Here is a 56950-nt window from a genome sequence, read left to right as displayed (position 1 = left end):
GCGCACGAGCATCTCTCTCCGCAGGCCCCGGAAACGCCCCCCCAAAATTTGGGGGCCGAGCCGGTGGACCTTGCCGAAACGGTGCATTCCGAGGTTCCATTGCCTCCGAAACGGTCCGAAGCCGAACCGCGTTTTCGGGTTCCGTTTCTGAGGCAGGGGAAGCAAACAAATGATCTCGACCCGTTCAACCGGCTGATGTGGATCTTCGGTCTCGCGCTGCTGATGCTGATCGCGGTGGCCAATTTCCTCAATGGCTTGGGGGCGCTCTGGCGCATTACCGGCTAGCTCCGGCCTCTTTTTGAACCACTCAATCCAGATCCGTCGCAGCCCTTCCGCTGCGCGAAGGAGGACTCATGACGTCTCCGAAGAAGATTGCTGCCGTGCGCATCGCCCGCTCGCTGCGGCCTGCGGAAGTCGCGGTAAACGAAGCTGCGCTCAAGGTGCTTGCGATGGGCACCGCGGTTCTCACCGCGCGGGCCGACGGCACTTTCCATCCGCTCGAGGCGCAGGACGCGGTCGACTATGTCGGCGCGGCCACGGCCAAGGTGTTCGGCGCGATGTCGGACATCAAGAAGGCGCATGGCGAGCTGCGCGGCGTCGGCATGCGGCACCAGGTGCTCGGGGCAGGCGACATCTTCGAGACTCCGGGTCATGACGACCCCCGTGGCGAGGCGGAAATTCTTCCGCTCACCGTCGCAGCATGAGGGGGGCCTTGACTTGGCTGGGGTTCGTTGGTGCGGTCGCGCCATATGAACGTGCTCGTCTATCTGGTCGTGCTGCTCCTTTGCTGTCTCTACGCGGTAACGCGTGGCGGCTTGCCGGAGCGCCTCGCAGTGCTCATCCTGGTGGTGGCGATCATCGCCTCGCACTTCGCGCCGGTAGCCGGCCAATATCGCTTCCAGAAGATGGAGGTGGGGCTGCTCGCGGTCGATTCGGGCATGTTCCTCAGCACCATGCTGCTGTCGCTGCGGGCGCAGCGCTATTGGCCGATGTGGCTGTCCGCGGTGTATCTCAACATCGTGGTGACGCATCTGCTGATGCTCACGCCTTCGCTGATGCCATGGTCCTATGCGGTGGCGAACGCCGCGTGGAACTATCCCGGTCCGCTGCTGATCGCCATCGGCGCCGCGCGGCATCGGCAGCGGCTCAAACGCTACGGGGCGGATCCCGCCTGGTCCTGACGAAGGAGGCTCATCATGGCTGAGGCGGACGACTCCGTATATCGTCTGCGAGACCGGCCGATGATCCCGCCCAAGCCGGCTGGCGGGGGCGTGGCGTTCACCGGAACCGCAGCGGATCTGGTGGAAGGCGTCTACCGCGCCCGCCGGCTGCGCGACGATGCGTTCGGACCGATCGCGGGGCAGTTCCGCGAGCCGACCTGGGACATATTGCTCGACCTGTACCTCGCCGCCGCCAAGGGGCGCCCGGTATCGGTGAGCAGTGCCTGTATCGGCAGCGGCGCGCCGCAGAACACCGCGATCCGCCACCTTGCCCTGCTGGAGAGTGCCGGGCTGGTGGTGCGCTCGCCCAACCCGATGGACAATCGGGCGGGCATCGTCACGCTGACCGAAGAGGCGATCCGCCGGGTCGACGACTGGGCCCGCCGTGTGCGGAGCGTGTGGAAGGCGGAAACACCCTTGCCGGGCGATCCCGTAGTCTGAGCCGCCCCTTTCGTCGGGGAGGCAGAAAAGGGCCGGAGGCTGTGCCTTCGGCCCTTTTTCGTTGCCTGCGGACGCACGCAAGGAAAAGGGCCGGAGGATCGCTCCCCCGGCCCGTTCCTTGTTCGGCGGTGCCGCTCGATCAGGCGGTCGCGACTTCCGCGACGTCGACCTTCACGCCCTGGCCCATGGTCGAGCTGAGCGCGACCTTCTTCAGATACTTGCCCTTGGCGCCCGACGGCTTGGCCTTGACCACCGCGTCGACCAGCGCGTCGAAGTTCGCGCGCAGGTCTTCCGCCGGGAACGACGCCTTGCCGATGCCCGAGTGGATGATGCCGGCCTTCTCGACCCGGTACTCGACCTGACCGCCCTTGGCGGCCTTGACGGCCTCGGCGACGTTCATGGTCACGGTGCCGAGCTTCGGGTTCGGCATCAGGCCCTTGGGGCCCAGTACCTTGCCGAGGCGGCCGACCAGGCCCATCATGTCCGGGGTCGCGATGCAGCGGTCGAACTCGATCTTGCCGCCCTGGACGATCTCGAGCAGGTCCTCGGCGCCGACGACGTCCGCACCGGCCTCGCGGGCCTCATCGGCCTTGGCGCCCTTGGCGAACACGCCGACGCGCACGGTCTTGCCGGTGCCCTTGGGCAGCGTGACGACGCCGCGGACCATCTGGTCGGCGTGACGCGGGTCGACGCCCAGGTTGAGCGCGACTTCGATGGTCTCGTCGAACTTCGAGGTGGCGCCCGACTTCACCAGCGCGATCGCTTCGTCGATGCCGTGCAGCTTCTCGCTGTCGACGGTCCAGGTCTTCTGCTTCTTGGTCAGCTTCGCCATGTCCTTAGCCCTCCACAACCTGGAGGCCCATCGCGCGGGCCGAGCCCTCGATGATGCGGGTGGCCGCCTCGATATCGTTAGCGTTCAGGTCCTTCATCTTGACCTGGGCGATCTCGCTCAGCTTCGAGCGCGCGATCTTTCCGGCCGAAACCTTGCCCGGCTCCTTCGAGCCCGACTTCAGGTTCGCGGCCTTCTTGATCAGATAGGTCGCCGGCGGGGTCTTGGTCTCGAACGAGAACGAACGGTCCGCATAGACGGTGATGACGGTGGGGAGCGGGGTGCCCTTTTCCACGTCGCCGGTCTGGGCGTTGAACGCCTTGCAGAATTCCATGATGTTCACGCCGCGCTGACCCAGGGCAGGGCCGATCGGCGGCGAGGGGTTGGCAGAGCCCGCAGGCACCTGCAGCTTGATATAGCCGGTAATCTTCTTTGCCATGTCACTCTCTTTCGCGGGGCCGTCGCGAAGCTCGGGCCCCTGATCAAGTCGAGCGGTAAAGCGGCCGTGCGGACACGGCCTCCCGCGGATTTCCATTGCTGTCGCTTTGGAAGGGCGCGTGCCTAGCCTATTCCGATGCGAAAGGCAATGCCGGTGCGGGACGGCAGGTCATCCCTTGCCCGGCAAACCGCGCCATGTTCAAACCGGCTGGGGTTAACAAGGGGGAATGCATGAATACCAAGCTGCTTTCGGCGGCCGCCTGCGCGGCTGCCCTGTTCGCCGTGCCGGCCATGGCGCAGGAGGGCGTCGCGCCTGCGCCCGTCGCCGCGGAAACGGCCGCATCCGACGCGGCGATGCCGTGCGAGCTGCACGTTTGGCCGACGCACAATTATCTGGGCTTCAACTCGGGCCTGCTTTCGGGCTTCGGCCTTGTCGGTGCGCTGGCCGATGATGCCGCGCACAAGGGGCGGGTACAGACGGTCAAGGATCTGATGCGTGAATATCTGGGACCGGACGTCCAGATGGCGGAGCTCAACAAGCTCGGCATCGCGCAAACGCTGAAGCTCAAGGGCTATCGGATCGTCGTCGAGGAGCCGACGCCGTTCAACGAGGATCTGAAGAAGGATCCCGCGCTCAAGGCCCAGGTCAAGGCGCTGAATGCCCGGATCAAGGCCGGCAAGCGGATCACCGATTCGACGCATGGCTGCTATGCCGAGCTGATCACCACGCACATCTTCTACCACAAGGCGATGATGTACGGCTCCAATCTGTTCACCGGCTGGATCTATCGGGAGTTCGGGGACAAGCAGATCGCCACCAGGACGGCGACCGGCCAGGTGAAGAACCCCCTGGAGGACTTTCCGCCCAAGACGCCGGAGAAGCTGGAGGCCGCCAAGGCCGAGCTGCGCGACGCCTATGCCAAGGACTTTGTCGAATATGTCCAGAAGAAGGTGATGGGCGGGACGAAGTAATCGCCCGGGCGATGGGGAGGGGCTGGTGCCATGGGTGCCGGCCCCTTCATTTTGGCGCATATCGGCCTTGCCAATTGGCCTGACACGCGACACGCTGCTCCGATCGGCGGCACGGGCTTCGGCTCCCACGAGACCTGCCGAGCAACCAAGGAGGCGATGGAGAAAGATGCCATGTTCATGCGCAATCGCGCCGCCGCGCTCGCGGCGGCCGGCCTGATCCTCGCCACCACCGGCGTTGCCTGGGCCTATACGACCGACACCGATTCCGGCGGGAGCATCACCAACATCAGCGGCGGCAAGCGTTTCGTCATCCAGCAGCGCACCGACAGCACGCCTGGCCGCGCCGAGCTGCGCGGCACCTCCAGCACCACCGGCGCTTCGGCGAGCGGCCGGTTCAAGCTGGTGAGCGGCGGAAAATATGTGAGCGTGATGCAGGTGCTCAACGTCGTCGCCGCGGGCGCGACCTCGGGGCCTTCCGAGCCGATCACCCAGCTTGCCGTGCGGCCCAAATCGGGGGGCAATTACGAATTCTACGTCGTGCAGGGCAGCCAGGTGTGCAGCGGCGCGCCGACCGTGGTGGTGGGCAGCACCTATGATGTGAGCGTCTCGGTCAGCACCGGCCAGAGCCCGCAATATCGGATCAACGGCGTCGTCTGCCAGAAATCGAACCCGGACGGAGACAAGGCCGGCACCGTCTATGACGGCAGCCTCAAGAGCGGCCGCTATTTCTATCCGAAGATGGGTGCCTACAACACGAGCAGCAACCAGTCCCAGAGCGGCGGCGGCTCGACGATCGAGTGGACCGAGATCGCGATCTGAAGGTCCGGGGCCGGTCGCGCCCGTGCGGCCGGCCCCTAGCCTTGATCCGCAGGGCACCAGCGCGCGGTGATCTCGTTCAGGATCGCGTAGGCGCGATCAGTGGCCTTGCTGCCGAACTGCAAGTCGTGATCGAGATCCTCGATCGGAAAGACATGGATGCCGCGCGCGCGGAAATCGGCGACATAGTCTCCGCCCAGGACCCGGTCGGTCGAACTGTAGACCACATGGATATTCGGATAGTCGCCATCGAGGTGGTCAAGAGCGGATTTGCGCGAGATCGGCAGGGAAAGATCGAAATAGGATGCCCTTAGGTCATCGCTTCTGACCGTCTTCCATTCATACCGGCCCGTCCGATCGTCCAACAGCAGCAGGCGCTCGCCCAGAACAATGCGCGCATTATGTTTCGTTTGCGACCATGCGAGCCTCCTGTCCCATCCAAGGGGGCTCATCAGGAGCGGATTGATCAGGATGGCCTTCGCCTTGGGGTCGGGCCGGGACGCCGAATACATAAGCCCTCCGAGACTTTCCGCCACGACGATGACGTTTTCCGCGCCATAGGCACGCTCGATCTCGGCGCGCTGGGCGGCCACATCCACGACACCGGCCGAGAAGCCTTCTTTCGGATGATTTTGTCGCGGCGCGGTTCCGGTATAGGCAAGGTTGACGATCGGCGCGCGGCAGCGGCTAGCGAGAGAGGCCAGCCAGCGAGGATATGGGGCCTTCATATTGTTCCAAGGTGTCTGGACGGGATCGCCCGGGCCGCCCGGGATGCGCACGATCACCTTGCCGCTCAAGGTGGACATGGCGGGGCGAAAGACGAAGAATTTCGGGCGACCGTCGGTGCCGGCATATTGCAACCACAGGCCCTCGGAGCCGGCATAGCGGAGCCACCAGCCGCTGGAGACGGTTTCGCAGCTTGCAGCGCCTGAGAGGCGCATGCTGGCGATCCCGGATGCGCAGGAGATACGCGGGCGCCCGAAGAAATAGAATGCGATGGCGGCAACCGCGAGGGTCGCCGCCATTGTTACTAGGATCGGGCGTATCCGCCGTTTCTTAGTCAAAGGGCTTCCAAATGTTTTGGGCCAGTGGGTTCCCGCAGAGATGCCGATCGCTCGAAAAGGCTATGGCGACGAATCGGCAGGACACCAGCGCTCAATGATCTCGTCCAAGATCGCAAAGGCGCGATTGGTGGCTTTGCCGTCGAAGAGCAGGCCATGATCGAGATCTTCAATCGGGAAGACATGGATGCCGCGCGCGCGGAAATCCGCGACATAGTCTCCTCCCAGAACCCTATCGGTCGAACTGTACACCACATAGGTATTCGGATGGTCGCCAGCGAGGTAATCGAAGGGGGATTTGCGCGATACCGGTAGGGAAAGATCGAAATACGAATCCCACAGATCGTCGCTCATTACCTTCTTCCATTCATATCGGCGGGTTCGCGTATCCAACAACAACAAGCGCCTACCGAGTGTAACGCGGGCGTTATGCTCCGCTAGGTCCAATGCCAGTGCCTTGTCCCATGCAAGGGGGCTCATCAGGAGCGGGTTGATTAGGATGGCCTTTGCTCTGGGATCGGGCCGGGACGCCGCATACAACAGTCCTCCCATGCTTTCCGCCACGACGATGACGTTCTCCACGCCATAGGCGCGCTCGATCTCGGCGCGTTGGACAGCCACGTCCGCGATACCGGCCGAGAAGCCTTCTTCTGGATAATTCTGCCGCGGCGCGGTTCCGGTATACGCAAGGTTGACGATCGGTGCTTGGCATCGACTCGCGAGCGAGACCAGCCAGCGTGAATAGCGCGTCTCCAGCTTGTCCCATGGCACCTGGACTGGATTGCCAGGGCCGCCCGGGATGCGCACGATCACCTTGCCGCTCAGGGTAGGCACGGCGGGGCGGAAGCCGAAGAATTTTGGGCGACCGTCAGTCCCGGCATATTGGAGCCACAGGCCTTCGGAGCCGGTATAGCTTAGCCACCAGCCGCTGGAGACGGTTTCGCAGCTTGCGGCGCCCGAGAGGCGCAGGCCGGCGATCCCGGATGCGCAGGAGATGCGCGGGCGCCCGAAGAAATAGAATGCGGTGGCGGCAACCGCGAGGGTTGCCGCCACCGTTGCCAAGGCGAGGCAGAAGCGAACTGAACGATTGTTAGTCAATGCGCTTCCAATAGCTAGTGATGCCGCCCTTGTTGGTCACCTGAATTTCCCCGCTACCCGAGGCGGGACCCCGGCTTCCTTCGACTTTCCCGCCTATCTCGACAGCGCTTTCACTATTGAGAACCCACTCGGCTTCCACTGCATTGCTAGGCTTGAAGGTTCCCACATAACCGTCATCGCCCTTGTTCCAGGGCCAGTCGGATTCCTTGAACATCACGTAGAGGCCTTTTGCCTCATAGGCATAGTGATCGTCGCCGACCTTGATCTTGTTGGCGGTCACGACGATCGGTTCGTACTGGTTCGGGACGCCATTGCCATTGTCGTCGCCATCGGGGTCCCAGCCGGTATCGGGATCGACGGCGCCGCCGTTCTGGCCGCCGCCACCGCTGCCAAAGGAGTCGAGGTCGCCAACGACGACGGTGCCGTCGGGAAGCCATACATGGCCTTTACCATCGGCGATGCGTCCGCCGGCCACCAGGTCGAGTTCATTTACGGTCAGTTCACGCCACATGCGCAGTCTCCTTCGAGATTGACGGATGATTCAAGTCCCTGCGCGACCTCGTTCCTTGTCGATGCGAGCCAGTCCAAGTCACGGCGCGTATGGATGATTCTCCGTGCCGATCGGCGTGGTTGCGTCTCGCGAAATACCGTTGGGCACCCGAAAGGGGGATTGCCCTTCGGATGCAATATATTTCATCTACGAAAACTATTTCAATAATATGATGGGTGCATGAGTTCGAGCAGGGTAGCGCCCATTGCCCGTCTTCTTCGGTCCCCGGTCGAGGCCGGCCAGGCAACGAAAAAGGCCGGAGCTTTCGCCCCGGCCTTCTTGAAATCGCGATAGTCGAAGCGTGCGCTTACTTCACTCGCTCGACATCCTCGAAGCCCAGTTCCAGCGGCGTCGCGCGGCCGAAGATCGAGATCGAGACCTTCACGCGGCTCTTGTCGTAGTCGAGTTCCTCGACCACGCCCGAGAAGGTCGCGAAGTTGCCGCTGGTCACCTTCACCGTATCGCCGATGTCATAGTCCACCTTGACCTTCGACTTGGGCGCGGCGGTGGCGGCTTCGTCCTTGGTGTTCAGGATGCGCGCGGCCTCTGCCTCGCTGATCGGCTGCGGCTTGCCCGACGAACCCAGGAAGCCCGTCACCTTCGGCGTGTTCTTCACCAGGTGATAGACATCGTCGTTCATCTCGAGCTTGGCGAGGACATAGCCCGGGAAGAACTTCCGCTCGGACTGGACCTTCTTGCCGCGGCGAACCTCGGTCACCGTCTCGGTCGGAACCTCTACCGCCTCGACCAGGCGATCGAGGCCCATGCGGGTGGCGTCGGCCAGGATCTGGTCGCGAACCTTGCCCTCGAAGCCCGAATAGGCGTGGATGATGTACCAGCGCGCCATGCGTTCGTTCTTTCTCTCGTTATCTGCGGTGCGGCTTACTGCGCGAGGCGCAGCAGCGAATTGACGATGAAATCGAAGATCGAGTCGATGCCGAGGAAGAACACGCCGAGCAGCGTCGTCATGATCATCACCATGATGCCGGTCATGACGGTCTCGCGGCGCGTCGGCCACACGATCTTGCGGGCTTCGGTCTGCACCTGCTTCACGAATTCGATCGGACTGGTCTTCGCCACTTGGGCACCCTCGCTTCAAAGTTCGCCGGCTGCGGGGCACGGGTCCGCTGCCCGGTCCTTCTCGAAGGAACCGGCGCTACCCACCCACGCTGTCGGATTGGGGGCTGTATCTAGCGAGTTGCGAGCGGGCGTGCAAGCTGGCGCGCTCAGGAAAAGAAACCGTCCCGTTCAGAGCAGCGCGATGGCGGCGAAACCCAGCACGACGAGGGCGAGGAAACCCCAGGCGAACAGGTCGAGGCGCTTCTCGATGAATTCCTGCACCGGGGCGCCGAACCGCCTGAGCAGCGCGGCGACGAGAAAGAAGCGCGCGCCGCGCGTGATCGTGCAGAGGATCACGAAGAGCGGGAAGTTGAAGCTGGCCGCGCCGCTGGCGATGGTCACCAGCTTGAAGGGGATCGGGGTCAGGCCCTTCAGCAGGATGATCCAGGTGCCATATTCGCTCTGATAGGCGTGGATCGCCTCCTGGAGCTTGGCTTCCAGATGATAGGTGTGGACGATCCACTGGCCCACCGTCTGCATCAGCCCATAGCCGATATAATAGCCGAGCATGCCGCCCAGCACCGAAGCGATGGTGCAGACCAGCGCGATGCGGAACGCCTGCTCGCGGCGGGCGAGCACCATCGGGATCAGCATCGCATCGGGCGGAATCGGGAAGAAGCTGCTCTCCGCGAAGGAGACCGCGCCCAGAAGCCAGATCGCGTGCCGGTGATGCGCCATGCGCAACACCCAGTCGTACAAGGGGCGGAACATCGGGGCCGGGCAACTTTCGATGCGGGAAATGCCAGTCCTTTATGGGGCAAGCCTGGGCTTGTCCATGGCGGCGGGGGCGGAGAAAGGGCCGCCGATCGATCCACGGCGCGCCGCATCGGGCCTTTTCGGACGCAATTCGCCTTGCCGCCGCGCGGTGCGCTCCATAGCCTCCGGGCCATGGCGACACCCGCCCCCACGCCGACCCCGTCGCAGCCGCCGGTGGAGATCCTCTACGCGGTGCCCGTCGGCACGGTGATCTCCTGGTATCCGTCGCCGACCGCCTTCCAGACCAATCCGAACGATCCGACCGGGCCCAAGACGCTGGTCTATCCGCCCGGCTTCCGGATGTGCGACGGGAGCACCGTCAGCGATCCGGAGAGTCCGTTCAACGGCGCCGCGCTGCCGAACCTCGTCAACCGCTTCATCCTCGGCTCGGGTGCCAATATCGCCGTTGGCGACAGCGGGGGATATGGCATCGGCGGCTGGCAGAATGGCAGCTTCGCCACTTCGTCCACCGCGGCGTCATCGTCCGACGATGTGCTGAACAACATCATCCAGGCGCAGAATCCGACCACGTCCTGGCGCTATGAGCTGGCCAAGAATGACGGGCTGAACGACGGCAACCATCATCACACCGTTGCCGCCGGCGCGTTCACGGTGCCCCCGCCGGGCTATGTCGCGCTCATCCCGATCATCCGGATCAAATAGCGTTCAGCTCTCGTAGCGCAGGTCGAGCGTGACGCCTTCGAGCAGCGCGTCCTCCAGCGCGACCTTCAGCTCGGTGCTCCGGGCGGTCGGCACGGCCAGATTATAGGCTCCCAGCTCGTCGCGGTTGGTCGCGCCTTCGGTGATGATGCGCGGATTTCGCGGAAAGGGCTCGAGGCGCGCGAAGCCGGGCAACGGATAGGCGTTTTCCGGGGCGAAGACCGGTGGCGCGGTGCCGAACTGGAAGCTGGCGCCGGTCGAGCGCACCGGGCAGGTCAGGGCGCAGGCGGGGTCGGTGCAGGTGGTGCATGCGGTGACGGCGATGTCGGCGGCGTCGGTGCAGGCGCAGTAATTGTCGGCCGGCGTGCCGAGCACGAGGTGGCGCAGCATCACGTTGCGGCCGCCGACGCCGCCGATCTTCCCGCAGCTCTTGCAGCGCGCCACCAAGAGGCTGGGCGGATCGGTCGCCGGGGCAGCGGCCAGCGCGGCCAGGGTCGCGGCGGCGCCGGCGCTTGCCCCTCCCCCAGAGAGGTAGCCCAGGTCGGCCGCATAGCAATTGGAGAAGGTAATCGCCCCCGAGCAGGTGAGCGTGCCGGCGAACAGCGAATCGAGCGCGTCTCCCCCCGCGTCGAGCTGTGCCGTGCCCATCACCGTCGTGCGGGCGATGTGCACGGTGGCGAGCGGCGCGATGAGTACCGGGGCCGCCATATCGGCCGGAGGCGTGAGGAGCGGGCTCAGCACGCAGCTGTCGAAGCGGACATCGCCCTGCACCCGGCTGAAATCGAGCGGTGCGGCGATCGTCCGCTCGAGCGCGATGCGCGCGCTGCCGTTGAACGGCGGCGGGGGCGGTGTCGGCGTGGGCGCCGGTGTCGGCGTTGGCGCCGGCGTGGGGGTTGGCGCCGGGGTAGGCGTGGGCGGCGGCGGCGGCGGCGGCGGCGGTGGTGGTGGCGGTGGCGCCGGCATGATCGCGCTGCCGCTCGTCGGGATCAGCGTCATGTCGAGCAGCTGGAGGTCGAGATTGCCGCCGTTGAGCCAGATCGCGCCCTGAAACAGGATGGCCGACATGCCGAAGGTGCCGGGCGTGCCGGAACTGGGCCCGGTCAGCGAGAAGGAACCGGGATAGGAGACCGAGAGCAGCGCCTGGCTGCCGGCCGCCGAGGCGATCCATAATTTGTCGCCCGGCGGCGGGACGATGGTCTGCGCATTGAGATAGCGGGTCGCGCTCGATTGCAGCACCAGCACGGTGCAGGGCTTGGGCGCCATTTCCCACAGGCTCAGCTGGGTGACGATCCAGCCGATATTCCCCGCATCGTACAGAGTCACCGCATTCGCCGGCGCGGGCAACGACGCGCGCAGGCCGATCCCGCCGATCGCGCCGGGCATGGCGATCCCATAGTCGACGCTCAGCGCGGCCGGGGCCGCCCATGCCGCGGGCCAGTTGAACAGCCCGAGATCGGGGTCGATCGTGGCGGCGGGCACCAGCCCCAGCTCCCAGGCCGGCGCGGTCGGCGACATCGGCGCCTGCGACGAAGCCGGCGCCACGATCACCACGCGATCGCTGGCCAGGCAGACGAAGCAGCTGGTGAGCTTCGCCGCGAAGGCCGTTTCGGCCTGGGCAGGGGTAGTGACCGCCGGCGAGAAGGGCAGGCTGACGTTCAGCACCTTTCCGGTCGGCGCGGTGAAGGTCATCACCGTGCCGGGCGCCGCGTCATTGAGCAGGTCGAGCCGCTTCTGGTCGAGCGGCAGCGTGGCCGCGGCGATGCCCGTGCGCGCGCTGACGCTCAGCAGCAGGGGATCCGTACTCGATGGTGCGGTCAGCAGCGAGAGCGATGCGGTCGACACCGTCGGCACGATCAGCAGCGCATTGCCCAGCGATCCGCAGATCAGCGCGCGCACGTCCGCCTCGGTCACCTGGGTGCCGGCCTTCACCGGGCAGGTGGCGATGGTGTTCTGGAGCAGCTCGAGCAGCTGGCTCATCGCCGGGTTGGCGGGCACGTCCATCACGAGCACCGCGGATGCGTCGCCATAATTCAGGTTGAGCGTGCTGGTCTGCGCGGTGATCGACTGCAGGTTGATCGAGCCGCCTTCGAGCACCGGATAGTCCGGCGCCGGCGGCTGGATCGCGCCGATGTCGAGCGGCATCGCCCGCACGCCATCCGCCCCCAGCGCAACCCAGTCCGAGGTGCTCTTCGGCTTGTAGCGGATCACGAAGCCGCGTGCCGAGCCATAGAGCATCGAGCTGGCCGGGCCGGTGCCCGGCGTCGTCCAGATCCGGTTATACTGCTCCAGGTCGGCCGCCAGCATCTGCGTGGTGAGGCGGACCGGCAGCGCGGTCACCGGTGGCGCGGCGACCCAATCGAGCGGCGTATTGGCGAGATTGTAGAGCGGTTGCGTGCGTGCGAGCGGGTTGAAGTGATACAAGCGGGGCGTCGACGTGCCCATGGGGGTGATGCCGGCCATCGCGAAGCTGGGCAGCCGCCAGACCCGGAGCAGGCCCACCGAGGTGCGCGACGGATCCTCCGGTTCGCCTTCCGGCTCGGGCGAGGCCGCGGCATCGGGAAGTGGCCAGCTTCCGGACGGTGTCGTCTCGTTCGGGGCGTAGATCGAATACCAGCCGCTGCCGTCGCGCACCCGGCGCGGGATCGCGCTCGCGATGCCCTTGCGCCGCCGGAAGCCGAGCGCGTCGGCGACCAGCGCGCGATGCTCGGGGCGCACCGGCTGCGCCACCTCGAGGCCGAGCTGGGCAGCGACATACGGCACGAGATGGAGCGGGCAGGTCTGGATGAACCAATCGTCCTCGAGCTCGCGGACCGAATCGCCGATCTGCTCGCGGACATGGTCGAAGACCTTGCACAGCGCGAGCAGCGGATAGCCCTGCGTGATATCCGCCATGCGGAAGATCGGCGGCAGCAGATCATAGAGCGCATCGGGGATCGGCGCGCCTTCGGTATCGTCGCTCATTGCTTATCCCCCGTCCGCTCGGTGAAGGTCACCGCGTCGGCATCGGCGCTGATGTACAGGATCTGCGCGCCCGTCACCGGATCGAGCTGGGCGGGCTTGGGCGCCAGCACCTGCTGGTCCGGCGCGCCGGAGGAGCCGCCCGATTCGGTGGGGGCCCAGAGCTTGTCGACACCGGCCTTCGTCACGCTGTCGACGCCTTCGACGATGCGGATGATTTCGCTGGCCCGGACCAGCTCGTCGAACGCCATCGCCGGCAGCGCATAGGCCGCCCGAAGCGCGTCGCTAATCGATTGCTGGATCGCGTGGATGTCCGCTCCCGTAGCGGCGGTGAACCAGCCCTGCACCTTGAACGGCAGCGGCTCGAAGGGAAGCAGACGAATGTCGAGCTTGGTCGCCTGCGCCGCGTCGACGGCGGCGGAGAGCGACTTGAATGCCGGCGACGCCATGTCCGGCACCGCGTTGTCGGGCGCGGCGAGCGTGAGCAGGAAGACCGAGTGGCGGCCCCGCGCGATGGTGTCGTCGCCCTGGGCGACGGTGAGCACCGCCGCGCTCACTTCGGGACGATTGAGGACAAAGGTGACCATGTCCTGGCGCGTGACGATCCGCCCCAGATCCTGGGCGCCCGTCGGAATCAGGTCGCGTAGCGCGCTGCGCGGCGGCGCGCCGATCCCGCCGCTCGCGGCGACCGGATTGAGCACGCTCTTGATCCCGCCCACGCCCATCGGCGCGCGCGTGATGCTCCCGGCGGCGACATTGCCGTTGACTCCCGCGCCGACGCGATAGGTGGCGACGATGTTGTCCGTGCCGGTGGGCGGCCGCAACCCATGGACGCTGTCGCCGAAGGTGATCTGCGCGCGGCCCTGGGCATCCTGGGTGAGCTGATAGGCGCGCGCATCGGGGCCGGTGCTGCCCAGCGCCTCGACGCATTGCCATACCGCGCCGTTCACGGTCACGCTCAGCTGCGGCGCGATGGTCCCGTCGGCCTCCTCCAGCCAGGTCAGCGGGGCCTGTTTGAGCAGGAACTGCTGGAACGGTTTCTGCCCGTCGCCGCTTCCGAGCACCTCGCCCGCGACGGTGCTCCCCTGGGTCACTTCAACCACATTGCCGTACACGGTGGTGGTCGTGCGATCATAGAGATAGCGCAGCGGCTCCTGCAGCGTCAGCGTGGTGGTGTTGTCGCCGGACGATTTCGCGATCGCCTTCACGGTCACCGCCTCGCTCTGGACCGGGCGGGTGAACAGCGCGAGCTGCTCCGAAGTGACGTTGCCGATCGTGGTGCCGTTACCGGAAAGATAGGCGAAGTCCGAGGGCGGCTCGCCCGCCGGATCGGTCTGGAGCGAGAGGTTGCCGATGTCGGGGATGTTGGCCCACCACCATTTGCCGTCCTGGTTCGCGCTGCCCTGCGGGATGGGCCCGTAGACCATGACGAGCGTGCCCTCCGCCAGCGCGGCCGGCGCGCCGATCGGCCATACCTTGCCCACCGTCGTCGCGAGCGGCGGGTTGCCGGCGAGCAGGAGTGCCTGGCCGACCACGATCTGATCGATCAGGCCGGTGAGCACCAGCGTGTCGTCCGGCACGGTCGGATTGCCCGGCGTCGGCGTGTTGCCGGGCAGCGGGGCATCGTCGATCGGCGGCGCGAGGCTCAGCTGCTGGCTCTGGGTATAGACCAGCGCCTGGCGCCGCGCGTCCGAATCCGCGGGCGGCGGCGCTTCGACATAGAGCACGGCGGTACAGGTGGAATTGCCGTTGCCGTCGACCTGGCCGCCAAAGGCATAGACGCCGTGATTGGCGAGCGGGATCGGGTTCACCCCCTCGGTGAGCGACACGAGATTGGGATAGTCCGGGGACGGCAGCACGATCGGCAGCGGATAGACCGGCGCGCCGCCGCCGCCGTTCGGGGGCACGATCTCATAGGTCGAATTGGTGTCGCCGCCCAGCATCAGCACGCCCTGTTCGACGAGCACCGCTCCCTGCGAGCAGCGTGCCGCACTGAGCGTGGGACCGGCGGAGAAGGCGAAGCTGGTGGGATCGAACAGGACGCTGCTGGCGCTGGGCTCCATGGTCCAGTTGATCGCGCCCCCGGCGATCAGCACCCGGGCATCGGGCAGCAGCGTGGCCGAATGCATCGCGCGCGGCACCGGCATGTCCGCGATGGTCGCGAAGGCCTGGGCGGCGATGTTGAACACCGCGGCCTGGGTGATCGGCCAGATCTGGATCTCGTCGAACGGTGCCTCGGACTGGAATGCGCTGAAACCGCCGGCGATCAGCACGTCGCCATTGGCGAGCAGCGTCGCCGAATGCAGGGCGAAGCCCTTGTCGAGCACGGTGGTGATCGCAGTGAAGGTCTGGGTGGCGGTGGCGAAGGTCTCGGCCGTATGGAGCGAGGGCACGTAGATCGCCTCGAGGCCCGGCACATCATAGGTGATCGGCGGAACGGCGAAGCCGCCCGCGAGCAGCACCGAGCCGTCGGTAAGCACGGTCGCGCTGTGGCCGCAGCGTGGCGTCGTCATCTTGTTGCCCACCTTGCGGAAGGTGCGGCTCTTGGGATCATAGACCTCGGCGGTATCGAGCACGGCATAGCCGTCATCGCCCAGGCCGTAGCCACCGGCATAGAGGACGGTGCCGTTGGCGAGGAGCGACAGCGTCGCGCCGATGCGGGGCGCGATGGGCGCGCCGGCCGCGGTCGACAGGCCGGTGGTCGGGTCGAAGGTCCAGGCGAAGCCGGTCATGCTCGTCGTGGGCTGAGGAAAGGGCTCCGGCTGGGTCGCGCCGACGATCAGGATCGTGCCGTCGGCGAGCAGGATCGTGCCGGTCGGCGCGAGCGTGAACGGCGTGGTCAGCACCGGTCCGGGCAGCGTCTGGAACGTGCCGACATCGGCATCGAGCGCGACCACGGCGCCGGTATAGGTGGGCGGAGTGTCGGGCTCGGCGGGCAGCGCGGAGATGCCGCCGGTGAGCAGCAGGAAGTCCTGGGCGAGCGCCGCGAAGGCGGGATAGCCCTGCGGATTGGGCAGCGGCGCGCCGACGATGCTGGGTGCCAGCACTTTCTCTCCGTTGAAGGGAATGCTGACGCCGGGGCTCACCGCGAAGGTCTCGACCGTGGGGAGCACCCTGGTGTCCGCGATGCCGCCCGCGACCGCGACCTTGTTGCCGGGCAGCAGCGCGGCGGCATGGTTGGAGCGGGCTTCGCTCAGCGGCGGGGCGGCGACGAAGGTCGGCACCGCGTCGATGCTGCCGTCGGTCTGGTAGGCGGCAAAGGCGCCGATCAGCCAGTCGTCGCCCACTGGCCCGGTGGCGGACTGGCCGCCCGTGACGAGGAAGCCGATATTGTTGGGCAGCGCCACCGCGACCTGGTCGTAGCGGTCCTGCGTGCCTCCCTGGCCCGGCGGGATCGGATAGAGCATGCCGGTCGGCTGCCAGTCGGTCGTATTGGTGACCTCGGCATCGTCCCACACCGTGCCGATGGCCGCGCCCGCGCCCGAAAAGCCCGGCGGCGCGGCGCCGCCGTCATGCCCGCCGACGAAGATCACGGTGTTGGCGACCGGCGGCACCGCCGGCTCGCCGCCATCGGCCGAGCTCTTCACCACCGGGCAGACGGTCGCGCTGTGCCCGGCCCGCGCCCGGGCAAGGTCCGCGCAGGCCTGCCAGTCGGCGGCAACGGGGTCGTAGACGGCGACCGACTTCGTCGCTTCCAGCGCGGCGAACAGGTCCTGGATCTTGTCGTGTGCGTCATTCGACGCCTGGGTCAGGCCGCCGCTCAGCATGATGCGGTTGTTGGGGAGCAGGGTGGCCGCATGCCCCACGCGCGGGATCGCGAGCGCGACGTTCGGGATCGCGCTGAAGCGCATGGAGGTGGGATCGAGCACGAGCAGGTCGGTCGCCAGCGACCAGTCCTTCATCACGCCACCGGCGAGATAGACCTTTCCGTCGATCAGCGTGGCGGTGTGGAGGGCGCGCGGTTCCGGAAGCGGGTCGATCTGGCTGACGAGCTGGGTCGCGGGATCGTAGACCTCGACGCTGTCGAGCACGCCCTGCACGCCGATGCCGCCGACGAGCAGCACCCGGCCGTCGCTGAGCGTGGTGGCGCTGTGCCCCATGCGCGAGGGGATCAGCGCGGAGCCGGTGGGCAGGGTGGCGGGATCGGGCGCCAGCTCGACCTGGGTGACCTGGCCCGACATGTTGAATTCGGAGATGTTCTGCCGCGAGACCGCGTCGATGATGCCGAGCGTCTTGTCCTCCGGCGTCTCGAGCAGGAACTGGCTGCCGGGCAGCACCTTCGGATAGACCGCCTGAAGGTCGAGCTGGTTCAGGTCGATGGCATAGCCCGGCCATTCGGAGAATTCGGAAGGGACCATGCCGGTCGGCGTGTTGGCGCGCTGCACCGCCGCCGATTGGGACGACCAGGGCGCCGCGTTGTAGCCGAACAGCCGGCAGGTGAGATCGAAGGCGTAGAGCTCGAGCCCGTTCGCCTCGTTCGGCGGCAGCGGGTCGGTCGCGCCGCTCGCCGCCCATTGCTCGCCGATCGGCGCGCCGATGCCGATCGTGGTGGTCGAGAGGACATGGTTCTCGCTGACCGAGAAGACGGTGAGCCGCACCCATTGGATCGGTGCCGGGTCGACGCGCTTGTAGAGCAGGAAGTCGCCGACCTGCAGGCCGAGCCCGGTGCCGGCGAGCAGCAATTCGGTCGCGTCCGCGGTGACCCAGGCCGGGCGCGTCTGCAGAGGCGTGAGCTGGTTGAGCGACGAGACCGCGGTAAGCTGCGACGCGGTCTCGAATACCGGTGCCGCCGCGACGGCGGCCGCGCTCCCGGAGCTGGCGGCGGTGGTCGGTGTGGTTGCCGTGGTCTGGTTGGTCGTGGCCGTCGATGTGGTGCCGCTGCTTCCGGTCGGGCCGCTTGTCGCCGCGCTGTTCGATCCGCGCGAGGCGGGCGGCGTGGCCTGGATCGCGGAGCCCTTGGGCACGATCACCGGATCGCCCGGCTGCGCGAACACCGCGATCTCCGCCGTCGCGCCGATGTGCATGCCGGTGGTCTCGCCGAGCCCGCGGCCGATCAGCGCGAGGCTGCGATATTCGATCGCGGTGGAGAGATAGCCCTCGTTGAGCACGCGATCCTGGTAGAAGGACAGCACGTCCGCCACTTCGGCAAAGGCATCGACCAGCGCCAGCGTGGGATCGGTGGGAACGTTGCGATCGAGCCGGGCCAGCGGCTGCGAGACCGATTCCCCGCCGCTGTTGACCACCACGCGCGGGATCAGGTCGAGCATCTCCTGCTTGAAGCTGGCATAGTCGCCCAGCCCGGCCGAGATCTCGTCGTCGGGGCCGCTCCCGCTCCCGTTCATTTCGCCGCCGCCACGAAGAGCCGGACGATGCCGAGCTCGGGATGGAAGCTGTCATTGCCGGCGCGGGCGCGCTGGTTCGAGCCGATCTCGATCCGGCCGGCCTTGATGTTGTCCACGGTGCTGTCGGGGCCGTTGACCGTCTTGAATACCACGCGCGGATCCATCGCCGGATCGCTGACGACCAGCGATACCGTGGGGTCCGCGCCCAGCAGTGCGATCAGGTCGGCGAGCACCACCGGCCGGCCGAGCGGCCAGGCGGTCGGGTGAAAATGGGCCGGGCCGCCATCGGTCTTCGCGCCGGCGCCGATCCGCCGCAGCAGCCGCTCGCGCGCGGCGCCGATATTGGTGTTCCTGGAGCAATAGACGACCAGCGAGACGTTGATCGGCACGTCGGCTTCCTGCTCGATCGTCGGCGGCGCGCCGAGCACGGCATATTCCATCAGCCGGGCCTTCGCGATCGGATAGGTATAGCCGTCGGGCGTGGTGGTGGTGGTGGCGATGCCCACGATGCAGGGCGCATAGCCGTCGACCAGCCGCGCATCGGCCTCGGTCACCAGCGGATCGCTCTGGGCCAGCCGTTCCCAATCGTCCGGATCGATGCCGCGCAGGTTGGTGCGGAAGCTGGTCGTCGCGAACAGGCGGACGCTTTCGTTCGGCTCCGGCTGGCCGGGCGTCGCGGGCAGGGGGTTGGAGACCCAGCTGATCATCGGGGTGGAACCCACGATCTGGACCAGCGCATTGGCGCGCACCCGGCCGCTCTGTCCGTCGCCGACGCGCACCGTGGCGGTGAACGTCGTGCCCGGTGCCGGCGCCTCGCCCTGGGCGCCGTCGCCGAAGCGCAGGAACAGGTGACGCCGGTTGCCGCCATAGCCGTCCTCGGGCGCGGCAGCGAAGGCGCGCCCCGCCGGCGGCGTGCTCATCAGGTCCTGCCGGGCGGTCCACAGGTCGACGACCTTGGCCATGCCCGGGCGTTCGCCCAGCATCCTGACGCAGAGATTCGCCTCGCCCGGATCGGGAGTGAGGCTCGCCCTGGCCGAGGGCACCAGCAGCGCGGCCTCGGCGATGTCCTGCGATCCGTCGAACGCCGCCACCGATGCGGGCATCGGCGCCGCCGACACCGGATCCTCCACTTCGATGATCGGGCGATAGACGCGGCCGGCAGGCACCGTATCGGGCATCGGCGTCACCGCGATCGTCCTGCCATGATCGGCCAGCCCGACATTGCCGTAGAGCTGCACCATGCCCGTCTGGTTCTGCACGGCCATGGTCAGCGGCTTGGTGAGCGCGTCCTCGGGGTGCCAGGTGATCATGGTGGCATAGGGTGGGTTGTTGCCGTTTGGCAGCAGCTCGACTTTGATCAGCCGCACGACCTGGGCGCCGAAGGGCTGGGCGACGCCGGCGGGTGCGGCGGTCTGGACGAAGGCAACCAGCTGGCCCGGCACCAGATCGGTCTGGGCGGTGTTGAGCTGCGCCTGGATCGCCCCCTGGGGGAGGGTGTAGGCGACCGAGCGCGACAGCGGATAGGCGAGGTTGTTGCGCAGCAGCGACACGGGGAGATCGGCCATGGTCTCGAACACGGTGGTGCTCGCCGCCAGATCCTGCGTGGCCGCCAGGTTCATGGTCATGATGCCCGGCTGCTGGGTCACCACCTGCAGCCCGGCGGGGATCACGCCGTTGCTCTTCACCGTGAAGACGAGGGCGGTGCGCGCATTGCACCCGTCATTGACGCCATAATCCCGCAGCCGGGCATGCCGGCGCAGCGAGAGGCGGTGGCGGGCGGTGGGCAGGTAGGATTCGGTGCCGGCCGCATCCTGCCGGAAGGAGATATGGTCCCCGGCATAGGCGAGCGCCTCGATCAGCGTCGTCATCGGATCGGCGGGATGATCGAGCGCCCAGGCGGAATCGTCGCGCACGATCTGCGACACGCGCGAGCGCATCAGCGAAGTGAAGGCGGCATAGTCGCGGCCGAGATAGTTGATCGCGGCCTGCCCGGGGGGCGCCTGCACCGGCCGGCTCGGCGTGGCGACATTGGCCTTGGATTCGGGCGCGAACCAGGTCGAGACCTCGCCGATGGTGAGCCGATAGGCGGGCGCATCCGCCGCGGGATCGGCGGGGGGCGGGATCGCCTGGATGTGGAGAAGCCCGGTATCCGCGTCGAGCGCATGGACCCGCACCACTTCGGCCGGCGTGCCGAACAAGTCGGCGATCGTGACCGGCGGCGTGTCGAGCGCGGGGGCGGGCGGAGGCAGCGTGGCCGGCGCGGGGTCGCCGGTGACCGCGTCCATCGCGATAGCGGCGGCCCGCACCTGCGCGGCCGGAATCGTCGATGCCGGGGCAACCTGCACCACCAGCTGCAGCGAGCCCGCGCTCTGCACCGAATGCACGACGGTGGGCTGGGTGTCGTCCGCCATCGCTCAATAATCCGGAATCGAAGCGGTGGCGGTGGCGCTGCCGCCTTGCGGCGTCGCGCTATAGCCGGGCAGCGGCACGGTGATCGAGGTGCCCGCCGTGGTCTGGGTATGGGTGACGAAATAGGTCAGGTCGACGGTCACCGTCTCGTTGCCCATCGTCACGGTCAGCGTGTTGATCGAGATGGCGTCGCCCAGGAACTGGATCAGCTTGCTGCGCACCAGCGTCTCGGCCGCGCTGGCCAGCGCGGCGTCCATGCCGCCGAAGACCAGCTGGCGCATGCCGGCGCCGAAATCCGGGCGATTGACGCGTTCGCCCGGATTGGTCTCGAAGACGAGCAGGATCAGGTTCTGCACATAGGTCGGGAGATCGGTGGTCGCGGTCTGCCCCGATCCGTCGATCTGATAGGGAAAGCCCAGATAGCCCGTCATCCGCGCGCCCTCCGCCCGCTGCCCGCCATCGATGCGGCTACAGCACCGTGAGCCCGCCCTCGTTGATCGAGACCTCGGGCTCGACGCCGCCCACCATCGCCGAGCCGTGGGCGATCGTGAAGCCTTCCATGGTCACGGCCAGCGTGCCCGGCTCGGCAAGGATGTTGACGCCGGATTCGTTCATGGTGATGCGGATTTCCGCCAGGCTGATCACCACGCCGGTGCTCGATCCGCTCACCACCACCGGCACCGCCACCGCGGGATCGGTCACCGTCAGCGTGAAGCCGCCCTCGCCGGGCAGGTCGTTGAACAGCAGCTTGCCCGAGCTGGTCTGGATCATGCGCATCGTCGGCAGTTCCGCCTCGATCGGGCGCTCGCCCTCGCGCCAGAAACAGCCCGCCCAGATCGGATAGTCGAGGTCGCCGCCCTCGAACTCCACCCAGATCGCCGCGCCCACCGGCGGCATCATGTAGAAGCCTACCTGCAGCCCGGCATAGGGGACGCAGGGCATGGCCCATGCCGTCGCCACTTCGCCGAGCACCATCGGCACCAGCACCTGGAGCCGGCCGAGCATCAGCGGGTCCTCGTTGTCGACGACGACGCCGCGATACTTGCCCCAGAACTGCTTCATCCCTGCCTCCCTGGCCGTGCCGCGCGCTCATGGCACCACCACCGGCAACAGGGGATCGGTGCCGTCGCGCTCCAGCTTGAATGCCTGCTTATATTCGTTCCGCTTGAGCTTGTGATGCACCTCGGCGACGCTCCAATTGCCGTCGAAGGTGGTGCCCGCGCCGCGCACGCCGACAAGGCCGCCGGCGCGCAGGATCGAGCCATATTTCTCGACGTTGAGCTCCCCCTCGGCCTTGGCCACGGTGGTGGACGACCGGTTGACGCGCCCCTGCGCGAAGCCCATCGCCCGGATCTCGTCGAACCCGTCCGATCCGGTCGGCAGCTTCATGCCGAGCAGCGAGGAGATCGGGAACGGGCTCTTGAGCGCGAGCGGTGGCAGGAGCGTCGGCTCGAGCGCCATCACCGGCAATGCCGGCGTGGCCTCGAGCGGCCCCGGGATCAGGCCCGAGACCTGGAAGGCGGAGCGGCCGTCCTGCGTGAAGGTCAGCTGGTCGACATTGGCGAAAGTGCTGTTGCCGACGGTGAGCGCGGGCGCGGGAATGCCGACACGCTTGGGCGGCCCCCAATAGGCGGTGTTGGTGAGCGGCACCGGGCCGGGGCGCAGCGTGAACACATAGCCGTAGCGGTTCGCTAGCGTGTAGAGATATTCCAGGTCGGTGCCGTACTGGATCGGCGTGCGCTGGACGATCGTCGGGAAATCGGCCTCGACCGGCGGAATCGTTTCCGGGACGATCGCGAACCGCTCATATTCGGCCAGGATCTCAAGCACGATCAGCTCGTCGTCCATGTCGGGATAGCCGCGGATCTTCTCGGTCAGGTCCATGGCGACGCTCAGGTCCGCGCCGCTGATCACGACGCGGCTCTGGTTCGGATTCCGCGCGGGATCGAGCCAGATATCGGTGATCAGCCCGTCGATCAGCACCGTCGGCAGCGCGGCCTGCATCGCCATGATCAGCACGCGGTTGCCCGTCGAGAGGCGGCCGTCGGCCAGCACCTGGACCTGCATGCCCTTGCCATTGTCGGTCCGCTGCGCGCCGAAGGTGAGGCGGAATGCCGCCTGGCCGTCGGCGACTTCGGTAACCTCGGCCTCGATCAGCAGATCGGCCAGCCCGGGCCCGATCGGAGTGGGGACTTCCTGGGTGCCCGCCAGCACGGCGAGCTGGATGCCGACGGGAAAGCTCATGGGCTTTCCTCGCGGTCGTCGGTCTGGTCGGTGGGCGCGGCGGCGGTTCCCCGGCGTGAGGCCTTGGGCTGGTCGAACGGGTCATTGGCCTGGCCCACCACGGCGGGAACGATGATCTTGCGCCCCGGCACCGCGCATAGCGTCGCGGGGTCGCTGACATTGTTCGCCTCGAGCAGCATCCAGTAGAGCAGGGGATCGCCGAGCAGCCTGGCCGAGATATTGTCGAGCCGGTCGCCGGCCTGGATCGTGTAGCTGGTCTGGGGCTGGAACGTGGTCGCAAGCGGCAGGATGGAACGCGCGAGATAGGGAACGGCATCCTCGGCGTCCGTCGCGGCATCGGCGCCGGACGTGGCAGGCGAAGCCGCGGGCACATGGCGCGTGCGGACGCGAACCAGCTTGCCGGGGGCGGCATGCTCGATCTGCGTCGGATAGCGGCTGAGCCGGCGGCCGTTCATAGCGAGAGCGCCCCCGAAATGATGCTGGCGCCGCTCTGCACCGTGCCCACCGCCGACATCAGCTCGCGCTCGGCCAGATTGGCGAGATAGAGGTAGAAGCCGGTCTGGCTCGGCGAAAAGTCCTGATAGGTCAGCACCTTCATATCCATCGTCACATTCGCGTCGATGGGGTTCAGGCGCGTGTCGTGCATCGTCTCGGTGACGCTATAGCTGGTGATCTGAACGGGCATCACGCGCTGCGGACCCCAGACGAACACGGTGAGCGGGGATTCCGGCGGCACGATCTCGAGCACGCCGAGCGCCATCTGGGCGAGGCTCTGCACGATCGAGCTGGTCGTCGGGAACAGCATCATCTCCAGCGTGGCGAGCTGGGGGTGGATGCCGAACGCCATCGCCGTCGCGTCGTTGCTCTCGAGCTGGTCGACCGCGCTGATCCGCGCGGTCATCTGGATCGTCTCGACCGCGGGGCCGGCGAGCAGGTTGGTCCCGGTGGGCGTGTCTCCCGTCTTCTCGAAATCGGGATGGAGCTGCCGGGTGAGCTCGGCGGGATTATATTGCAGCAGGATCAGCCGGGGAACGGGGATGGTGCCGCCCATGCTGATCAGGGCGGCCTTCAGGATGTGCGGGCTGTTGGGATAGGGCGTCATTGCGGGCCTCCGCGTTCGCGCAGCTTTGCCCGGATCGCCTGGGCGATCGCGCGGCGGACATGATCGCGCTGCCCGGCATCGAGCCGGGCCAGCGCGGCGCGCACCCGCGGGTCGCGGGAGATCGCCGCGTCGATCGGCGCGGAGAGATTTGCGGGCGGGCGCGGCGGGCGGCTCATGCCGGCCAGTCCGCGAGCTCGGCCGGTGGCACGCGCCGGCGCTGCTTGGCATATTCGCTTTCCAGCGCGCGGGCGATATGGCCCATCGAGATCGCGGCCTCCTCCTCCGAGGCGAGCATCGCCGCATTGATCGAGACGACCCGGATCTGGCCGCCGGTGAGCGTCAGCCGGGCGAGCCGGTCCCAATCGAGCCCGCCCGCCGGTGCGGCCGCCGGGAAAGCGCCCCGCCAGATACGCTGGCGCTCGTCGAGCGAGGGGAATTCGAAATGCAGGCTGAAGGCGAAGCGGCGCGCGAACGCGTCGTCGATCGCGTTCGCCAGGTTGGTGGTAAGCACCGCGATCCCGCGAAACGCCTCGATCCGCTGCAGCAGATAGCCGACTTCGAGATTGGCGTAGTGATCGTGCGAGTCCTTCACTTCGGTCCGCCGGCCGAACAGCACATCGGCTTCGTCGAACAGCAGGATCGCGTCGGTCATGTCGGCGGCATCGAACAGCGCGGCGAGCCGTTTCTCGGTCTCGCCGATATATTTGTCGACGATCCGCGACAGGTCGACCCGGAACAGGTCGAGCGACAACGCATGCGCAAGCGCCTCCGCCGCCATCGTCTTGCCGGTGCCGCTGGGGCCGGCGAACAGCACGCTCATGCCCTGCGCGCCGCCGCCCGCGGCGGCAAATCCCCATTCCTCCATCACGCGCGCCCGGTTGCGCTGGCGGGCGATGATCTGCCCCAATACCGCCCGCGCCGCCTCGGGCAGGACGAGGTTGTCCAGCGTCATCCGCACCGGCACCGGATCGGCGAGGCCGCTCATGGCTTCGCGCACCTGATCGCGGAGCAGCGGCAGCATCTCGTCCAGGATCGCCGCCTGCGATGCCGGCGCCTCGGTCTCCTCCGCCTTGGCGCGCGCCACCGTGGCGCAGCTCTCCAGCGTCGGCAGGGGCAGGCGGAAGCGGGCGGCGATATCGCGCAGCGCCGGCGTGGCGTCCTGGTCCAGACTGGCGGCAAGATGGTCGGCGACCTCATGCGGGTCGGTCTTGGGCAGGGACATGCGGATCACCGCGCCGGGCGCCCGCTCGGCGATCGACTGGCCCGCCGCACCGATCAGGAACAGCGGCCCGGTGCCTTCGCCGATCAGCCGGCAGATCGCGCTCAGCTGGAACTCGCCCGGCGGCTCCTCGAAGGACAGGAGCAGCGCGGCGCGCAGCGCGAGCCGATCGCGCTGCCACAGCCGGAAGAAGCCGTCGCGTTCCGCCTCGGGCGTCAGGCGGGCGAGCGGCAGATGGAAGGGCAGGAGGCCGAGGGCCGCCGCGGCGCCTGCCGCCACGCCGAGCGCGCGGCGGCTCGGCTCGGCAGCGAGGTGGAGGGTGGCATCCATGCCCGATGCATGGACGGTCCGCGCGAGCCGGTGCGCGAGGACGCCGTCCGCGGGCAGCTGCGGCGCGAGGTCGAGCGGGCGGACGGTGTCGGCAAGGGCGTCGTCGAGCACGGGCTGGCCGACGAGGAACGAGAGCACCGCGTCCGGCATGACGAAGCGTTGCTGAAGCCGGCTTCCCGGCTGCGTGCCTTCCGCCTTGATCAGCTGCCAGTATCGAAGCGGCGCCGACGGCGCGAACGCGGCCTGGGAGGCGCCCTCGAGATGGGCGAATATGGCGAGCGCCAGGAGCGTCGTCGGATAGGGGGTGGCGGGATCGCCCTGGGCGAGCGCGCAAAGATTGGCGATGTCGGGCGAGATCTCGAAGCCGGCGGCCAGCGCGATCACGCCCTGCTCGAAGGCGGTGAGCGAGAACCAGCTCGCCAGCGCGTCGAACGCCGAGCCCGGGACCGGTTCGCCGAGCCCGGCCTCCTGCGGTTGCGACAGCTCGTGGCGCAGGCCGGGGCGCGAGCGGGTGCGGGCATAGTCCTCGAGCATGCGCTCGACGGCGGTGACCGCGTCCTGCAGGCGGGCGACATGGGGGATCTCCGCCATCATCAGCTCCCCGGCACCGTGACGCGCGGGCCCGTATAGGCGCCGCCCTCCCAGTCGAGCAGGCTGGCGACGCCATCGATCTCGATGCTGGCCAGATAGTCTCCGGGGGCAACTCCCATGAGCGGCGCGGCCAGCGCGGTTGCCGCATCGGCGCGGGGAAGGCAGGGGATCTTGTACGAGGTCGATTTCGCGCCGCGCGCGAAAAGGAGCGCGGTCGCGCTCGCCTGGGCGGGCACGGCCAGCGCCATCGCGAAGTCCAGTTGCTTGCCGTCCGCGCCGATGGAGGGCGCGCCGGCGAAGCCCGGCACGATGCTCGCCGCGAAAGCGGGGGATTCGGCTTCTATGTCCTTGCCGTCCGGGCCGTGCTTCACCAGTTTGACGGTGAGGTTCCCAAAGGCGAGCGGCGCGGGCTGCGCGCCGGTCAGCGGAACGAGCAGCGCGGCATGGCCCTGCGCGTCGAAGCCGCTGGTCACATCCTTTGCCGCGATGCCGTTCAGCAGCACCGAAAGACCGGGTTGGGCGGGATTGGGCGTGCGGATCGCGAGCGTGCAGCCGCCGGAGATCGGCAGGTCCGGATTGGCGGCGTCGACAAGGTCGATGATCACGATCGAGCGCGACGGCAGCGCGCGCAGGCCGATGCGGCGCACGGGCAGCACGGGCTGGACCGGCAGCCGGTATTCGATCGCGATCGGCATCGCCGTGTAGAGCTGCGTGAGCTGATAGGGGACGTTGACGAACTCGGACCACAGCCGTGCCATCGCGTCCGGCGCCATGTTGAGCGGCGTGACCACGATCTCGTCGCGTGGCAATTCCTGGCTGCCGGCTCCGCCGCCGAGCCAGGGCGTGCTCGCCACCGCCGCGCGCAGCATGTCGCTAGGGATATAGGGTTCGGCATTGAGTCCACCCGCGACCAGCCCGAGCAGCCGCTGCGGATCGAGCCGCGCATCGTCGCCGAAAAAGGTGATCATATAGTCGAGGTCGAGCTTGAGCACCGGCGAGTTCTTCGCCCCGCCGAGCGGCCCGCGCGTCGGCAGGTCGTTGTTCGAGACGAACCCGTTGCGGGTGGTGCGGAACAGATAGAGGTTCACGAACGGATCGCCGGTGCGCAGCGCTTCGGAGCCCGGATTGAGCGTGGTCACGCGCGCGCCCGGCACCGCGTCGCCGATGAACATGTGCAGCCGGTCGGCGATCGCCACGGTGCAGGCGGCGATCGAGAAGCTGGAATTCATGCGTCCGGCCCTCCGCGCGGCTTGGCCTTGAGCGGCGGCGGCTGTGGGCGCGCCGGGGGCGTGCGTGGGCGCGGCAGGTCGATCGCGATGCGGCCGATGTCGATGCGGATGTCGCCCGATGCTTGCGCGGCAGGCGGGGGCCGGCGTTCGGGCCGGGGCAACGGCACGACTTCCGCGGCCACCGATCGCGTCGCCGCCGGCGTATCGTGCATGCGCGCGGGCACGCGGCGCGTTTCGGTGGCGGGACGCGCCGCCTCCGCCTCACGTCGTTCGGGCGCGGCGGGCCGCTCCCCGGGCGCGGACCGCGCCTCGCGCCGGGGACCGCGATCCCGCGCCTGCGCGTCCCGGGCCGGGCCCGCCGAGGCCGATGGCGGTAGCGCGGCGGGCTCCGCCATTGCGGCGGTCGCCGTTGCCGGGAGCGTGGCGGGAAGCGCGCGCGGTTCGCCGGACGGTCCGGGGCGCGCCGGCCGCCCCGCGATCGCAGGCGGAGCAGCGGCCGGCACGCCGGGGGCAGGCTTTGCGGAGCCGTGCGGCGCGGGCGGCTCCTCGGTTTCGAGGGAGCGCGTCGGAGGCCGCGACGCAGCATCCGAGGCCGGGCGCTGCGACAGAGCAGCGCGTAGCTCCTTGGCCGGAGCGGAAGGCGAGGCCGGAGACGCTGCGGGCATCGACGGGGGCGCTGCTTCGGGCCGCGACGCGGCTTCGGCGGGAGGGCTGGCGATCGCGACGCGTGCATCGCGCGGCGGCACCATCGGATCGCTCGCGGCGGCCGGTGCCATGGGGGCGGGCACCGTTCGCGCCATGGCTTCGAACGGAGCGGAAGTGGTGGCCGCCAGCCGGCCGGCCGAAGCGATCGGCGCTCCCCCCTCTGCCCCGGGCCCGAGGATCGAGGATTTACCCGGCGGAACCGCCGCGGCGCGACGCGCGCCGGAGGGCGCTGGCGAGACCGGCGCTTTGGCCGGAGCCAGGGGAGTGCGGGCCTCTCCCGCCGGCGAGGGGGAGACTTCGGCCGCGCCAAGCGCCTCGGGCACATCGCCGCGCGCGCTCGCGGGGGTGGGGAGGCTGGTCCCGGCCGCGCTGTCCATGGGCAGGCTGCCTTCCCGCGCGATCATAGCCCTTTGCATGGGCGATGCCGGCTGTGCCTTCTCCGCTATGGGCCGCGCGGAAGCGGCGACCTTGCGCTGCGCGACCGGCCCCGGCGCGGGCACGGAGGAGGAAGCGGCCACCGGCGCAGGGGTGGGCAGGCCGGGCGCATCGGCGCGAACGCTCGCCGTCGGTGCGGGAGTCGCCGCCGTGGCGCGCGCGATGGCATTGGTGGCGGGGACATTCGCGGATGGCTCGGTAGCCGGGGCCGTTTGCGGGGGAGCAACCGGCGGCACCGCATCCGCCGGGGTGGTCGACGCCGGCCCCCGTGTCAGAGGCCCGGGCGCGCGGGCGGAAGGCTCGCCATGCGGGGTCGTGCGCGCTGGCAGGATGGGCGCCACCGTCATCGCCGGAGCCTCCGGCGCCATCGCCTGCGTGATCGGCGCGCCTTCGCCTGATGCGGCGTCGAGCCCGGTGGTGCTCGTGCGGAAGCGCCGGCCCGATGCCTGGGGCTCGACCGGAAGGGGCGCGTCGGCGGTATCGCTCGCGTCCGTCCGTGGAGCCCGCGCCGAGCGGCCGGCGGGCCATTCCGCGGGCATGCCGCCAGCCTCGGCAAGGCCAGTCTCGGTACGGGGCCTCGCCGGCCCCGGGTGCGGCTCATCCGGCACGTCGCCGGCCTGCGGCAGCGATACCGACGCGTTCGGCCGGGTGATCCGCTGCTCGCCCAGCCAGGCCTCTTCCCCCGGCCAGGCTTCCTGATGGTCCGCCGTGGGGGCGAAGCGATAGCCGATGCGGCGGCCGAGCACGACCGGGCTTTCCTGGGCGCGTGCCGCCAGCCGGGCGAGCATGTCGCTCATTGCTGCAACCGCGCAAGATAGGCGCGCCGCCGCTCCGGGCCGAGCGCAAGGATTGCCGCCTCGCTCCAATGATAGGCCTGGGCAAGCAGGTGGATCTCGTCGAGCAGGGCATCGGCCGCGCCCTCGATCTCGCCCGCCAGCACTCCGGCGATATCGACGGGCGCATCCCATTCGCGATCGCATTCGGGGCAATGGAGCGCGACGAACGGGTCGCCGGCCGGATCGATCTCGGCCATCGCCGCGCCGATCGCGTCGACTTCGGTCTCCTCGAGCCAGGGCGGCACCTCGGCCCCCTCCGCCGGCACCAGGCATCGCCGGGCGAGTTCGGCGCGTGCTTCGTCGATGTCCGGGATCCAGCCGATGGCGGCAAGGTCGGCGCTGTCGGCCGGGCGCACCGCGAAGCGATCGCCGTCGATCACGACCTCGGCCATTGCCTCCGCTGCCGGCCCCGCGATCGCGAGCAGCGCCGCCGACGCCATCGCCACGTCGAGCCGCGCCTCGCAATTCGGGCATTTCGCCGAAAGCTCGATCCGATCGCCGAACATTGCCTGGCGCAGCGCCACGATCGCCGCGTCGCGCGCGCCGATCGGCAGCGCCGCGCAGGCGCCGAAACTCTGGTCCGGCATGCCGAGCGCGGCGAGATAGATGCCTTTCTCCGCTGCCGAGCGACCGCGGCATGCCGATGCGGCATCCAGCAACTCGGCGGCGCTCAGCGGACGCGGCGCCATGGCCGTCAGTAGCTGGGCGGCGGCGGAACCTTGACGCTGGCGTCACGCTCCCAGCCCTCGTTCTGCAACACGAGCGTCTGGATCGCCACGGCGTTCGAACTCGAATCGAGCTCCGGCATCGCGGTGTATTCGGAGGGCCAGCAATTGTAGATGTTGTACGCGTACACCAATTGCCCCGCGGCGTTGTAGAATTCGAGCGTGATGTTGCGGCGGAAATTGGCGAGCGAGCTCTCCATCCCCTGGCCCGCGCGATAGTTCCACACCTGGCTGACCCAGGTTTCGAACTCGAGGTCCTGCGTCATCCCGCGCTCGAGCGTGATCGGCTCGAACTTGGTCTGGCCCGGCAGGATGCGGTTGGTGCTCGGATCGCCGCCTTCGCGGAAGGGCGTCGCCTCGGTGCTGCGCTTCAGCGCGCTGCACTTGCTCAGGCCGGCGACGTACTTGCCCTGCCATTTGATGCGGAACTTGAAGTTGAGATACGGGTCGGGAGACTGGCTGGTCGACGAGACGCTGGGCATGGGTCGCTATCCTAGCTCGAAGACTGTCCGGCCATCTGCTGCAAGCTGATGACGACGAATTCCGCGGGTTTGACCGGGGCGAACAGGATCAGGATGTTGACGATGCCGTTGTCCATGTCCTCCGGAGTGGTGGTCGATTCGTCGCAGACCACCTGATAGGCCTGTGACGGCGTGGCGCCGACGAACGCGCCCTGCAGGTAGAGCGGGTGCAGGAAGGCGTTCACGCTCAGCCGGATCTGCGCCCAGAGCGCTGCGTCATTGGGCTCGAACACCACCCATTGCAGCCCCTGGATCAGGCTCTGCTCGAGATAGAGGGTCAGCCGGCGGACCGAGATGTACTTCCAGTCGTCATCGGCGACATTCGCCGAGGCGAGCGTGCGCGCGCCCCAGGAGATATTGTCATAGGTCGGGAAGGTGCGCAGCGCATTGATGCCGAGCGGGTTGAGCTGCCCGTTCTCCTGGTCGTTCATCACATAGGAGAGCTGCTGCACTCCGGCCAGCGGCGCGGTGATCCCCGCCGGCGCCTTCCATACGCCGCGATTGACGTCGGTCAGCGCATAGACGCCCGCCAGCGTCCCGCTGCCGCCCAGCGTGATCAGCTGGGTGGAGAAGGGCGTCGGGATCTGGATCTGCGGCCAATAGGTGGCGGCGCTGATGATGCCGGTGCCGAAGGTGCCCGGCGTGCTCGTCGCCCAGGCGACCGCGCTCGTCGTGCTCGTCACCGTCAGCGGCATGTCGAGGATCGCGAAGGCCTTGCGCTGGATCGCATAGTTGAGCGTCGCGGTCGCCGAGGTGAGATAGTTCGACGTGTTCATCGACGCCATGTCGGGAACCAGGATCAGGTTCACGATCTGCATCGCGTCGAGCGAATAGATGCCCGAGCGATTGGTCGAGTTGCCGGCGATGTCGAACCCGGTGGGCGGCAGCCCGTCGGGATATTTGGGCGCCGGCGTCGTCGTGGGCGGCACCAGCTGCTGCGCCTGATAGTTGAGCGACTGCGTCGTGAACAGCGAAGTGGGGTTCGCCACCACGCTCACCAGATAGCCGGCAAAGCCCGGATCGGGCACCCAGACCTGGATGAGCTGGGCCTGGGTGCCGCTCGATGAAAGGAAGGGCGAAAGGCAGCTGCGCACCTGCGTGCTCGCCAGGCTCGGATAGCCGAGCGTGCCGGCGGCGCTCGACAGCGCGCCCTGGATCGCCGCGATCATGTCTCCCACCGTCGAGACCGAGCTGGTCATGGCGATCGTCGTGCTCACCGACGGGGGTGGCTTGGTCGGATCGGGCCCGGGCGGCTGCACCGTCACGGTGATGCCGGTGACGGTGACGGGGTTCTTGGGCGCGGTGAAGTTCAGGATCGTGCCGCTGGCGAAAGGCACCAGCACCGAAGGCGTCGTGGCAAGGTTGGGCACCGCCAGCAGCGCGCTGTTCTGGTTGCCCGACTGCATGACCTCGACGATCGAGTTGGTCTGGCTGATGTCGAGCGTCACCGCCGGCACGCTCTGCGTCTGGACGATGCTGTAGCTGCTGCTCGACGAATTGCTGTTGCTGGTGATCGAGTAGAGCGTCGCCGCCATGTTGAAGGTGTTCGGCTTGTTGGTCATGTAATCGACCGTCACGAACACGTTCTCGCCCCAGGTGCCGGGGTTCTGCGAGTCTATTTCTACCAGATTGGTGCCAGTTGTCGGCGTCAGACCTTTGCCGCTTCCGCCGCCTCCGCTAGAACTGGTGGGCGGCAACGCGCCGGTAAGCTCGGTCTTCGGCTGCACCGGTGGATTAGAACTCGCGCAGACACGACTGATCCAGGCTTCGGTTCCGCCATTTAGAAAAAACTGCGATACCTGAAAACTCGTTGTGCTCGTGGGATCGAGTCCGCCGAATACGCGCTGAAAATCCCCGAAATTCAGACATTGTACCGGCGTGTTCATGGGGCCGCGAGTCAAATAGCCAACGAATGCCGTTACGGATGTAGCCACACCAGAAATGGTGTGCGTTCCGCTCGGTAGTTCTTGGACATATACGCCAGGATATGTCAGCTGAAGTGCCATTTGACTCTCCATCCCCGGAGTCGACTCGGCGGGGATTCCCCTTGTCAAAATTCAGATCTTACGTACTGCCAACGTTGTGCTTGACGATATGCGGGTGCGTCAATAGCATAATTTCATATCGACTCCATCTGTTTGGTCTCGTTTCTTAACGGAAACGGGGATTACGTTCGGCTAACCATTTTCTTTAGGGTGGGAGGGCGTTGCGCATGGCGGCCGAGAATTCTGCGTTGTTGCAGCACGCACTCGACATCACTTTTTACGACCTGCCTTCGTCCGCTTCGATCCGGCTCGATTTCCCCGTCGAGACGGATGCGGCCATTCCGATGCTGCGTGCCACGCCGTCGGTGCGGCTCGGCGCGAGCTATGGCGGGGGCGAGATGGCGATCCGCGGGCTTTCGATCCAGCCGCGGCGGATCGAGTTCGACGTCGAGAACGCGCCCGCCACCTTGCCGCTGCTCGTCCACATCCTGTGCGGCGGCCGGTTCATCCATGGCTGGGTGCAGGTGCCGGGCGATGTGCAGGTATCGATCGCCACGTCGGTGCAGCGCATCCGCTTCGTCGGGGCGGGCTATTGGGCGGTGCCGCTGACTCAGATCGAGGCCGAGGGCAAGCCGGCGGCGCGGCCGGCGCCCGCTCCGGCGCCGGCGCCTGCTCCGTCATCGGCGCCGACGCCGACGCCGCCCACGAGCAAGCCGAGCCCGGCGCCCGCGCCCGCGCCGACCGCGAGCAAGCCGAGCCCGAGCCCCGCGCCGAAGCCGGCACCCACGCCGACGCCCGAGCCGCGGTCTCCGGCCGCCGCGCCCACCCCGGCGAGCTGAGCGCGGAGATGCCTGCGACCTTCCCATAGACTCCGCGTGGGGGCGATCCGCGGAATCAGTCTCGAAACCATCGCCACTTGTGAATCTGAGAAAGGAAACGCGTCATGGCCATGAGCACGATCACGATCAACTTCCAGAACGCCACGCTGACGACGACGACGTCGCAGATCCTGATCACCAACGGCACCTTCGCGCTCGACACCACGAGCTCGCTGTCCATGGCGGGGACGATCAGCTTCACCTCGCTCTACATCACGGCGGGCGCGATCAACTTCAACGTCGAGTCGGGCACCTCGTTCACCGCCGCCGTGGTGACGCCGGTCCATCAGACGGGCAGCAACGCGCCGACGCTCGAGGTCACCAACTTCGCGGGCACCGTGACGGTGACCTGGCCGACCCCGAACGGCCTGCAGACCCAGACCGTGATGTCGGGCGACCCGATCACGCTGAACAACTTCGCGAGCTGAGCCGCGAAGCTACTCGAACAAGGGAGGCCCCCGGTGGACGCGCAGGTGACTATCAACTTCGCCGGGGGCATCGCCTCGACCAATCTGGTCCAGGTCGTGCTGGGTCAGGCAGTTCTCGCGCTGCAAAGCGTGCGGGGCGCCCTGGCCAATATCATCGGCTTCACCAACATGACGGTCTATCCCGCGCAGATCGTCTTTTCCACGCCGAGCGGCGGCGCGTTCGACGGGACGCTGGCGCTCACCCTGTCCTGGAGCGGGGAGGATCCGACGGTGACGCTCGACAATCTCGTCCAGGCGCCGCATGGCGCGCCCGCGACGATCACCTGGCCGGTGGCGGGCGGGACGGAGACGCAGATCCTCACGCCGGGCAACCCGCTGACGCTCAGCGGCATCGTCGCCGACTAGGTGCCGCAGCTGGTCAGCCTGGGCGCGGTGCTGTCCTGCAGCTTCGGCAGCGCGCCGATGCCGATGATCGTGCCGCCCGAGGTGCCCGTGTTCGCCGACATGCTGCCCCTGGCGACGATCTTCGATTTCGTGCCGCTCGAGAATATCCCCAGCTTCGGCCTGTGCTCGAGCCTGGCCAATCCCGAGGTGGCGACGGCGACGGCGCTGGCGGAAGGCGTGCTGACGCCGATGCCGTGCATCCCGGTGACGACCTCGCCCTGGTTCCCCGGCGCGCCGGAAGTGCTGCTCGAAGGGATGCCGGCCCTGTGCACCGGCTCGATGTGCCTGTGCGACTGGCTGGGTGAGATCGAGATCGACGAGCCGGGGCAGGAGAGCGCGGTCACCAACTCCTGAACGCGGCGGGCCCGCGCGGCTCCGTGCCGCGAAGAGATGAAGCCGAAACGGGGCAAGTCCCCTAAACGGCAGCGAAAATCCTCCGACTACCAATCACGGGCGGCAGCAAGGGACTGCCGTCGCGGTGATTTGGAGGGGCGGATGGTTGCGATCTTCACGGGTGCCGGCACGGGCTTCGAGCGTGGATCGGGCTCGGTTCTGGGAGGTTCGGGCCTGCTCGGCACCGCATCGCAGGGGCGCGGGGGCGACAACGTCCTCGTCAACGCCGCGAACGGCAACCTGCTGATCTCGCGCCAGGACGAATATCTCGTCGGCCGCGGCCCCGATGTGGCGATCGGCCGGGCCTTCAACAGCCAGGCGACCGCCGACGACGACAATAACGACAAATGGCGCCAGAGCACCGACCGGCGCGTGACGGCGGTCTCGGGGACGACCGTGCGCCGCGTCTCGGCCGACGGCAGCGAGACGATCTACACCTGGGATGCCACGCGCTCGGCCTATGTCTCCAAGGAGGGCGCGGGCGCCTATGACCTGATCGTCAAGTCGGGCAGCCAGTGGATCTGGACCGATGGCGCCACCCAGCGCGTCGAGAAATATGACGAGTTGAACGGCGGCCGCATCGTCTGGGAAGGCGATACCGATCTCAACGCGATCACCTACACCTATGTCGGCGACAAGCTCGACAAGGCGACCACCGCCGACGGCGCCTGGGTGCAATATAGCTGGTCCGGCTACAACATCACCAAGGTCACCACCGGCTATACCGATCTCGCGACGGGCCTCTCCAAGACGCTGTCGCGCGTCTGGTACGAATATAGCGGCTCGCAGCTGACCAAGGTCCGCACCGATCTCACCCCGGCCGACAATGCCCTGCCCAGCGATGCCGATTCCTATTGGACGAGCTATGGCTATGACGGCGCCGGGCGGGTCAACAGCATCACCCAGAAGGACGGCTCGAGCCTGACCGTCACCTATGACGGATCGGGCCGCGTCGCCACGCTGACCCAGCTCGCCAGCTCGGGCGTCAACCGGGTGACGACGCTCGCTTACTATGCCGGCTATACCACGATCACCGACGCCACCGGGCAAGTGACCCGGCTCGACTATGACGCGGCCGGCAACCTCACCAAGATCACCGCGCCGCCCGCCTCGAGCGGGGCCGCGCAGCAGGTGGTGCAGTTCGGCTACAACGCCAATGGCGACCTTATCAGCACCACCGACGCCTCCGGCAATGCGGCGAGCTATACCTATGACGGCAACGGCAACCTCCTTACGGCGACGGACCGTGCCGGCAATGTCGTCACGCGCACCTATGGCAGCCGGAACGAACTGCTGACGGAGACGCATACCGCCTCCGATGCCGGCGGCGCGGCGGTGAGCGTCACCACGCGCTACGCCTATGACGCGGAGAACCATCTGCGCTACGTCGTCAGCGGCGAAGGCTATGTTACCGAATATCGGTACACGGCGGCGGGCGAGGTCCAATATACCGTCGAATATCCCGAGCACAGCTATGCGATCGGTTCCGGCGCGCTCAGCGAAGCGACGATGGATGCGTGGCGCAACGGCCTGGCGGATCGGTCGTCGACCAAGATCACGCTCAACACCTATGACGCGCGCGGGAACATGACCTCGACCCGCAGCTTCGGGATCGCGAACGCGGCCGGCGCGGAATCCACGGCGGAGGGTGCGAGCCGCACCTATTACACCTATGACCAGTCCGGCCGCCTGCTCTCGCGCAGCCAGGAAGGGCAGGTCTCCGAGAGCTTCCTGTATGACGGGATGGGGCGCCTGACCGCGTCGACCGACGTCAATGGCGGCACCACCAGCTTCGTCTTCAACGACACGGCGACCACCACCACGGTCACGCTCGCCTCGGGCTATGTGACGGTCACCACCTACAACAAGGCCGGCGACCTGATCAGCCAGGCCGATAGCGGCAGCTATGTCGCTGGCGGCACCGCGGCAAATCAGTACGACAAGCTCGGGCGGCTGCGCATCGCGACCGATCCGGTCGGCCTCAATCGCTACTACGCCTATGACAAGAGCGGCCGCCTGATCGCCGAGGTCAATCACTATGGCGACATGACCGAGTATCGCTACGACGCGAACAACAAGATCGTGGCGACCACCCGCTATGCGACCCGGCTGACCGCCGGCCAGCTCGCCATCCTCCAGAATCCGGACAGCGTGTTCGAGCCGGGCGCGATCCGTCCCGCCGCGAGCGGCGCGGACCTGTGGAGCTGGTCGGTCTATGACAAGCTCGGCCAGGTCGTTGCCTCGATCGCGGGCGACGGCAGCGTCGCGACCATGGCCTATGACAAGGCCGGCCATCTGGTCGCCACCACCGCCTATGCGGTCAAGCTGACGGCGGGGCAGATCGCCGGCTTCAAGACCACGCCGCCACTGCTCACCGACATTCCCGCGCCGACCGCGACCGCGGCGGTGACTCGCGCCTTCTACGATCGCGACGGCCGCATGCTCGGCACGCTCGACGGCGAGGGATTCCTGGTCCGCAACGTCTATGACAAGGCGGGCATCAAGGTCGCGGAGATCGCGTCGTACAATGCCGCGGCCGCCGGGCTGCGCGCCGCGGGCAGCTTCAACGACCTGGTCGCCAGCGTCGGCACTTCGGCCAGCGACCGGGTGACGCGCTACGTCTATGACGGCCAGGGGCTGCTGCGCTATGCGGTCGACGGGCTCAACCAGGTCGTCGCCTATGACTATGACGCGGCGGGGCTGCGGACGAGCGTGGTGCGCTTCGCCGCCGCCATGGCCGCGACGGGCGACTATACCTATGACAATGTCAAGGCGCTGACCGCCGCGATGGCGGGCAATGCCGGCAACCGTACGAGCTGGTCGGTCTATGACGCGGCCGGGCGGCTGGCCTATTCGATCGATGCCGATGGCGGCGTCACCGGGCTGAGCTACGACAGCAGCGGCCAGGTGATCCGCTCGGTCGAATATGGCGCGAAATATGTCAGCGGGTCGTTGCCCGCCGTCGCCGCGATGAACGGCTGGTCGGGCAACAATGCCGGCGGCGCGGCCGACCGGATCACCCGCACCTGGTACACCGCGCGCGGCGAGGCGCGCTACGTCGTCGATGCCGAGGGTTATGTCTCGCGCACCGACTACAGCGCCTCGGGCAAGGTCACCGGCAGCGTCGTCTGGAACAACAAGATCAGCGTCTCGAACGCGACGACGATCGGCCAGGTCGATGCGGCGACGGCGGGTGCCGGCGACTATGCCGCGCGCAGCTTCGCCTATCATCCGGACGGCAAGCTCTACACCGAGACCGACCCGCTCGGCGTCGTCACGCTGTACGACTATACCGCGACGGGCAGGCTCAACGCGCGCTACGACGCCTATGGCACCAGCGATCAGGCGGTCACCGTCTATGGCTATGACGCCGCCGGCCGGGTCGTCACCGAGATGCGCGGCTGGAACACGGCGGAAGCGTCCACCACCACCTATGCCTATGACGGGCTCGGCAACCGCGTCCAGATGTGGGACCCGAACGGGAACCTGACCAGCTACAGCTACGACAAGCTCGGCCAGCTGAAGGTCGAGACCAACGCGCTCGGCGGCACGACCAGCTATGAGTACAACGCGTTCGGCGAGGCCTGGAAGGTCACCAATCCGGGCAATGGCGTTACCTATCGCTGGTACGACAGGCTCGGCCGGGTGACGCATGTGCGTGACGCCGGCGATTATCTGACCGAAACCCAGTTCACCGTGTTCGGCGAGATCGCGACGCTCACGCGCCGCTTCAACCAGGTGAGCGGCGGCGCCGTGATGGCGACGCCGCCGTCGGTGGCGGCGAACGCCGGCGAGGATTCGGTCACGTCGTTCCTCTACGACAAGCTCGGGCGGACGACGCGCGCCACCGACGCGATGGGCTTCTTCGAGACCTATAGCTACGACGCCTTCGGCAACCGCCTCTCGGTGACGGCCAAGTCGGCCACCGACAGCGCCGTCGCCGGCGCCGCGACCACCTATAGCTATGACAAGCTCGGCCAGCTGCTCACCGAGACGCTGCCGATGGCGACCTATGACGCGGCCGGCAACCTCACCGGCTCGGTGGTCGTCAACCGCTTCGAATATGATGCGCGCGGCAATCGCACCAAGAAGGTGGAGGCGGACAATCTCGCCTATCGCCGCACCACCACCTACAGCTATGACAAGAACGACCGGCTGATCGAGAGCCGCGGCGATGCCGTGGGCGTGATCGCCGACGATCTGGTGACGGTGACGACGGTCGCGCCGGTCGAGACGATCCGCTACGATGCGCGCGGCAACGTCAAGGAGAGGATCGACGCCTCGGGCGCGCGGACCCTGCTCTATTACGACGCGCTCAACCGCAAGAAGGTCGAGATCCGCCAGACCTCGGCGAGCGAGAACAGCTATTCGAGCTACAGCTACGACGCCAATGGCAACCTCAAGAGCAGCCGCGCCTATGCGGGCTCGATCGCGCTGCCGGGCAGCGTCGGCACCGCGCCGCCGTCACCGCCCGCGGGCGGCTATCGCGAGACCTTCTTCAACTATGACGCGCTCGATCGCCTGACCTGGAGCAAGGTCGCCGGCGTGGTCTCGGGCAATTATGCGAGCGGCTATGCCGCCGTCGATCTCGTCACCTATTATGCCTATGACGCGAACGGCAACCTCCAGAAGGTCACCGATCCCAATGGCGGCGAGACCTTCAGCTGGTACGACCTGCTCGGCCGCAAGACCGGCCAGATGGATGCCCAGGGCTATCTCACCAACTGGGCCTATGATCCGGACAGCAACGTCACCAGCGAGCGCCGCTACGCGACCCGCTTCACCGGGACCGCGTCGGTCGCCGGGGCGCCGGCGGTGGCGACGGCGGGCACCGACCGGGTCACCCAATATGGCTATGACCGCAACGGCAACCGCATTTCGGAATCGCGGCTCTCGGTCGAGGCCTATGCGATCAACGCGAGCAACGGCGCGCTGACCTCGGTCACCGGCACCGCGACGATCCAGTATCTCTACAACGGCCTGGGCCAGGTGGTCCGCAAGATCGAGGCGACCGGAGACCAGACCAACTACAGCTATGACGGGGCCGGCCGCCTGGCGGTGGAGACCCGCGCAGGCTTTGTCGACTTCAACGGCCAATGGGTCTCGCCGACCACCCAGTATCTCTATGACGGGCTCGGCAATCTCTCGCGCTCGATCCAGTCCGGGGCGACCAACGCGCCGACCCGGGTCACGACCTACAGCTATGGCGCTGGCGGCCGCCTGGGCAGCATGACCGACGCATCGGGCTTCACGCGCTATTATGCCTATGACGCGGCCGGCCGGGTGAAGCGGGAGAGCTATAGCCGGACGACCGCGGCCGGCGGCGCCGTGACCGATGCGATCGCCACGCGCTACGACCTGGCCGGGCGCAAGGTCTTCCAGGGCGTCGCGACCTGGAACGGCAGCGGCTATGCGATGCTGGACTATAGCCAGACCCAATATACCGGCTATGGCGAGGTCTGGAAGAACGGCGTCAACGGCCTGTGGCAGACCGAGAACCAGTATGACAATGGCGGGCGGCTGACCGCCACCAATGCCGGCGACGGCGTGTGGAAGTTCTTCGGCTACGATCGCAACGGCAACCAGACCGTCGTCATCACCTCGGCGGGCACCAGCCTGGCCGGCCAGTCCTTCGCCGGCGCGCTGTCGCTGGTCGGCCTGGCGACGGTCAACGCCACCTATACCAGCTACGACAAGCGCAACCTGGCGGTGCAGGTGGTGGAGGAGGGGCGGCAGCTCAGCGCCTCGGCGAGCGACCAGTTCGTCACCAGCCGGGCCTACAACGCCTTCCTCGAAGTGGTGAGCGAGACCAACGCGCTCGGCGCCACGCTCGACTATAGCTACAATGCCATGGGCAAGCTGATCAAAAGCGAGAGCCCGGCCGTCTGGATCACGCTGGAGAATGGCGGCCAGCAATATGTCCGCCCGACCGAATATTATTATTACGACCTGAGCGGCCGCCTGATCGGCAGCCGCGACGCGAACAGCAATCTCTCGACGCGAACCTTCCTGGCCGGCACCGGCTATGGCACGGGCGCGGCGCTGATCGCGACCAGCTTCGCGGCCGATGGCGGCAAGATCGCCAATGCCTATGACATCCATGGCGATGTCCGCCGCGTCACCGATCAGATCGGCCGGGTGACGACCCAGGACTATGACGCGATGGGCCGCGTCACGACCGTCGCGCATTATGGCGGCCTGGTCGAGAATTTCGCCTATGACGGGCTGGGCCAGCGCATCCAGGCCTGGAACAACCTGTATCAGAACCCGGTCTACGGCCCCGAGGAAGCCTATTGGGTCGAGGATCCCTATGATCCCTATGGCGGCTATTATGGCGGCGGGGGCCATTGGGAATATTACACGCCGATCATCGGCTACACGCCCGAAAAGGCGCTGACCGAATATGACTCGCTCGGCCGGGTCACCAGCCAGCTCGCGTTCGGCGGCGACCTGACCAGCTTCTCCTATGCCTGGAACGGCGGCATCTCGACCAGCGGGCTCGGCACCTTCGGCGGCTGGACCCAGGTCACGACCCACGCCAATGGCCGGACGCTCGTCGAGAGCAAGGACATCTTCAACCGGACCACCGCCAAGACCGATCTTGGCGGCCATGTCTGGTCCTACAGCTATGACGTCGCCGGCCGGCTCTACCAGTCGGGCACGGGCGGCGTGTATACGACCTATACCTATCTCAACACCGGCCAGCTCGGCTCGACGATTCTCGGCACGCCCTATCCGGTGGCGAACTCCACCTGGGCGCGCACCGTCTCGACCTACAGCTACGACAAGCTCGGCCAGCGCCTCACCGAGCAGACCGTCGAGGAAGCGGGCTATTACCAGCCGGGCTATTGGTACGAGGAGTACGACCCCTATTACGGGTACGTCACCAACAGCTATTGGGTCGACGAGAGCTATTACACCACTTCGGCGACGCTCCAGAACTCCACCGCGACCTATGACGCGCTCGGCCGCCTGAAGACCTTTGTCGAGGCGGGCACGGCGACGCTGCCCGCGGCGAACCTCGCCTATGAATATGACGCGAACGGCAATGTCCGCCGCACCACCGCGACCTATCGGACGCTCGACTATCAGGGCAATGTCTCGTCCTACACCACGACGAACGACTATTGGTTCCGCTTCGACAGCATGAACCGCGTCGTCACCGACAAGGGCACGTTGCGCGGCGGGCAGATCGTCCGCGGCGAGGCGGTGTACGGCACCGGTGGCGGGCAGGACATATTGTACGATCTCGCCGGCCAGCGCATCGCCGTGATGCGCACCGAATATTCGCCGGGCTATTATGATTACGAGTGGGGCTATTACTACCCCGGCAGCTATTACGAGAGCCGCGAGAACTATATCTACGACAGCGCCGGCCGCGTGTTCGAGATCCGGACCTCGATGGGCGGCTACGTCACCGAGGATTACGACTATAACACCGGTGTCGCGACGCCGCCGGGCACCATCCCCGCGGCACCTTCGACCGGCACGCTGCGCTCACGCTTCTACTATGACCTGATGGGGCACCAGACCTCGCAGACCGACTATGAGGCGAACGGCTCGACCATCGCCTATAGCCGCTATGCGAGCTACAACAACAAGGGCCAGATCACCTACGAGAACAGCTCGACCAAGAAGTATGACGGCCACACCTATCAGTCGTACACCTATTACGACTATGGCTATGGCACGAACTATGCGCTCGGCGCGGCGATCAGCGTCTCGACGATAAACTATCGCGACAACAACAATGCCAACGCACCCGACACGCTGACCACCAACAGCTTCGCCTGGTGGGACGGGGCGGTGCAGTCGCAGATCGCGCACAAGCCGAACACTGGCCAGTCGACCACCTATTACACGACCTTCTACTATAACGGCCTCGGGCAGCTGACTTCGCTCTATGTCGGCGACGCGCGCGCCCGCAACGTCAACTTCAAGCTCAATGGCGACGGGCAGATCATCCGCCGCGACGAGCAGGACTATAACTGGTCGAACGGCGATCCGCACGAGATATGGTACCGCTTCAACGGCCGCCAGCTCGGCTATGTCGGCAACAACGGCACCAGCGACGTATCGACCGTGCAGTCGATCGGCGAACGGCAGACCGTCTCGCCCACCACGCCGGGGGCCTTCCGCAACGGTTCGAGCTACGGCACTTCCTACGCCGATTTCGCCAACAGCTACGATCCGATCAACAGCTACGGCCAGGGATCGGCGGCCGGCAGCTATACCGTCCGTGCCGGCGACACGCTGCAGGGCATCGCGCTGGCGATGTGGGGCGATTCCAGCCTGTGGTATCGCATCGCCGACGCCAATGGCATCAGCGGCGCGACCGCGCTGGCCGAGGGCCGCACGCTGACCCTGCCGAGCGGAGTCATCAAGAGCAGCTACAACGCGACCGGCTTCAAGCCGTACAATCCGGGCGAGGCGATCGGCGACGTCACGCCGTCGACGCCGCAGCCCCAGGCGGGCGGCAAGAAGAACAAGTGCGGCGTGATCGGCATGGTGCTGCTCGCGGTAGTCGCGATTGCAGTCACCGTGGTGACGGCCGGTGCCGCGGCGGCCGCGCTGGCTCCCTCGATCTCGTCGATCGGCGCCGGCATCTCCGCGGTGCTCGGCGGGACGCTCGCCACCACGGCGGGCATCGGCCTGGGCGGCGCCATCGCGATCGGCGCCGGCGCGGCGGCGGTCGGCTCGATCGTCAGCCAGGGCATCGGCGTCGCCACCGGCATCCAGGAGAAGTTCAGCTGGAAGGCCGTGGGCCTTGCCGCGATCGGCGGCGGCGTCAGCGCCGGCATCGGTGGCAGCGGGATCTTCGACGGTATCAAGAGCGGCGTGATCCGCGCCGGCGTCACCTCGGCGGCGAGCAGCCTTGTCAGCCAGGGCATCGGCGTCGTCACTGGACTGCAGGACAAGTTCAGCTGGGCCGGGGTGGCCGCGGCCGGGGTCGGCGCGATGGCCAGCTTCGAAGCCGGCAAGCTGTTCGGCGCCAAATCGTTCACCGACATCAAGAATGCCGGCGGCGCGGTGACGACCATCGGCGACACCAGCATCGGCAACCACTTCGCCCATCTCGGCCAGAGCGCCGCCGGCATGGTGGCGAGCGCGGCGACCCGCAGCGCGATCGAGGGGACGAGCTTCGGCGACAATCTCGTCGCCGGGATACCCGATGTCATCGGACAGGCGCTCAGCGACCTGATGCTGCGCGGCGCCACGATGAAGGCGCCCGAGCAGCCCAAGCCCGTCAACGCGGTTCGCACCGCGGGGGCGGAATGGCTCGCCAACCGAACGCCGCAGGACCTCGAGGCCTATAAGCAATATGGCATCACCTTCGACCTGACCGACAATGGCCTGGTGGTCCGCGGCGACCTGGCGGCCATGCGCGAGCGGGGCGAAGCGGCGCGGCGGGGCGAGGCGGTGCCCGACGACGGCAAGCCGAAGCTGCGCGCCGGTCCGGACGTGCCGATCGTCAATGACGACGATCATCACCAGTATATCAAGACGAGCCTGCCGGCCTGGCTGGCGAAGGACGGCGTCGCGGTCGCCAACACGCCCGGCATCAACATCGACTTCACCGGAAACGCGGCCGGCGTCACCAGCTTCTGGGCGGCGTTCGAGCATAGCGGCGGCGCGACGCGCTTCATGTCGAACGGCGGGGACACCTATGTCTACACCGGCGGCACGGTCGAGATCCCGGGGCTGGGCATCAAGCTCAGCGTCGGCGCCGACATCGTGCCGCAGATCTCGCCGCTCACCACGCCCGCCGGCCAGGGCGGGCAGGCCGGCAATGGCGACGGGATCACCGTCGGTCAGGTGGCGGACGTCGCCGCGCAGGTCATCGTTCCCGGCTATGGCAGCGGCAAGTCCGCCTGGGAGGCCTATCAGTCGGGCAATTACTGGGCCGCCGCGGGCTGGGGCCTGCTCGCCGTGGGCGAGGTCGGCCTGACCGTCGCGACGCTCGGCAGCTCGAACCTGGTGACCACGGCGATCCGCGGCACCCGGGCGGCCGCGATGGGCGTGCGCGGTGCCGAGGCCGCGCGCGCGGTGGCCAAGGCCGAGGAAGCCATCGAGCTGACCGTCAAGATGAAGAAGGGATGGAATGCCGAGCAGCGCGCCGCCGCGCTCGAAAAGGTGAATGCCCTCAACGGGGCGGAGCTGCGCGTGACGCCTTCGGTGCGCAGCGGCACTTCGGCGGCATCGCGCTACCGCCAGGCCGGCAATGCCATTCCCGCTGGCGCGGATGTGGACCATATCATCGATTTACAGCTGGGAGGCGCCGATATTATATCGAACATGCGACCGCTGGACCTGAGCGTGAACAGGAGCCTCGGGGCGCAGATCGGCCGGCAATTGCGCGGAGTCCCATCCGGTACGAAGGTTTCCGGAATCAGGATCGTGCATTAGGATTGTGAGGTAGCAGGTGTTCGAGGATTTCACCGAAACATTCTCTCCGGATTTCGATCGGCCTCCGGTTCCGCTGCCGGTCCGCCCGAGCGACGATGCGCTTGCCGAACTGTTCGAGCGGTTCGGCGGCGTCTCGTTCAACGGCGGCATCTACCGGGTGTTCGATCCCATCCAGCTGCCCAGCTACAATGCGATGGTCGAGGAAGGCTTTCCCGATTTCGCCGGCACCCTGACGGTGTTCGGAAGCGACTGGCTGGGGCGGATCTTCGCGACCACCAGCAAGTCGAGCATCCAGGGCCGCGACGGCGTGATGATGTTCGAGCCGGGCACGGCCTCGGCGCTCGAGATCCCGTGCAACATCCTCACCTTCCATGACGAGGAACTGGTCGATGCGCCGGATGCCGCGCTGGCCGACGAGTTCTTCGAGAATTGGCGCGGGAGCGGCAAGCCGGCACCGCGGGCGAACCAGTGCGTCGGCTATGTCCGCCCGCTGTTCCTCGGCGGACAGGATACGACCGCCAATCTCGAGCTGATCGACATGGAAGTCTATTGGTCGGTGAGCGTGGATCTCATTCGCCAGGCGCGCGGCCTGCCGGCCGGCGCGCGCATCTCGGGCGTGCGCATCCCCGACTGACCCTTCGCGCAGGCGGGGCCGGCCCCGCCGCAAGCGACATGAATGGCCCGCGCGACGGGGCGTCCGGCAGTACCGATGCCGGGCACGATGGCGTGCGCGAGGTCGCCGGCATGGCCTGGAGCAGGTGCCCGGCGCCGGTTTCAAAGAAAATAGACCGGAATGGATGTAAGTCGATTCGGTCTATTGTGGATTGGCGAAGAAGAATGGCGGCGTTGCTGCCAATTTGTCGCGAATCGTGCTATTTCCGTGGTTGTGCCGTGGATGCAACATACTGAAATATTTCTTTCATGCCGCCACTTGACGGAGAAAGTCCGGATCTGTCTCATATCGAGACAGTAACCGGGGGGCGGTATGTCGGGTCTCGTCGATGCGGCGACGGCTATTCTTAGTGCGTCTGAAAGAAAGCTTGAAGTGGCGGCGCACAATGTCGCCAATGTTTCGACGCCGGGCTTCAAGCGGCAGATAGGGTTCTCGCAGCTTCTCCAGGCTTCGCCGAGCGACCTTCGGCCGCTTCCCGAGGTCGCGGTCCGCCGCAACTTCGCGCAGGGCAAGCTCACCGAGACCCGCAATCCGTTCGATCTCGCGATCAGCGGCGACGGGTTCTTCCAGCTCCGCGCCGGCGATCGCCTGGTCTATTCGCGCCAGGGCCAGTTCAAGCTCGCGGCGGACGGCACGCTGGTCTCGCCGCAGGGCTATGTGCTGCAGCAGCAGGGTGGCGGGGACCTGATGCTCGATGGCCAGGCCGCCACTGTCCAGCAGGACGGCACGGTGATCGAGGGCGGTCGCCCGGTCGCGCGGATCGAGCTGTTCGCCGCCGAGGATCCGCAGGCGCTGACGCCGGTGGGCGAATCCTATTTCTCGGCCGGGGCGGGGGCGATGGACATTGTCGGCGGGCCGGTGATCCGCCAGGGCATGGTCGAAAGCTCGAATGTCGAGATGGGCGACGAGATGGTCGCGATGATGACCGCGCTGCGCCAGTCGGAAGGCGGCGCCCGCCTGGTGCAGGTCTATGACGATCTGATCGGCCGCGCGATCTCCAGCCTGGGCCAGACGCGATGAGCGACGCCTTCTATGTGGGAGCGGTGGGCCTCCAGACGCAGCAGCGCGCGCTGGACGGCATCGCCAACAACATCGCCAATGTGAACACCCCGGCGTTCAAGCGCGCCCAGCTGCGTTTCTCGGACGTGGTCGCCAGCCGCCCGCAGGACGTGGCGACGCCCGACCTGCGCCCGCTTCCCGTGGAAGTCGCGGGGGTGATGCTCGATACCCAGTTCATGCTGAACGAGCAGGGCCAGCTGGAGCGGACCGGCCAGCAGCTCGACGTGGCGATCGACGGCCAGGGCTTCATCGAGCTGATGGGGCCGGGCGGCCAGACGCTGTTGTGGCGCGGCGGCGCGCTCAAGGTGAATGACGACGGCCAGCTGGCGAGCAGCCACGGCATCGCGCTGCGCGCCGCGATCACGGTGCCGGGCGACGCCAGCGCGATCGAGATCGGCAAGGACGGCGTGGTGCGCGCGCGGGTGCCGGACAGCGCCGATCCGGTCGAGCTCGGGCAGATCCAGCTCGTCCGCGTCAACGATCCGTCGGCGGTCTCGCGGCTCGATGGGGGGCTCTACCGGGTCGACGACGCCGGCGCGCTCAGCGAAGCGGTGCCCGGGGAAGACGGCACGGGGATGCTTGTCCAGGGTTCGATCGAGCAGTCGAACGTCGCGCTGACCGACGAGATGGTGCGGCTCATGCTCGTCCAGCGCGCCTATGCCGCCAATGCCCAGATCGTCCAGGCCGCCGATCAGCTCATGGGCATCGCGAACGGCCTTCGGCGCTAGCACCATGGCGGGGGGGATCGTCATGGGGGTGGCGCTCGTCGCCGCCGCGGCCGGGGGCGGCGGCACGGATGTCGCGCTCAGGCCGGTGGTCGAGGTGCGCTCGGCGCAGCTGCGCGTCGGCGATCTGGTCGCGGCGCGCGACGGGGCGCTGCCGGCGCGCATCGCCGACCTGGTGGTCGCCCGGCTGCCGCGCGGCGCGTCGGCGCTCGTCCTGCCGGCGCGCGATCTCGCCGCGCTGGTGCGCCGCCGGGTGCCCGGGCTGCGCGTGGCGGCCCCGGCGGGAGAGACGGTCCGGATCCGCGCCGCGTTCGCGGCCGCGCCGGCGCGCAGCCATGGCGGCTGCTTCGCCGCCGCCGCCGCGATTCCGGCGGGCGCCGCCGTCACGGCGGGAGACGTGATCGCGACCGCATGCCGTGACGCGCGGCCGGCGGCGCTGCGCTACGATCGGGGCGGGCTGGCGGTGGCGCGCGCCGCGCTGCCGGCGGGCGCCTATCTCGGGCGGCTGGCGGCGCTTCCGCGGGACGCGATCGGCAAGGGAACCCCGCTCACGCTGCGCTCGGCGGCCGGCCCGGTGACGGTCGAGCGCGCGGTGACCACGATGCAGTCCGGCCGTTCGGGCGGGCGCCTGTTCGTGCGCGATGCCCAGGGCAAGGTCTTCGCCGCGCCGCTCGCGCTGGCCGGCGGGGAGGGCGGGCGATGAGCCCCGGGCTGGCAACCGCCGCCGGCGCCGCGGCGCTGCTGCTCGCGGCACCGGCATCCGCCCAGGATCTCTACAAGGGCGGGAACTGGTCCTCCATGGCCGCGGACCGCCGCGCCAGCGGCGTGGGCGACGCGATCACGGTGGTCGTCCAGCAGGCGGCCGAGGCTTCGAACACCACGCAGAATGCGACGCGCAAGAGCACCGACGTGTCGGGCGGGCTCAATGCGGGCTCGATCAACGAGAGCGGCCAGCTCTCCTTCGGCGGCGGCTATACCGGGCGCGGCGAGGTGCGGCGCAGCGAGCGGCTGGTCGCGCAGCTCAGCGTCACGATCGAGCAGGTGCTGCCCAATGGCGATTATCGCATCGTCGGCGAGCAGCGCCTCCATGTGAACGGCGAGAAGACGCTGATCGCCGTGCGCGGGCGCATCCGGCCCGAGGACATCCGCAGCGACAACAGCGTGCTGTCGAGCCGGATCGCCGATGCCCAGATCAATTATGACGGCAAGGGCTTCGTCTCGCGCAGCGCCAGGCCGGGGCTGCTCAACCGCATCTTCTCGCTGCTGGGGCTGGGCTGATGCGCGGCGTCGGAACCCTCCGCGCGGCGGCGGCCCTGATACTGGCCCTGGCGGTGCCGGCCGCGCCCGCCATGGCCCAGTCGGTGCCGCTCAAGAGCCTGGGCCGGTTCGACGGCTGGCGCGAGAATGCGCTGGTGGGCTATGGCCTGGTCACCGGCCTTGCGGGATCGGGCGACACGCGCCGCAGCGCCGTGACGCGCCAGGCGCTGCGCAACGTGCTGAGCCGCCTGGGCACCAGCGTGACCGAGGACCAGCTCAGCAGCCGCAACGTCGCGGTGGTGATGGTCACCGCGGTGCTGCCGCCCTCGGCCAATGTCGGCGACCGGATCGACGTCACCGTATCCTCGATCGGCGATGCGCGCAGCCTGGCGGGCGGCACGCTGATCATGACGCCGCTGCTCGGGCCGGACCAGCGCACCTATGCGCTGGCGCAGGGGCCGCTGCTGGTGGGGGGCTATCGGTTCGACGCCGATCTCAACCAGCAGCAGCGCAACTATCCGACCACCGCGGTGCTCCAGGGCGGCGGCACGATCGAGGCGCCGGTGGAGTCCGCGGTGCTGCGCGGCGGCAACGAGATCGGGTTCCTGCTCGCCAGCCCGAGCTTCTCGACCTCGCAGCGCATCGCCGAGCAGATCAACGCGCGCTTCGGCCATGGCACCGCGCTCGCGAAGAATGCCGACGAGGTCCGCATCCGCTTCGCCGGCGCGCCGACGGAAGTGACCGGCTTCGTGGCGCAGCTCGAGAATGTCCGGGTCGAGCCCGACGTCGCGCCGCGCATCGTGATCAACGAGCGCACCGGCACGGTGGTGGCCGGCGGCGACGTGATGATCTCGAGCGTCGCGATCGCGCAGGGCGACATCAAGGTGACGGTGACCGGCGAGCGCAGCGCGTCGCAGCCCGGCGGCTTCTATGGCGGCTTCGCCAGCGACGTCAGCAGCCTGATCGTCACCAACACCAAGCTCGAGGTGGCGCAAGGGGTGGGAGACCAGTCGTTCCGCTTTCCCAACACTTCGGTCGCCGATCTCGTCCAGGCGTTGTCGCGCGCGCATGTCGATACGCGGCGCATGATCAGCATCCTCCAGGCAATCAAGACCGCGGGCGCGCTGCACGCGGAGATCATCGTTCAGTAGCGTGAAAAAGGGGGGGGACATGGAGAGTATTTCGACGGCGCTGATCGCCAAGGCGCTCGACGGGCTTACCGCGCGCTACCAGGCGACGGCGCAGAACATCGCCAACGCGAACTCGCCCAACTACCGGCCGATCCGCGTCACTTTCGAGGACAGCCTGCGCAGCGCGGCGACGCAGGGCGGCGGCGCGATCGCGGGCGTCGAGCCCAAGGTGGAGCTCGTGCCGACGCCGCGCATCGCCAGCGAGATGCGGCTCGACCTGGAGATCGCCAATGCCTCGCAGACGGCGATGCGCTATGGCGCGCTGCTCTCGATCCTCGGCCGCCAGATGGAGCTTGCCCGCACCATCGTTTCGGGAGGCCGCTGAGATGGATGCCATCGCCATCAGCCGCACCGGCCTGGACGTCGAGTGGCAGCGCCTCCAGGTGATCGCGCAGAACCTGGCCAACATCAACACGAGCCGCACCGCCTCCGGCCAGCCTTTCCACCCGCTGCGCCTGTTGTCGGGGCCGCAGGTCGATTTCGCGCATCTGGTGCGCGCGGACGACAAGACGCCCGGCGGCGTCGAGGTGCTCGGCGTCGAGCCGATGGCGGCGGGGACGCGGCGAGTCTACGAACCCGGCCATCCGCATGCCGATGCCGATGGCTTCGTCACCTATCCCGATGTCGATCACGCATCCGAGATGACGCTGCTGATCAAGACCTCGCGCGCCTATGAGGCCAATCTCACGGCGATGAGCATCGCGCAGCAAATGTATTCGCGCGCCGCCGAACTGGGCAAGCAGTCGTGACCGGGGTCGAGGGGATCGCGGCGATCGGCAGCACGGATGCGGCGCCGCTCGCGCTGCGCCTGGGCGAGGCGACCGGGACGGTCGCCCAGCCCGCCGGGGGCGCCGGCTTCGGCGAGGTGCTGATGAGCGGGTTGCGCGGCGTCGATCAGAAGATCGCCACGGCGGACAAGCTCGTCCAGCAGTTCACGGTCGATGATTCGGTGCCGGTGCACCAGGTCACCATGGCGCTGGAGCAGGCCCGGCTTTCGGTGGAACTCGCGATGCAGGTCCGTTCGCGGATCGTCGAGGGCTATCGCGAAATCATGAACATGCCTCTCTGACCGGCTGATCTCCGATGGAAAACCCCGTTCCCGCTCCCGCCGCTCCCCGTGGCCAGCTGTACCTGTTGGGCGGCGTCCTCGGGCTCGTCCTGCTGCTGCTCGCCACCGGCTATTTCCTGTTCCTGCGCACCGACTATGTCGTGCTCGCCCAGGGGCTGCGGCCGACCGATGCCTCCGCGATCGTCGCCGAGCTCGACAAGCGCGGCGTGGCCTATCGCCTGCGCGACGGCGGCGCGACGATCCTGGTGCCGGAGGGGCAGGCCGATGCCACTCGCGTCGCGATCGCCGGGTCGGACGCGGCGGCGCGCGGCCAGATCGGCTTCGAGCTGTTCAACAAGTCCGACATGGGGCTCACCAACTTCGCGCAGAAGATCAATTATCAGCGCGCGCTTCAGGGCGAGCTGGTCCGCACCATCACGGCGATGGACGGCGTGGAGACTGCGCGTGTCCATCTCGCGCTGCCCGAAAAGGCGCTCTTCCGTGGCGACCGGGTCGATCCCAAGGCCGCGGTGACGGTGACGATGAAGCCGGGCCAGACGGCCGACCCGGCGCGCGTCTCCGGCATCCAGCAGCTGGTTGCCGCCGCGGTCCCCGATCTGCCCGAGAGCAAGGTGGTGGTGCTCGATGCCGCCGGCCATGTGATCAGTCCCGCGCCGGCGATCGAGGGCGGTGCCGGCCTTGAGCGTCCCGCCGATATCGAGGAACGCGGCGCGATCGAGAATTATTATCGTGCCCGGGCGCGCGGCGCGGTGGAGCGGCAGATGCCGGGCGTGCGCTTTGCCCTGCGGGTCCTGCTGCTGCCGAACGGCCCGGCCGGTTCCGATCCGGCGACGGCGCCCGCCGCCGGCTGGACGCCTTCGGGCGAGGGGGCGGCGCGCAACTTCCGCATGCGCATCCTGTTCATCAGCGAAGCGCCGATCAATTCCGAGGACCAGCAGGTCGCGCGCAACGCCATCGTCCAGGCGACCGGGCTGGACGACCAGGCCGGCGACAGCCTGTCGTTCGAGACCGGGCCGATCGACCGGTCGCTGTCCTCCCCGCCGATCGCGCAGCCCAGCCATGCGGCGGCAGGCGCGCCCGCCGCCGCCGCGCCGCTGCCGGCCCAGGGCTTCGGCTTCGCCTGGCCGCCGGTGTGGCTCTGGCTGGTTGCCGGTGTGGCGATCGCGGCGATGCTGGTCTGGCGTTTCCGCGCGCCGGGCAGCCGGATGAGTGGCGAGGAGCAGGAGGCCTTTGCGCAGCGGCTCCGCCGCCAGCTCAACATGACGGAGGAGGCCGGCGATGCTGCTGCCTGAGGCCCGGCTCGACATTCTGATCGAAGCATTGCGCGAGATGCCGGCCGCCGATCGCAGGGCCGTGCTCGCAAGGCTGGGCGCCGAGGAGCGCCGCCGCGTCCGCGCCCGGCTCGCCGCCGTCGCTGGCGGCCCGGTGGAACCGGCCTCTCCCTATTCCGCCGATATCGCCGCGCGGCTCGAGGCGCGCGATGCCGGGCTCACCGTGGCGGGGCGGCGCGCCCTCGATGCGTTCCTGATGCCGGCGGGGAAGGGCGCCGCGCGCCCCGAGCCGGGCCGCGGCGCGTCGCTCGCCCAGACGATGGGCGGCCTGCTCCGCCCGCGCGGCAAGCTGCCGTGACCATGCTCATCAAGTCCGACGCCGGGATCGCGGTGCGCAGCTTCGTCGGCGGCGCGCGTCCGCCCGCCGAAGCGCGCGAGATGCCGGCGCCGGATCCGCGCGACATCGAGCAGGCCCGGCTGGTCGCCGAGCTGGAGCGGCTCCAGCGCCAGCGCGCCGAGGACGAGGCGGCGGCGAAGCGCGCGGTGGCGGTGGCGCGCGAGGAGGGCCGGCAGGAAGGGCTGGCGCAGGCCGAGCGGCGCGAGGCCGACGGGATCGCCGCGCTGCGCCAGGGGCTGGAGCGGGCCCGCGCCGACCTGGGCGAGCGGCTGGGCGCGCTCGACCGGCTCGCCCCGGAACTCGCCCGCGCCGCGCTCGCCAGGATGTTCGCCGATAGCGAGGACCGGTCCGCTCTGGTCGAGGCGATGATCGCGCGCCAGCTCGCTGCCCTGCGTCGATCGAGCGTGATCGCTATCCATTTGAGTCCAGAGGACTTTCCTGACATCGACGCGCTCGCCGCGCTCTCGGCCGGGCTTGGCGCGGAAGGGGTGCGCATCGAGACCGACCGCGCGCTGCGTGCCGGCGCCAGCCGGATCGAATGCCGGCTGGGCCAGATCGATCTCGACATGGACACGCAGTGGCAGGCGCTGTCGGCCCTGCTCGCCGAGATGGCCGGATGACCGCCCATCCCTTCCTGCGGCGGCTGGGCGATCTGGAGCTGGTCCGCCCGGTCGGCTTCGTGCGCAAGGTCGCGCATGGCCATTTCGAGGCGACCGGTCCGGCCTGCACCGTGGGCGATCTTTGCGATGTCGCCGGCGAGGGCGGCGTCGTGCGCGTCGAAGTCGCCGCGGTGGACGAAGCCGGGCTGATCCTGGTGCCGCTCGAGCAGAACCGCCGGGTGCGCCCGGGCGCGCGGGTGACGGCGCTGCCCGGCGGCAGCTCGGCGGCGGTGGGAGACGGGTTCGCCGGGCGGGCGATCGATGGGTTCGGGCGGCCGTTCGACGGCCTGGGGGAAATCGCCGTCCAGGGCCGGGCGGCGCTGGCCGGATCGGTGCCGCGCCCGCTCGAGCGCGCGGCGCCGCGACGCATGGTGAAGACCGGGCTGCGCGCGATCGACGGGCTGCTGACGCTCGGCGAGGGGCAGCGCGTCGGCATCTTCGCCGCGGCGGGCGTGGGCAAGACGAGCCTGCTCGAGCAGCTCGCCGGGCAGATCGAATGCGACCGGGTGGTGCTGTGCCTGGTCGGCGAGCGCGGGCGCGAAGTCGAGGCGATCTGGCGCACGCTCTCCGCGCGTGCCGATGCGGCGCGCTTCACTCTGGTCGCCGCGACCTCCGACGAGACCGCGGCGCTGCGCGCCCGTGCGGCCAATGTCGCGCTGTGCCTGGCCGAGCATTGGCGCGATCGCGGCGAGCATGTGCTGCTGGTGGTGGATTCGGTCACGCGTCTTGCCATGGCGCTGCGCGAGATCGGCCTTGCCGCCGGCGAGCCGCCGACGGTGCGCGCCTATACGCCGAATGTCTTCGCGGCCCTGCCGCGGCTGGTCGAGCGCTGCGGCGCCACCGGACGCGGCGCGATCACCGCCGTGATGACCGTGCTGAGCGAGACCGACGATGTCGACGACCCGATCGTCGAAGTGATGAAGTCGCTGCTCGACGGCCATGTCGTGCTGTCGCGCACGCTGGCGGAGCGCGGGCATTTTCCGGCGATCGATGTGTCGCGCAGCATCAGCCGCCAGGCCGCGCGGCTGATGGAGCGCCAGCACGCCGCGGCGGCGCGCACCGCCGTCACTCAGCTCGGCGTCTATGACGAGGCGCGGGTGATGATCGAGAGCGGCGTCTACAAGGGAGGCGCCAATGCCGAGATCGACCAGGCGATCGCGATGCGGGCGAAGCTGATGGCGTTCCTGCGCCAGGGGCAGGGCGAGAATTCGGCGTTCGCCGACACGCTCGCCGGCCTGGGCATGGCGATCGGGAGCGGCGGCCATGCATGACCGCCGGGCCCATCGCGCGCTTGCCGACATCGCCGCGCTTCGTGTCGCGCAGCGCATGGCGGCGCATCAGGAGCTGGCCGCGGCGCAGGTGCGCGAGGAAGAGGCCGCGGACGCGTCGCGGCGGGCGGACGAGCGCACGGCAATGGCCGCGCGTGCCTGGGACGCGCATCTGGGCAGCGCGGACTTCGCGCCGGATTTCGCCCATGCGCTCGCCGCCGAGCTTGTCGAGCAGGGCCAGGCGAGCGCGGCCGCGCAGGCGCATCGCGCGCAGATGGCCGAGGCGTGCGTGGCCGCGGAGCGGACCTGGCATGATGGCGATGCGCATTGCCGGCTTGCCGACCGCGCGCTCGACACCAGCCGCCGGGCGCGGCGCCGCGATCGCGACGAACGCGCGCTCGACGTGCTGGCGGATCGCATGGCTTCGAACTGGAGGCGAGCATGATTGGACCTCTCCCGCATACCGGCCCCATGCCGCCCGAGGGGCGGGGCGACTCCGCCGACCAGCAGCACGGACAGGCGCCGAGCGACCTGTTCGCACAGCTGCTCGGCGCCGGTGGCGCGCTGGCGGACGGGGCGGCGGTGCCTGGCGAAATGCCTTCCCTGGCTGCGCCGGAGGTTTCGCTGCTCGCTCCCGATGCTTCGGGCGCTGGGCCGGCGCAGCAGGCGCTCGCCCCGCGCGCGCGGATGTTCAACCAGAACGGCTTTTTCGGCCATGCGGGCGAGACTCCGGGCCAGGCGGTGGCGCTTGGGCAAGGGGATGCGATGCGCGCGCCGGTTCCAGGCGCCGTTCCGGAGGATTTGGCTGCGGGCCTGGATCGGGAAATCGTATCGGGGGGGCGCCGGGAATCCGGCGCGGCGGCGCGGCCGGGCGCGTCGCCCCGGCCGGCGATGCGTGCCGCCGGGGCCGCCCCGGCGGTCGTCCCGGCCGAGCCGATGGGGCGCGCCATGGCCGCGCCGCCGCCGGCGATCGAGGAATATGGCGCCGCCGCCGATCCGGTCGCCTCGGCGCAGCGCCGGGCCCATCGCGCGCCATCCGCCGCCCGTTCTGCGCTGCACGTGGCGCTGCGCGAGCTCGAGAGCGGGCTTCAGATTGCCGCGCGCGTCGAGGGGTTGGACGAGGCGGAACGCCATCGGCTGCGCGACGAGATCGCGGCGCTGCTCGGCCGCCACGGCCTTTCCGCCGCCCGCATCCAGATCAACGCCATGCCGCTACGGGAGAGTGAACGATGATCGCGCAGACCGCGCCGGTGAGTGCCGCCAACGGCACCCAGCAGAACGCCAGCACCGCCAGCGCGGCGACCGATGCCTTCGGCCTCGGCTTCGATGCGCTGCTCAAGATCATCCTGACCCAGCTGACGTATCAGGATCCGCTGAAGCCGATGGACAATTTCGAGTTCGTCTCGCAGCTCGCGCAATTCTCGCAGATCCAGCAGAGCCAGACGATGAACGACCGGCTCGAGCTGCTGGTTTCGGCCCAGGCGACCAGCCAGGCGACCGGCCTTCTCGGCACCATGGTCGACGTGCCGGCGGGCGCGACCACGCTGACGGGCACGGTGACTGCGGTCACCTTCGACAACGGCACGCCGCGGATCACGATCAAGACGGCGGACAATCGCACGATCAGCAACCTCGCGATCGCCAGCATCTCGCAAGTCAGGAAGGGGAACTAAGCCATGTTCGGTGCCATCTATATCGGCCTCAGTGGTCTCAACGCCTATTCCCGCGGGCTCGAGCAGGTCAGCAACAACGTGACCAACCTCAACACCTCGGGCTTCCGGGGCTCGACGGTGACGTTCCAGAACTATTATGGCAGCGGCAGCCAGGGCGGGCTCTCGCACGACACCGACAGCAATGGCGGCGGCAACGGCGTGGGCATCGGCCAGAGCCGGCTCGATCTGAGCGCCGGCCAGTTGCGGCAGACCGGTCGCGATCTCGACCTGGCGATCGACGGCGGCGGCTTCCTCGTCCTGATGGACGGCGACAAGATGCTCTATGCGCGCACCGGCAGCTTCGAGGTGGACAACAAGGGGTTCATCGTCCTTTCGGGCACCAATTACCGGCTGGCGACGCTCGACTCCTCCGGCCGGCCGGTGAGCCTCTCGATCGACCAGAAGCGCACCAGCGCGCCGCTCGGCAGCACCACGATCACCTTCACCGACAATCTGTCGAACACCGCCGTCAACGCGGTCACGATCAACGACATGGTTGTCTACGACGCCAAGGGCGGCTCGCACAAAT

52 protein-coding genes (2 of these 52 cut by a window edge) are annotated in these 56950 nt (G+C 68.2%); 29 read left to right on the top strand and 23 right to left on the bottom strand.

Translation table 11 applies throughout. From position 1 onward, the window contains the following. The 4 genes from OMP43_RS11185 to OMP43_RS11170 all read left to right on the top strand — a co-directional run. Positions 1-285, top strand: the 3' portion of a protein-coding gene (locus tag OMP43_RS11185; RefSeq protein WP_280279799.1) for a helix-turn-helix transcriptional regulator. 189 nt of this gene lie to the left of the window's left edge; only the last 285 of its 474 coding nucleotides appear in the window; the start codon falls outside the window, past its left edge; the stop codon is at positions 283-285. Positions 286-353: 68 nt separating this feature from the next. Beyond that, on the top strand, positions 354-704 hold the full coding sequence (locus OMP43_RS11180) for a hypothetical protein (protein WP_280279798.1): 351 nt from the start codon (positions 354-356) through the stop codon (positions 702-704). A 30-nt stretch (positions 705-734) separates the two neighbouring features. Then, positions 735-1181 (top strand): hypothetical protein, encoded by a 447-nt coding sequence (locus OMP43_RS11175; RefSeq protein ID WP_280279797.1) that lies wholly within the window; start codon positions 735-737, stop codon positions 1179-1181. A 15-nt stretch (positions 1182-1196) separates the two neighbouring features. Next, entirely contained in the window at positions 1197-1661 is a 465-nt protein-coding gene (locus OMP43_RS11170) for a hypothetical protein (RefSeq protein WP_280279796.1), read from the top strand. Between the two features lie 139 nt (positions 1662-1800). Here the strand turns inward: OMP43_RS11170 and rplA are convergent, their stop codons facing one another. Together rplA and rplK are read right to left on the bottom strand one after the other, a co-directional pair. Continuing rightward, positions 1801-2493 carry a 50S ribosomal protein L1 gene (gene rplA / locus OMP43_RS11165; protein WP_280279795.1) on the bottom strand — a complete coding sequence of 231 codons (693 nt, stop codon included), beginning with the start codon at positions 2491-2493 and terminating at the stop codon, positions 1801-1803. 4 nt (positions 2494-2497) lie between these two features. Continuing rightward, the gene (gene rplK, locus OMP43_RS11160; protein ID WP_086130254.1) at positions 2498-2929 is read right to left on the bottom strand and encodes a 50S ribosomal protein L11; all 432 of its coding nucleotides are present in this window, start codon (positions 2927-2929) and stop codon (positions 2498-2500) included. Between the two features lie 230 nt (positions 2930-3159). Between rplK and OMP43_RS11155 the strand changes: the two genes are divergently transcribed. Together OMP43_RS11155 and OMP43_RS11150 are read left to right on the top strand one after the other, a co-directional pair. Beyond that, a complete protein-coding gene (locus OMP43_RS11155; protein ID WP_280279794.1) occupies positions 3160-3900 on the top strand; it encodes a hypothetical protein in 741 nt (246 codons plus the stop codon). Positions 3901-4071: 171 nt separating this feature from the next. After that, on the top strand, positions 4072-4719 hold the full coding sequence (locus OMP43_RS11150) for a hypothetical protein (protein ID WP_280279793.1): 648 nt from the start codon (positions 4072-4074) through the stop codon (positions 4717-4719). A 35-nt stretch (positions 4720-4754) separates the two neighbouring features. On the opposite strand, the gene OMP43_RS11145 is transcribed toward OMP43_RS11150, so the two are convergent. The 6 genes from OMP43_RS11145 to OMP43_RS11120 form a co-directional block, all read right to left on the bottom strand. Then, positions 4755-5741 carry an alpha/beta hydrolase gene (locus tag OMP43_RS11145; RefSeq protein ID WP_280279792.1) on the bottom strand — a complete coding sequence of 329 codons (987 nt, stop codon included), beginning with the start codon at positions 5739-5741 and terminating at the stop codon, positions 4755-4757. A 99-nt stretch (positions 5742-5840) separates the two neighbouring features. Next, positions 5841-6875, bottom strand: coding sequence for a hypothetical protein (locus OMP43_RS11140; protein WP_280279791.1), 1035 nt, complete (start codon positions 6873-6875; stop codon positions 5841-5843). Further along, a complete protein-coding gene (locus OMP43_RS11135; protein ID WP_280279790.1) occupies positions 6868-7386 on the bottom strand; it encodes a hypothetical protein in 519 nt (172 codons plus the stop codon). Before OMP43_RS11135 ends, OMP43_RS11140 begins: the two co-directional genes overlap by 8 nt. A 346-nt stretch (positions 7387-7732) precedes the next feature. Further along, the gene (gene nusG / locus OMP43_RS11130) at positions 7733-8272 is read right to left on the bottom strand and encodes a transcription termination/antitermination protein NusG (RefSeq protein WP_086130262.1); all 540 of its coding nucleotides are present in this window, start codon (positions 8270-8272) and stop codon (positions 7733-7735) included. A gap of 35 nt (positions 8273-8307) precedes the next feature. Further along, positions 8308-8505: a preprotein translocase subunit SecE gene (gene secE / locus OMP43_RS11125; protein WP_280279789.1), complete on the bottom strand. Its 198-nt coding sequence runs from the start codon at positions 8503-8505 to the stop codon at positions 8308-8310. Positions 8506-8673: 168 nt separating this feature from the next. Continuing rightward, positions 8674-9255, bottom strand: a complete 582-nt coding sequence (locus OMP43_RS11120; RefSeq protein WP_280279788.1) for a YqaA family protein — start codon at positions 9253-9255, stop codon at positions 8674-8676. 177 nt (positions 9256-9432) lie between these two features. On the opposite strand from OMP43_RS11120, the gene OMP43_RS11115 reads away from it, so the two are divergent. Then, on the top strand, positions 9433-9963 hold the full coding sequence (locus OMP43_RS11115) for a hypothetical protein (RefSeq protein WP_280279787.1): 531 nt from the start codon (positions 9433-9435) through the stop codon (positions 9961-9963). 3 nt (positions 9964-9966) lie between these two features. On the opposite strand, the gene OMP43_RS11110 is transcribed toward OMP43_RS11115, so the two are convergent. Genes OMP43_RS11110 through OMP43_RS11040 form a run of 15 tightly spaced genes read right to left on the bottom strand, consistent with a single transcriptional unit; the run spans position 9967 to position 32189 of the window. Continuing rightward, a complete protein-coding gene (locus OMP43_RS11110) occupies positions 9967-12921 on the bottom strand; it encodes a phage tail protein (protein WP_280279786.1) in 2955 nt (984 codons plus the stop codon). Next, complete coding sequence (locus OMP43_RS11105; protein WP_280279785.1) at positions 12918-18260, bottom strand: kelch repeat-containing protein; 5343 nt, start codon at positions 18258-18260, stop codon at positions 12918-12920. The genes OMP43_RS11110 and OMP43_RS11105 overlap by 4 nt, the downstream gene beginning before the upstream one ends. After that, the gene (locus OMP43_RS11100; RefSeq protein ID WP_280279784.1) at positions 18257-20671 is read right to left on the bottom strand and encodes a hypothetical protein; all 2415 of its coding nucleotides are present in this window, start codon (positions 20669-20671) and stop codon (positions 18257-18259) included. The genes OMP43_RS11105 and OMP43_RS11100 overlap by 4 nt, the downstream gene beginning before the upstream one ends. A gap of 3 nt (positions 20672-20674) precedes the next feature. Further along, positions 20675-21100, bottom strand: a complete 426-nt coding sequence (locus tag OMP43_RS11095; protein WP_086130270.1) for a GPW/gp25 family protein — start codon at positions 21098-21100, stop codon at positions 20675-20677. A 37-nt stretch (positions 21101-21137) separates the two neighbouring features. Then, positions 21138-21731 (bottom strand): phage baseplate assembly protein V, encoded by a 594-nt coding sequence (locus tag OMP43_RS11090; protein WP_086130271.1) that lies wholly within the window; start codon positions 21729-21731, stop codon positions 21138-21140. A gap of 27 nt (positions 21732-21758) precedes the next feature. Then, positions 21759-22913 (bottom strand): hypothetical protein, encoded by a 1155-nt coding sequence (locus OMP43_RS11085; protein ID WP_280279783.1) that lies wholly within the window; start codon positions 22911-22913, stop codon positions 21759-21761. Beyond that, positions 22910-23368, bottom strand: a complete 459-nt coding sequence (locus OMP43_RS11080; RefSeq protein ID WP_280279782.1) for a hypothetical protein — start codon at positions 23366-23368, stop codon at positions 22910-22912. The genes OMP43_RS11085 and OMP43_RS11080 overlap by 4 nt, the downstream gene beginning before the upstream one ends. Beyond that, positions 23365-24015 (bottom strand): hypothetical protein, encoded by a 651-nt coding sequence (locus tag OMP43_RS11075; protein ID WP_280279781.1) that lies wholly within the window; start codon positions 24013-24015, stop codon positions 23365-23367. The genes OMP43_RS11080 and OMP43_RS11075 overlap by 4 nt, the downstream gene beginning before the upstream one ends. Next, complete coding sequence (locus tag OMP43_RS11070) at positions 24012-24191, bottom strand: hypothetical protein (RefSeq protein WP_280279780.1); 180 nt, start codon at positions 24189-24191, stop codon at positions 24012-24014. The genes OMP43_RS11075 and OMP43_RS11070 overlap by 4 nt, the downstream gene beginning before the upstream one ends. Continuing rightward, positions 24188-26155 (bottom strand): ATP-binding protein, encoded by a 1968-nt coding sequence (locus tag OMP43_RS11065; RefSeq protein WP_280279779.1) that lies wholly within the window; start codon positions 26153-26155, stop codon positions 24188-24190. Before OMP43_RS11065 ends, OMP43_RS11070 begins: the two co-directional genes overlap by 4 nt. A 2-nt stretch (positions 26156-26157) precedes the next feature. Continuing rightward, positions 26158-27384 carry a Pvc16 family protein gene (locus OMP43_RS11060; protein ID WP_280279778.1) on the bottom strand — a complete coding sequence of 409 codons (1227 nt, stop codon included), beginning with the start codon at positions 27382-27384 and terminating at the stop codon, positions 26158-26160. Next, positions 27381-29321, bottom strand: a complete 1941-nt coding sequence (locus OMP43_RS11055; protein ID WP_280279777.1) for a hypothetical protein — start codon at positions 29319-29321, stop codon at positions 27381-27383. The genes OMP43_RS11060 and OMP43_RS11055 overlap by 4 nt, the downstream gene beginning before the upstream one ends. Next, positions 29318-30049, bottom strand: a complete 732-nt coding sequence (locus OMP43_RS11050; RefSeq protein ID WP_280279776.1) for a hypothetical protein — start codon at positions 30047-30049, stop codon at positions 29318-29320. Before OMP43_RS11050 ends, OMP43_RS11055 begins: the two co-directional genes overlap by 4 nt. Positions 30050-30054: 5 nt before the next feature. Further along, the gene (locus OMP43_RS11045; protein WP_086130278.1) at positions 30055-30567 is read right to left on the bottom strand and encodes a phage tail protein; all 513 of its coding nucleotides are present in this window, start codon (positions 30565-30567) and stop codon (positions 30055-30057) included. Between the two features lie 11 nt (positions 30568-30578). Beyond that, positions 30579-32189, bottom strand: coding sequence for a phage tail sheath C-terminal domain-containing protein (locus tag OMP43_RS11040; protein ID WP_280279775.1), 1611 nt, complete (start codon positions 32187-32189; stop codon positions 30579-30581). Between the two features lie 629 nt (positions 32190-32818). Here OMP43_RS11040 and OMP43_RS11035 point away from each other — a divergent pair. The 22 genes from OMP43_RS11035 to OMP43_RS10930 all read left to right on the top strand — a co-directional run. Further along, on the top strand, positions 32819-33430 hold the full coding sequence (locus tag OMP43_RS11035) for a hypothetical protein (RefSeq protein ID WP_280279774.1): 612 nt from the start codon (positions 32819-32821) through the stop codon (positions 33428-33430). 104 nt (positions 33431-33534) lie between these two features. Continuing rightward, positions 33535-33897 carry a hypothetical protein gene (locus tag OMP43_RS11030; RefSeq protein ID WP_280279773.1) on the top strand — a complete coding sequence of 121 codons (363 nt, stop codon included), beginning with the start codon at positions 33535-33537 and terminating at the stop codon, positions 33895-33897. A gap of 33 nt (positions 33898-33930) precedes the next feature. Then, positions 33931-34302: a hypothetical protein gene (locus OMP43_RS11025; RefSeq protein ID WP_280279772.1), complete on the top strand. Its 372-nt coding sequence runs from the start codon at positions 33931-33933 to the stop codon at positions 34300-34302. Beyond that, complete coding sequence (locus tag OMP43_RS11020; RefSeq protein ID WP_280279771.1) at positions 34303-34695, top strand: DUF4280 domain-containing protein; 393 nt, start codon at positions 34303-34305, stop codon at positions 34693-34695. A gap of 141 nt (positions 34696-34836) precedes the next feature. Further along, positions 34837-45141: a LysM peptidoglycan-binding domain-containing protein gene (locus OMP43_RS11015; protein ID WP_280279770.1), complete on the top strand. Its 10305-nt coding sequence runs from the start codon at positions 34837-34839 to the stop codon at positions 45139-45141. A 16-nt stretch (positions 45142-45157) separates the two neighbouring features. After that, a complete protein-coding gene (locus tag OMP43_RS11010; protein WP_280279769.1) occupies positions 45158-45775 on the top strand; it encodes a T6SS immunity protein Tdi1 domain-containing protein in 618 nt (205 codons plus the stop codon). A gap of 351 nt (positions 45776-46126) precedes the next feature. Continuing rightward, a complete protein-coding gene (locus OMP43_RS11005) occupies positions 46127-46834 on the top strand; it encodes a flagellar hook-basal body protein (RefSeq protein WP_280279768.1) in 708 nt (235 codons plus the stop codon). Beyond that, positions 46831-47601, top strand: coding sequence for a flagellar hook-basal body protein (locus OMP43_RS11000; protein ID WP_280279767.1), 771 nt, complete (start codon positions 46831-46833; stop codon positions 47599-47601). The genes OMP43_RS11005 and OMP43_RS11000 overlap by 4 nt, the downstream gene beginning before the upstream one ends. 4 nt (positions 47602-47605) lie before the next feature. Further along, positions 47606-48301, top strand: coding sequence for a hypothetical protein (locus OMP43_RS10995; protein WP_280279766.1), 696 nt, complete (start codon positions 47606-47608; stop codon positions 48299-48301). Beyond that, positions 48298-48876 (top strand): flagellar basal body L-ring protein FlgH, encoded by a 579-nt coding sequence (locus OMP43_RS10990; RefSeq protein WP_280279765.1) that lies wholly within the window; start codon positions 48298-48300, stop codon positions 48874-48876. Before OMP43_RS10995 ends, OMP43_RS10990 begins: the two co-directional genes overlap by 4 nt. After that, entirely contained in the window at positions 48876-50006 is a 1131-nt protein-coding gene (locus OMP43_RS10985) for a flagellar basal body P-ring protein FlgI (RefSeq protein WP_280279764.1), read from the top strand. Before OMP43_RS10990 ends, OMP43_RS10985 begins: the two co-directional genes overlap by 1 nt. A gap of 19 nt (positions 50007-50025) precedes the next feature. Next, positions 50026-50370: a hypothetical protein gene (locus tag OMP43_RS10980; protein WP_280279763.1), complete on the top strand. Its 345-nt coding sequence runs from the start codon at positions 50026-50028 to the stop codon at positions 50368-50370. 1 nt (position 50371) lies between these two features. Further along, positions 50372-50794, top strand: coding sequence for a flagellar basal body rod protein FlgC (gene flgC / locus OMP43_RS10975; protein WP_280279762.1), 423 nt, complete (start codon positions 50372-50374; stop codon positions 50792-50794). After that, complete coding sequence (locus tag OMP43_RS10970) at positions 50791-51114, top strand: flagellar hook-basal body complex protein FliE (RefSeq protein ID WP_280279761.1); 324 nt, start codon at positions 50791-50793, stop codon at positions 51112-51114. The genes flgC and OMP43_RS10970 overlap by 4 nt, the downstream gene beginning before the upstream one ends. A gap of 14 nt (positions 51115-51128) precedes the next feature. Continuing rightward, the gene (gene fliF, locus OMP43_RS10965) at positions 51129-52406 is read left to right on the top strand and encodes a flagellar basal-body MS-ring/collar protein FliF (RefSeq protein WP_280279760.1); all 1278 of its coding nucleotides are present in this window, start codon (positions 51129-51131) and stop codon (positions 52404-52406) included. Further along, positions 52393-52743 (top strand): hypothetical protein, encoded by a 351-nt coding sequence (locus OMP43_RS10960; protein WP_280279759.1) that lies wholly within the window; start codon positions 52393-52395, stop codon positions 52741-52743. The genes fliF and OMP43_RS10960 overlap by 14 nt, the downstream gene beginning before the upstream one ends. Positions 52744-52745: 2 nt before the next feature. Next, positions 52746-53402: a FliH/SctL family protein gene (locus OMP43_RS10955; RefSeq protein WP_280279807.1), complete on the top strand. Its 657-nt coding sequence runs from the start codon at positions 52746-52748 to the stop codon at positions 53400-53402. Next, complete coding sequence (locus tag OMP43_RS10950) at positions 53399-54712, top strand: FliI/YscN family ATPase (protein ID WP_280279758.1); 1314 nt, start codon at positions 53399-53401, stop codon at positions 54710-54712. Before OMP43_RS10955 ends, OMP43_RS10950 begins: the two co-directional genes overlap by 4 nt. Beyond that, positions 54705-55154 (top strand): hypothetical protein, encoded by a 450-nt coding sequence (locus OMP43_RS10945; protein WP_280279757.1) that lies wholly within the window; start codon positions 54705-54707, stop codon positions 55152-55154. The genes OMP43_RS10950 and OMP43_RS10945 overlap by 8 nt, the downstream gene beginning before the upstream one ends. Continuing rightward, positions 55151-55942: a hypothetical protein gene (locus OMP43_RS10940; protein ID WP_280279756.1), complete on the top strand. Its 792-nt coding sequence runs from the start codon at positions 55151-55153 to the stop codon at positions 55940-55942. The genes OMP43_RS10945 and OMP43_RS10940 overlap by 4 nt, the downstream gene beginning before the upstream one ends. Continuing rightward, positions 55939-56382, top strand: a complete 444-nt coding sequence (locus OMP43_RS10935; protein WP_280279755.1) for a flagellar hook capping FlgD N-terminal domain-containing protein — start codon at positions 55939-55941, stop codon at positions 56380-56382. Before OMP43_RS10940 ends, OMP43_RS10935 begins: the two co-directional genes overlap by 4 nt. Before the next feature lie 3 nt (positions 56383-56385). Next, positions 56386-56950, top strand: partial view of a flagellar hook-basal body complex protein gene (locus OMP43_RS10930; protein WP_280279754.1) — the start only. Its footprint extends 608 nt past the window's final position; the window shows 565 of its 1173 coding nt (coding positions 1-565); it begins with the start codon at positions 56386-56388; its stop codon lies beyond the right edge, outside the window.

The organism is Sphingomonas sp. CBMAI 2297, assembly GCF_029870595.1.
Lineage (GTDB): Bacteria > Pseudomonadota > Alphaproteobacteria > Sphingomonadales > Sphingomonadaceae > Sphingomonas.
This window is presented reverse-complemented; position numbering and strand designations above follow the sequence as displayed.

What these genes read in the sequence shown, in the direction of transcription:
- OMP43_RS11110 (WP_280279786.1), bottom strand. Translation starts at nt 12,921, where the DNA reads ATGAGCGACGATACCGAAGGCGCGCCGATCCCCGATGCGCTCTATGAT.
- OMP43_RS11145 (WP_280279792.1), bottom strand. Translation starts at nt 5,741, where the DNA reads ATGGCGGCGACCCTCGCGGTTGCCGCCATCGCATTCTATTTCTTCGGG.
- OMP43_RS10960 (WP_280279759.1), top strand. Translation starts at nt 52,393, where the DNA reads ATGCTGCTGCCTGAGGCCCGGCTCGACATTCTGATCGAAGCATTGCGC.
- OMP43_RS10990 (WP_280279765.1), top strand. Translation starts at nt 48,298, where the DNA reads ATGAGCCCCGGGCTGGCAACCGCCGCCGGCGCCGCGGCGCTGCTGCTC.
- OMP43_RS11100 (WP_280279784.1), bottom strand. Translation starts at nt 20,671, where the DNA reads ATGGCGGACGACACCCAGCCCACCGTCGTGCATTCGGTGCAGAGCGCG.
- OMP43_RS11135 (WP_280279790.1), bottom strand. Translation starts at nt 7,386, where the DNA reads ATGTGGCGTGAACTGACCGTAAATGAACTCGACCTGGTGGCCGGCGGA.
- OMP43_RS11085 (WP_280279783.1), bottom strand. Translation starts at nt 22,913, where the DNA reads ATGAGCTTTCCCGTCGGCATCCAGCTCGCCGTGCTGGCGGGCACCCAG.
- OMP43_RS11170 (WP_280279796.1), top strand. Translation starts at nt 1,197, where the DNA reads ATGGCTGAGGCGGACGACTCCGTATATCGTCTGCGAGACCGGCCGATG.
- OMP43_RS11005 (WP_280279768.1), top strand. Translation starts at nt 46,127, where the DNA reads ATGTCGGGTCTCGTCGATGCGGCGACGGCTATTCTTAGTGCGTCTGAA.
- OMP43_RS11060 (WP_280279778.1), bottom strand. Translation starts at nt 27,384, where the DNA reads ATGAATTCCAGCTTCTCGATCGCCGCCTGCACCGTGGCGATCGCCGAC.
- OMP43_RS11070 (WP_280279780.1), bottom strand. Translation starts at nt 24,191, where the DNA reads ATGAGCCGCCCGCCGCGCCCGCCCGCAAATCTCTCCGCGCCGATCGAC.
- rplA (WP_280279795.1), bottom strand. Translation starts at nt 2,493, where the DNA reads ATGGCGAAGCTGACCAAGAAGCAGAAGACCTGGACCGTCGACAGCGAG.
- OMP43_RS11105 (WP_280279785.1), bottom strand. Translation starts at nt 18,260, where the DNA reads ATGAACGGGAGCGGGAGCGGCCCCGACGACGAGATCTCGGCCGGGCTG.
- OMP43_RS11180 (WP_280279798.1), top strand. Translation starts at nt 354, where the DNA reads ATGACGTCTCCGAAGAAGATTGCTGCCGTGCGCATCGCCCGCTCGCTG.
- OMP43_RS11045 (WP_086130278.1), bottom strand. Translation starts at nt 30,567, where the DNA reads ATGCCCAGCGTCTCGTCGACCAGCCAGTCTCCCGACCCGTATCTCAAC.
- OMP43_RS10955 (WP_280279807.1), top strand. Translation starts at nt 52,746, where the DNA reads ATGCTCATCAAGTCCGACGCCGGGATCGCGGTGCGCAGCTTCGTCGGC.
- OMP43_RS11050 (WP_280279776.1), bottom strand. Translation starts at nt 30,049, where the DNA reads ATGGCGCCGCGTCCGCTGAGCGCCGCCGAGTTGCTGGATGCCGCATCG.
- OMP43_RS10985 (WP_280279764.1), top strand. Translation starts at nt 48,876, where the DNA reads ATGCGCGGCGTCGGAACCCTCCGCGCGGCGGCGGCCCTGATACTGGCC.
- OMP43_RS11155 (WP_280279794.1), top strand. Translation starts at nt 3,160, where the DNA reads ATGAATACCAAGCTGCTTTCGGCGGCCGCCTGCGCGGCTGCCCTGTTC.
- OMP43_RS10950 (WP_280279758.1), top strand. Translation starts at nt 53,399, where the DNA reads ATGACCGCCCATCCCTTCCTGCGGCGGCTGGGCGATCTGGAGCTGGTC.
- nusG (WP_086130262.1), bottom strand. Translation starts at nt 8,272, where the DNA reads ATGGCGCGCTGGTACATCATCCACGCCTATTCGGGCTTCGAGGGCAAG.
- OMP43_RS11030 (WP_280279773.1), top strand. Translation starts at nt 33,535, where the DNA reads ATGGCCATGAGCACGATCACGATCAACTTCCAGAACGCCACGCTGACG.
- OMP43_RS11035 (WP_280279774.1), top strand. Translation starts at nt 32,819, where the DNA reads ATGGCGGCCGAGAATTCTGCGTTGTTGCAGCACGCACTCGACATCACT.
- OMP43_RS11080 (WP_280279782.1), bottom strand. Translation starts at nt 23,368, where the DNA reads ATGAACGGCCGCCGGCTCAGCCGCTATCCGACGCAGATCGAGCATGCC.
- flgC (WP_280279762.1), top strand. Translation starts at nt 50,372, where the DNA reads ATGGATGCCATCGCCATCAGCCGCACCGGCCTGGACGTCGAGTGGCAG.
- OMP43_RS11000 (WP_280279767.1), top strand. Translation starts at nt 46,831, where the DNA reads ATGAGCGACGCCTTCTATGTGGGAGCGGTGGGCCTCCAGACGCAGCAG.
- OMP43_RS11115 (WP_280279787.1), top strand. Translation starts at nt 9,433, where the DNA reads ATGGCGACACCCGCCCCCACGCCGACCCCGTCGCAGCCGCCGGTGGAG.
- OMP43_RS11095 (WP_086130270.1), bottom strand. Translation starts at nt 21,100, where the DNA reads ATGACGGGCTATCTGGGCTTTCCCTATCAGATCGACGGATCGGGGCAG.
- OMP43_RS11075 (WP_280279781.1), bottom strand. Translation starts at nt 24,015, where the DNA reads ATGACGCCCTATCCCAACAGCCCGCACATCCTGAAGGCCGCCCTGATC.
- OMP43_RS11065 (WP_280279779.1), bottom strand. Translation starts at nt 26,155, where the DNA reads ATGGCGGAGATCCCCCATGTCGCCCGCCTGCAGGACGCGGTCACCGCC.
- OMP43_RS11015 (WP_280279770.1), top strand. Translation starts at nt 34,837, where the DNA reads ATGGTTGCGATCTTCACGGGTGCCGGCACGGGCTTCGAGCGTGGATCG.
- OMP43_RS11090 (WP_086130271.1), bottom strand. Translation starts at nt 21,731, where the DNA reads ATGAAGCAGTTCTGGGGCAAGTATCGCGGCGTCGTCGTCGACAACGAG.
- fliF (WP_280279760.1), top strand. Translation starts at nt 51,129, where the DNA reads ATGGAAAACCCCGTTCCCGCTCCCGCCGCTCCCCGTGGCCAGCTGTAC.
- OMP43_RS10935 (WP_280279755.1), top strand. Translation starts at nt 55,939, where the DNA reads ATGATCGCGCAGACCGCGCCGGTGAGTGCCGCCAACGGCACCCAGCAG.
- OMP43_RS10995 (WP_280279766.1), top strand. Translation starts at nt 47,606, where the DNA reads ATGGCGGGGGGGATCGTCATGGGGGTGGCGCTCGTCGCCGCCGCGGCC.
- OMP43_RS11150 (WP_280279793.1), top strand. Translation starts at nt 4,072, where the DNA reads ATGTTCATGCGCAATCGCGCCGCCGCGCTCGCGGCGGCCGGCCTGATC.
- OMP43_RS10945 (WP_280279757.1), top strand. Translation starts at nt 54,705, where the DNA reads ATGCATGACCGCCGGGCCCATCGCGCGCTTGCCGACATCGCCGCGCTT.
- rplK (WP_086130254.1), bottom strand. Translation starts at nt 2,929, where the DNA reads ATGGCAAAGAAGATTACCGGCTATATCAAGCTGCAGGTGCCTGCGGGC.
- OMP43_RS11120 (WP_280279788.1), bottom strand. Translation starts at nt 9,255, where the DNA reads ATGTTCCGCCCCTTGTACGACTGGGTGTTGCGCATGGCGCATCACCGG.
- OMP43_RS10980 (WP_280279763.1), top strand. Translation starts at nt 50,026, where the DNA reads ATGGAGAGTATTTCGACGGCGCTGATCGCCAAGGCGCTCGACGGGCTT.
- OMP43_RS10940 (WP_280279756.1), top strand. Translation starts at nt 55,151, where the DNA reads ATGATTGGACCTCTCCCGCATACCGGCCCCATGCCGCCCGAGGGGCGG.
- OMP43_RS11055 (WP_280279777.1), bottom strand. Translation starts at nt 29,321, where the DNA reads ATGAGCGACATGCTCGCCCGGCTGGCGGCACGCGCCCAGGAAAGCCCG.